Raw genomic sequence first — 57,468 nt, forward strand, 5'->3', positions numbered from 1 at the left:
GATCTGGTTCTTGTGATGACAGGCTACACGAGCCACAAACTCACCGATAAGGCCATGCAGGCCGCTCAGCGGGCAGGCAAGTCTCCTGAAATGATCAACACCACAGGCGTGATTCGCATTTTGGAGGCAATCGAATACGGGCTGAAATCTCAGCTTTTTGCTCGCCACGTCAATCACTTCTCAAAACCCGCTTAGCGTTTGATTTTCCTTCGCCCATCGGAGCAGCTATAGCTCCCGCACTATAGCTCCCGGACAGTGGGCTGTCCCTCTTTGACTTCGCCCACCAGCACCACATCCGCTAGCCCTACAAACAGGCCGTTGTCCAAAACACCGGGGATATTGTTTAGCGTCTTCTCAAACTCGGCCGGATTAGGAATGCTGCCAAAGGTCACGTCTAGAATCATGTTGCCCTGATCCGTGATCACCGGGCCGTCCTTCTTGACACCCATCCGCAGTTCGGGTTTGCCGCCCAGCGCCTCCAGCGCCCGCGTCACCGGGGCCACCGCCACAGGCAGCACCTCGACGGGCAGCGGAAACGTAGACCCCAGCGTCTCTACCAGTTTGGTACTGTCTACGACAACGATGAACAAGTCCGCCAGAGAGTCCACAATTTTCTCGCGGGTGTGGGCTGCGCCGCCGCCTTTGATCAGCACCTTATTGGGATCGACCTCATCGGCTCCGTCAATGGCGATGTCGATCTTTTCCACATCGTCCAGCGTTACCAGGGGGATGCCGTATTTCTTAGCCAACACCGATGCCTGAAACGAGGTCGGAATGCCTTTAATGTCTTTCAGGTCGCCCGATTTGAGGCGATCGCCCAGATGCTCAATTGCAAAAGCTGTCGTAGACCCCGTACCCAGCCCGACGATGGAGCCAGACTGCACGCGCTGCGCTGCCGCAATACCCACCTGCTGCTTCATCACCTTAACGGCATCTTCGCTCATAACGCCTCCCTCTACAACACACATCAACTCTACAGGCTACCACTTCGAGGCGCGATCCTTGAGCAATTCAGCCGACACGATGGATACAAAGGTTAGACTCCGCAGATTCAGGAATCAGTTAGCATGACCTAAACGGGGTGCTTGAAGCCGTAGGTTACCAGTTGCAGGCAGTTGCGCCCGTCGATGTAGCGGTCATAGGACACGCGATCGGTCAACCGTCGTAGCAAAAACCAGCCATAGCCCCCCGATTGCAGCGTGCCGGGTTGGGGTTCCTTGAGCCGATCGGGATTAAACGGGCGACCGTAGTCCCAAATGCGGATTTCGATCCAGTCTTCGTGCAGCGCCAGCGCAATCTCGATTGGTGTTTCTGGCGGCAACCCCCGGTGGGCATGGCGAACAGCGTTGGTGAAGCCTTCAGCCAGCGCTAAATTGAGGCGATCGCACTGATGGGCCAGCCAGGGATAGCGCCCTTCGTTTTGCAGGCAAAACTGTCGGAACCAGGTTTGGATTGGATTCAGAGCGGTTAGCTGGCTGGGCACCACCAATCGCTCTCGCTGCTGAATGACATCCACCACGATTAAAGATTCGGCGAAACGGCAAAGGATTGAGGCAGTCTGCGTCGAGCGCTCCGGTTCAAAGCCAGGACTATTTCACTTCACAACTTCACTTCACAACAAAGCGCCCGTACAGCAACCAGAAGAGAAAGACACACTCCCAGTAGATGCACGAGCGCCGAGTCAGCCGGAGCAAGTCGCTCCAATAAAGCTAGAAAAACATCCCTAGAACAAGCCCAGGGTCAGAGACTTGTCGATCGGGAAGGTTGCGCCGATGCCCAGCCACAGCGTCACCAGCGTTCCAAACAGGAAGACCGTCGTCGCGACCGGACGGCGGAAGGGGTTCTGGAACTTGTTCACGCTTTCGATAAAGGGAACCAGCATCAAGCCCAGGGGAATAGCACTTTGCAGCGCCACACCCAGCAGCTTGTTCGGCACAATCCGGAGAATCTGGAATGCGGGGTACAGATACCACTCCGGCAGGATTTCCAGGGGAGTCGCAAAGGGATCGGCGGGTTCACCCACCAGAGCGGGGTCTAGCACAGCCAGCGCCACTACGCAGCCAATGGTTCCCAGGATTACCACCGGGAAGATGTATAGCAGATCATTGGGCCAGGCGGGTTCACCATAGTAGTTGTGACCCATGCCTTTCTTAAGTTTCTCGCGCAATGCGGGATCGCTAAGATCCGGCTTCTTAATGGTTGCCATATGGTTCAGGTTTCTCCTAAGCAGCAAGGATCGAACAAAGGGGAAGACGGTTGGGTTTCCCAGCAGCTAACTGATTCCAGCAGTGTAAAGGATCGGCTGAAGCATTGAAAGGGCGATCGCCCTCTTCCAACTCAGCGACCCAATCACTGCAATTTACAAGGGGCCAGAGATGCCCTGCTTGCGGATCATCAGGAAGTGCAGCAGCATGAACACCGCAATCGACCAGGGCAGCACGAACGTGTGGAGGCTGTAGAAGCGAGTCAGGGTCGCCTGCCCCACGCTATCGCCACCGCGCATGAGTTCTACAATCTGGTCGCCGACGACGGGAATAGCACTGGGCACGCCAGACACGATCTTGACTGCCCAATAGCCGACCTGATCCCAAGGCAGCGAATAGCCTGTCACACCGAAGGAGACGGTGATGACTGCTAGAATCACGCCCGTCACCCAAGTCAGTTCGCGGGGCTTCTTGAAGCCGCCCGTCAGATAAACCCGGAAGACGTGCAAGATCATCATCAGCACCATCATGCTGGCAGACCAGCGATGGATCGAGCGGATGAGCCAGCCAAAGTTCACCTCGGTCATTAGATACTGAATCGAGGAGAACGCCTCAGTCACTGTGGGTTTGTAATAAAAGGTCATTGCAAACCCGGTGGCGAACTGAATGATGAAACAGACTAGGGTGATGCCACCGAGACAGTAGAAGATATTGACGTGGGGAGGGACGTACTTGCTGCTGATGTCATCAGCAAGTGCCTGGATTTCCAGCCGCTCCTGAAACCACTGGTACGCTTTCGAGTCAGTTACCTGCTTTGTAAACATGAAGCAAGAATTCCAAAAAAGAGATGTATTGCCATTTCTAAAGAATGTAACATAGCTACTCATCAGATTTCACGCTGTAACCAAGATCCGGCACAGGTTTCATTCAACTTTTTGGGCGGCGCTGCAATTTTACAGAGAAGTCATAAAGACTGCGGGTTCTGCTACGATGGCTGGTTAACTCGAAGGGAGCAGGCTTGGGGCGATCGCCGCCAATCCTTTCAGAATGGGTACGCCTGGGATAGCCGCCAGTCTGAGTAGAACGTTAAGATATGTTTTATGAAGCAACATCGATTAAAACGCCTGGGGTTAGAGCGCCAGGGATTAAAGCGACTACTTGGGTTTGCGTTGGTTTGGCTCTTGACGGGGCTAATGGCGTTGCAGGTGAATACGCCGCTTGCTTATGCTTTCACTGAGGAGCAGAAGCTGCTGAATGAAGTTTGGCGGATTGTCGATCGCGCCTATGTAGACAGCACCTTTAACAATCAGAACTGGTGGCTGGTGCGCCAGAAGGTGCTGAAGCAGGCTCCGACCAACCGTGAAGATACCTACGCTGCGATTCAGCAAATGCTGGCAGGGCTGGACGACCCCTATACGCGCCTGCTGAAGCCGGATCAGTATCGCAGTCTGCAAACCAATACGTCTGGCGAACTGAGCGGCGTAGGGCTGCAAATTGCCCAAGATCCCGACACGGGCGATCTGCGTGTGATTACGCCGATTGAGGGTTCTCCCGCAGACCGGGCTGGCCTGCAACCGCGCGATCGCATCTTGAAAATCGATGGCGAGGTCACTGCGAACCTAACCCTGGACGAAGCCGCCGAGCGGATGCGTGGACCAGCGGGAAGCCGTGTGGTGCTGACGATTGGGCGCGATGAAAGCCCGAAAAGCTGGGAGGTGGAACTGGTGCGCGATCGCATCACCATTAACCCGGTCTACGCCGAACTGCGTCCCCAGCCCGACGGAACCAAGGTGGGCTACATTCGCCTCACCCAGTTCAGCGCCAACGCCGCAGAAGAGGTAGCCCATGCGATCGCCCGTCTAGAAAAGCAGGATGCCAACGCCTACATTTTGGACTTGCGGAACAATCCTGGCGGCTTGCTGCAAGCGGGCATCGACATTGCGCGGCTGTGGCTGCGCGACGGCACGATTGTTTACACGGTCAACCGCGACGGCATTCAGGACAGCTTTGAGGCCCTGTCAGAGCCGCTGACGGATGACCCGCTGATCGTGCTAGTGAACCAGGGCACGGCCAGCGCCAGCGAAATCTTGGCGGGCGCACTGCAAGACAACGGACGCGCCCAGTTGATTGGTGAAAAGACCTTTGGCAAAGGGCTGATTCAATCGCTGTTTGGGCTGTCGGACGGGTCGGGTCTGGCGGTGACCATCGCCCGCTACGAAACGCCTAGCCACAGAGATATCAATCGCCTTGGCATCGAACCCGATCGCTCGGTTTCCCTCAACATTACTAGCCGCGAACAGGTCGCCACAGAAGCCGATGAGCAATATCAGGCGGCGATCGAAGCGCTGACGCAGCAGATGGTCGTGGCTGGAGCGGCGGGGTGACGGGGAAAATGGCGTGTTGGGAAGAATGATGATGGTGAGATCAGGGATTCGACCATGCAGGATCTCTTCATCTTTCTCCAACCCTAGCTCCATACCCCCATTCCTAAATGCCCGGACGCACTTATCACGACCCGCTGCATGGGGCGATCGCCCTCGATCGCGCTGATCCGACTGAGGCATTGTTGATTGACCTGATCGATACGCCTGCGTTTCAACGATTGCGGCGGATTCGCCAGCTTGGCCCCGCCAGCCTGACGTTCCACGGGGCCGAGTCGTCGCGGTTTACCCACTCGCTGGGCGTGATGGCGATCGCCCGTCGTGCCTTTGACCGTCTGGCAACCCGTCATGCAGAACTCCAGCCCCACCGCGCAGCGGTTCTCTGTGCGGCGCTGCTGCATGACATTGGGCATGGCCCCTTCAGCCACACCTGCGAAGAGATTTTTGGTAGCCACCACGAACACTGGACGCGGCGCATCTTGGATGAGTCCGAACCCGTGCGATCGCGGCTGGATGAACACGACCCCGCATTATTGCCCCAACTCTCGCAGATTTATCTGAAAACACACCCGCTCCCTGTGGTGTGGCAACTCGTGACCAGCCAGCTAGACTGCGATCGCCTGGATTACCTGATGCGCGACAGCTACTTCACGGGCGCATCCTACGGACGGCTCGATCTGGATCGGATTGTCATGGCGATGGGCTACGATCCCACGACTCAACAGTTGGTAGTGGCGAAAAAAGGGATGGCGGCGATCGAGCATTATCTGATTGTCCGCTACTTTATGTATGCCCAGATTTATAACCATCCCAAAAACATCGCGGCGACCTGGGTCTTGCAGCAGGCGTTTCGGCGGGCGCGGGAACTGCTGGCACTGGGCAAGCTATCCGCCGACGACACAGTGACGGCGTGGCTACAAGGCGACTGCAACGATCTGCCCCTGGCGCAATATCTCCAGGCAGACGACGGCGTGTTTGTGTATCACCTGCAACGCTGGCAGCAGCACGACGACCCAGTGCTGGCGGATCTCTGCCGCCGATTTGTGGATCGAGATTTATTCAAAGCAACTGATATTAGCCCGCTTTCCCCAGAGTCCCACCCAGAGGTTCTAGAGCAAGTGAGGCGATCGCTCTCCCATCGGGGCCTCGCCGCCGACTATTACTGTGGCATTCGGGTGGCACTGAGCCGGGGTTATACACTCTATCAGCGCGGCATCAAGCTGCAAACCGAAAACGGACTGCAAGAGCTAAGCGAACTCTCCCCGCTGGTGAAAACGCTGACCCAGCCGCTCCAGCGAAGCTGGCTGATTCATCCACGAGAGATTGATCCGGCGACTGGGTGGCGATGAGGCTGCCAGCCTGAACCGCTCGTTGATTCTGAACAGGCAATCGCGTGTGGACATTCCCTCGTGCCAGTTTTTTCCCTGCCACCTGGTTTATAAACTCTTGTGAATTTTAAGGGTATGATCGGCGGGATCACTGGCACAAAGGTTGCACCGGGAGGCGAGGGCCCTGTTAGGAGTCAAGTTTGGCGTGAAGGTGCGCGGCTATGGGCGAGAAACGCTGGCAGTGGCGCAGCGAATTTTGCGGGAACTGGTGCGTCGGGGGCGATCGCTCCTGTTTTGGACGCTGTTTCCAGTTACAATTTTGCTGCTCAACGCCTACCTGCTGACCGAATCTGGCAATCTCTCTGAAGCAGAAGCCTTTGAGCGCTGTGTGCCTGCGTCGCTGGTGGGCGCGGCCCTGTTCTTTAGCTGTTTGGGTGGCAGTGTGTCCACGGTGGTCGCAGAGCGCGAGCAGCAGACCCTCAAGCGGCTGTTTATCTCGCCCCTCAGCGGCACATCTTATTTTCTCGGCATTTTTCTGGCGCACACCTACATTGGGCTGGGACAAGCGCTGCTGATTTATGCCACTGCCAGCATCATGGGCGCAACGTTTGAGGGGTCGCCGCCGCTGAAGCTGCTGGTGATTTTGCTCAGCATTGCCAGCTACGTTGGCGTGGGCTTTATTCTGGGGACGCAGTTTGCCCGCCGCACGGAAGACGTAAATGCGCTGGTGGCGACCTTTGGCGTGCCGCTGCTAATTTTAGGCGGCGCGTTTGTGCCGACGCAGTTTTTCCCGGACACGCTGCTGAATCTGGCAGCGTTCAACCCAGTGTTTCACATGATTGAGGCGCTGGCCGGCGTGTCCGTAGCGGATGGGGAACGAGCTGAGGTGGGGCTACATCTGCGATTTCTGGCTGGCTTTGCGGCTGCTGTGGTTGCCGGGGGCTGGTTGGCCTATCGCCGCATGGTGCGGGTCGAGAGGAGGCTGTAGCCCAGTGCTGCATCTAGAAACGCTGACCAAAACCTACGGCAATCGCCCCGTTTTGCAAAATCTAACGCTGGACGTTCGTCCCGGCGAGGTGTATGGCCTGCTGGGGCCCAACGGTGCGGGCAAAACCACCACTATCAACCTGATTTGCAACCTGCTGCAACCCGACAGCGGCCGCATTACTATTGACGGCATTCCTGTCTCGGATGCCACCAAGCGGCTGATCGGCATCGTGCCTCAGGAAAACCTGCTGTATCGATCGCTCACCTGTGCTGAAAATCTAGACTTTTTTGCGCGAATTTATGCCGTTCCTAGGGAAAAGCGGGATTTCCGGATTGCCACCTGTCTGGCGGCAGTGAACCTACTCGATCGCGCTAACTCCCCTGTAGAAACCCTCAGCGGCGGGATGCAGCGGCGGCTGAGTCTGGCGATCGCCCTGGTGCATCAGCCCAGACTCGTGATTTTGGATGAACCCACCACCGGCCTCGACATCGAAGCCCGCTATGAACTGTGGGAACTGATCCGTCGTCTGCGCGACCAGGGCATTGCCACCCTGCTGACCACCCACCTGCTGGAAGAGGCCGAACGCCTCTGCCACCGCATTGGCATTCTCAAAGGCGGCCGCCTTTTGGCAGAGGGAACCCTGGCAGAACTGCGGCGCTACGTACCCGCCCAGGAGGTGGTGCTAGTGCAAACGACAGAGGAAGAGAGGGCGATCGCCCGCGCCCAGCAACTCGGCTTTCCCTGCCGCCGCTACGGCAACGACCTCACCTTCTGGCTGCCCGCCTACCTAGACATGCAGGACATCATCGCCTGCTTTGAAGGCATTTCCCTCGATTCGGTCTGTCGGCAACCCGTGGGGCTATCGCACATTTACATGGAAGTGACCCAGCTTGGCGCAGCGCCTCTGAACTGAAGAAGGAAGAAGGAAGAACGAAAAAGGAAGAACGAAAAAGGAAGAACGAAAAAGGAAGAACGAAGAACGAAAAAGGAAGAACGAAAACCTGCTCTTCTCTCTTCGTTTTTCTCTCTTCTCTCTTCTCTCTTCGTTTTTCTCTCTTCTCTCTTCTCTCTTCTACCACCTCCTTACCTCACCGCCTGCTTCTGGTTGGCAATCAGCGTGTGGGCGATCGCAAAGTCTTCCTGCGTAATGTGTAGTGCACTCGGATCAGGGTTTCCGGCTGCTCGGTGGCGGCGAATGGCTTGCAGGGCGGCTTGGTTACTCAGCAGCGCTAGGTCTGCGCCGTTCCAGCCGTCCGTTTGGGCGGCCCAGTGGGATAGATCGACGTGAAACAGGGGGCGATCGCCGTTATGTACTGTCAGGATTTCCAAACGGCTGGCGGCATTCGGTAGGTCAATCTTGAGCTGGAGATCCAGCCGTCCAGACCGCATCAGCGCTGGGTCGAGGGCATCGGGTCGATTCGTCGCTGCCACCAGCAGGACGTTGGTGCAGCCCTGCAAGCCGTCGAGTTCGGTCAAGAGCTGACCCACGACGCGATCGCCCACGCCCGAATCGCCCTGGAAACTGCCCCGCACCGGAGCCAGCGTGTCGATCTCGTCGATAAACACCACGCAGGGAGCCGCCTGCCGTGCCTTGGCAAACAGTTCCCGGACGGCTTGCTCGGCCGCGCCGACCCACTTGCTCAGAAGTTCGGGGCCGTTCACCGCAATGAAATTGGCCCGGGCCTGGGTGGCGATCGCCTTTGCCAGCAGGGTTTTCCCTGTCCCCGGCGGGCCCCACAGCAGGATGCCCCTCGGAGCCGTCGCCCCCGTGCGCCGATACAGATCGGGATAGAGCAGTGCGCCTTCGACCGATTCTTGCAGGGTTTGCTTGACGCTCTCCAGCCCGCCGATGTCGTCCCAGCGCACGTCTGGCGACTCTACCTCCACCGACCGCAGCACCGAGGGACGAATCTCCTGGGCCGCCTGCAAAAAGTCTGCCTGGGTAATATGCAAATCGGCGGGAACTGGGGCACTGAGGCTGGGCACTTGCCGCCGCAGGGCCAGATAGGCAGCCTTCTGGCACAGTGCCTTCAGGTCTGCCCCCACCATGCCCACCGAAAGATCGGCGATCGCCCCCAAGTCCACGTTTTGCAAGGGCATGGCGCGGGTCTGGATCTGTAAAATCTCCAGCCGTCCATCGCGGTCGGGCACGCGAAACTGCACTTCTCGGTCAAATCGGCCGGGTCGCCGCAGGGCCGGGTCGAGGTGATCGGGTCGATTCGTCGCCGCCAGCACGATGACTCCCTGCGACTTGGCAAAGCCGTCCATCAGGCTCAACAACTGCGCCACCAGCCGCTTTTCCACCTCGCCTTCCACTTTGGCCCGGTCGGGCGCGAGGCTGTCGATTTCGTCGATAAACACAATGCAAGGCGCGGACTTTGCCGCTTTCTCAAATACGCCCCGCAGCCGCGCCTCTGCCTCGCCGTAGTATTTCCCGATCACCTCCGGTCCGACTAGGGCGATATAGCTCACCCCCAGTTCCTCCGCCAGCGCCCGCGCCGTCAGGGTTTTACCTGTGCCCGGTGGCCCCACCAGCAGCAAGCCCCGCGTCGGCTCCAGTCCTAGCTTTTGCAGCAGGTCAGGGCGCTTCAGCGGCAGTTCCACCTGCTCGCGCAATTCCCGCAGCACCTCGCCTAGCCCGCCCAGGTCTTGCAGCGATGCGGTTGGCGCTTCTCCCGGTGCTTCCACGGGCGGCGTGTCGGGGGCAGCATCGGATGCGGCATTGGGTGCGGCATTGGGGCGGACACGGCTGGTTCCAACTCCCGCTCCCCCGGTCGGACTGCCCGTGCGGGGAATGTTGCCCTGGCGCGGAATATTCCCCAGCGGACGGCTATGGATCTGCACGTCGGTCTTGAGTTCGCCGCTGGCGGCTTTTTCTTCGAGGGCTTTGGCCAGTTCCAGCAGTTGCTCAAATCCCTTAAACAGGTCGCTCATGGTTGCGATCGCCCCAATTTGGCAGATGGGTCACGTTTCTTCATTTAGTCATCCCAGCGGGTGGGGAACCCTAACGAGTAGGCGGCAGGTGTAATACAGCGTTACGTTCAGGGGTTGAGAAGTTCATGAGTTCATTCGATTCGTTTGATTCAGTGCGGTTGCTGATGGTCAGCGGCAAGGGTGGCGTGGGCAAGACAACGCTTTCCTGTGCGATCGCCCGCCGCTGGGGGCAAAAATTTCCCCAGGAACGGGTGCTGCTGATATCGACCGACCCAGCCCATTCCCTGGGGGATGTGCTGCTGACGGAGGTGACAGACGAAGCGCGATCGCTCGCTGATTTGCCAAACGTCCAGACCCGCGCCCTGGATGCGGCAGCCCTGCTGGCAAAGTTTAAAGCCCGCTACGGGTCGGTGCTGGAGCTATTGGTGGAACGCGGCAGCTTTGTCGAAGGCGCAGACCTCAGCCCCGTGTGGGATCTCGGCTTTCCGGGGCTGGACGAACTCATGAGCTTGCTGGAGATTCAGCGCATCCTGGAAGACGGCGAGAGCGACCGAATTGTAGTAGACATGGCCCCCAGCGGGCACACGCTAAACCTGTTTGGGCTGATGGACTTTTTGGATCAGTTCCTGGCCGCCCTCAGCCTGTTTCAGGAAAAGCATCGAGTCATGCAGCAGACCTTCGCCGGGACGCACGCCGCCGACGCAGCCGATGAGTTTTTGGCAGAGATGCAAACGCGCCTATCCCACGGTCGCGCCCTGCTGCAAGATGCCACCCGCACTGCCTGCCTTGCTGTCGCCATCCCGGAACCGATGAGCTACCAGGAAACCCGACGGTTTCTGGAGTCCCTCGACACGCTCCACATTCCCATTGGCGGCATTGTTGTCAATCGCGTCTTGTCCGACAGCCAGCCCAGTGAGGGCGATTCGCGCAGCGATCCCTATGGGAATCGCCTCTGCGAACAGGCCGACCTCCTGGAAAAGTTCGCCGCCCTCTGCCCCGACCCTCCGCTGCTCATCCTGCCCCAGCAGCCCACCGAACCCGTCGGCCTCGAAGCCCTCGACAGGCTCCTGCCCCAACTCCTGCCCCATACCCTCGCGCCACTGCCCCCGGTTTCGCCACCCGTCGCGCCATCGACCCTTCACCCGATTCCGCCATCGCTTCCCGATTTTTTAGACCTCCACCGTCGTCTTCTGATCATCGGCGGCAAGGGTGGAGTCGGGAAGACAACCCTCTCAGGGGCGATCGCCCAGGGCATGGCCCAACGCCATCCCCAGCAGCGGGTGCGGGTCATCTCCATCGACCCGGCCCATTCCTTGGGCGATGCCTTTGGAACCGTTCTGGGGCATGATCCGACTGATCTTTTGCCCAACCTCAGCGCCCAGGAAATCGATGCAGACACCCTGCTGCATCAGTTCCGTGAAGACTACCTGTGGGAATTGGCGGAGATGATGAGCGGCGACACGGGCGACGACGCACTGCAAATCGCCTACGGGCCGCAGGCGTGGCGGCAGATTGTATCCCAGGCGCTCCCAGGGATTGACGAAATGCTGGCGCTGATCGCCGTGATTGACCTGCTAGAGGACGGCAGCCAGGATTTGGTGATTCTGGACACGGCTCCGACCGGGCACCTGCTGCGCTTTTTGGAAATGCCGATGGCGCTGAACGATTGGCTCGGCTGGATTTTTAAGCTCTGGCTGAAATATCAGGACGTGGTGGGGCGGGTGGATTTGATGAGCCGCCTGCGGACGCTGCGGCAGCGCGTGGTGAAGGCGCAAAAGCTGCTGAAAGATCCCAGCTTTACAGAATTTATCGGCGTGGCGCAAAACCAGTCGGCGATCCTGGCAGAAGCGGCCCGCCTGACGGATTCGCTCAGGGCGCTGGGCATTCAGCAGACCTATCTAGTGCATAACCGCTACGTGCCGGATCAGGAGATTCCCACGGCGCAGTTTCCGGGGCAAACCATTGTGCGGCTGGCCAGTCTGCCCAGGGGAATTCCGCCGCAGGAGCTAATTCAGCTTGCCGCTACGCTCCTCTTCGAGCCGTTGCCATCAATTAATTTGGGTTAGCTTGGATAATTTGGGGGCTGCGGCTAGCTACTCGCGACCCCCCGCAGCGCCAAGTCTGCACAAAAATGAGCCAGCATTGCCGCCTCTAGCCCAAGCTTCCAGTAAAGCGCCCCAAAGACGAGTCCCAGCAGCCCGTTTAGCAGCAGCGATCGCCCAATCACCACCCCCGTCAGCGGCCAGACTGCGGCGGCGGCGGGCAAATGCCCTAGCCCAAACAGCAGCGACGAGAGGGCGATCGCCATCCCGAATATCCAACTGGGTAGCGATGCGGGACGTGCTGCCAGCCGCCACAGTGTCCAGGCAATCAGGGTCATCAGCCCCAGCCGCAGCCACAGTTCTTCGGTGATTCCGCCGTAAATGCTGGCCAGTAGCCCTTTCCACAGATCCACCTGGGGCAGGGTGGCGGCAGAACCCGCCAGCGGGTCTGGCATCCACGGCTGAAACAGGATGTCCAGTCCCAGAATTGCCAGCCCGCCCAAACAGCCGAGGAGGGCAACGCCGAGCCAGCGATGACGGGGCACAGGGGGCGCGGGACTGCCCGTTAGCCAGGCGCGAGCCAGTGGTGAATCCAATTCTAGCGATCGCCCCAGCCGCAGCCCCAGCCAGCCCAACGGCCACAACACCAGGCCGGTTTGGATAGCCTGCCCCAGGGCGACGACCGACAGCGGCACCGCCAGATCCTTAGGCAGAGGGGCGATCGCCATCAGGTAGGGAAAAGCAGCCAGCGCCCCCAACGCGCCCAGGATGGCCCAAAATAGAGCAATTTTTGTGTTTGGCTTTGTCTTCCAGGTTCTTTGCATGTAAACTGCGCCCGACCGTGGGCATGAATTTTAGGTTTTGGGTCAGGTTTTTGGGCCAACGGCTGCAATGGCGGCTTCGAGGGCGATCGCCACATGGGTCCAGTGGGTTCCCCCCTGGCAAAAGACCGTGTACGGCTCCCGCAGCGGCCCATCGGCAGAAAATTCCGACGTGCTGCCGTCGATAAACGTGCCGCCTGCCATCACTAGCTCGCTCTCATAACCGGGCATTTCCGCAGGCACGGGACTGAGGTACGACCCAATGGGGGAATATTCCTGGATCGCCTTGCAAAAGGCAATGACCTTTTCGGGTGAGCCGAGGCGAATCGCCTGGATCACATCGCGGCGGGGCGCATTGGGCAGCGGATTCACTGGATAGCCCAACTGGTGAAACACATAGCTCGTCAGGTGGTTGCCCTTCATCGCCTCGCCCACCATCTGTGGCGCTAGGAATAGCCCCTGAAACAGCAGCCGATTTTGGTCAAAGGTGGTGCCGCCCTCACTGCCGATGCCGGGGGACGTGAGCCGACAGCAGGCTTTTTCTACCAAATCCGCCCGGCCGGCCACGTAGCCGCCTGCGGTGACGATCGTGCCGCCGGGATTTTTGATCAGCGACCCGGCGATCAGGTCTGCCCCGACGGTGGGCGGTTCGCAGTCTGCCACAAACTCGCCGTAGCAGTTGTCCACAAAGCAGACGGTATCAGGATTTTGCTGCTTAACCAAGTGGATAATCTTGGCGATGTCGTCAATCGACAAGCTTTGCCGCCAGGAATAGCCGCAGGAGCGCTGGATCAGCACCAGTTTGGTCTCCGGGCGAATTGCAGTGGCCAAATCTGGCCAGGCGATCGCCCCTTCTGGGGTCAACTCCAACTGCCGATAGGACACGCCAAAGTCCTTCAGCGACCCCTGCCCCTCGCCCCGCAATCCGATGACCTCCTCCAGCGTGTCGTAGGGTGCGCCCGCCACCGCCAGCAGTTCGTCCCCCGGCCGCAGCACCCCAAACAGCGCAGAGGCGATCGCGTGCGTCCCCGACACAAACTGCACCCGCACCGCCGCCGCCTCTGCCCCCATCACCTGGGCAAACACCCGATCCATCACCTGCCGTCCCAAATCGCCATGCCCATAGCCGCTGACGCTGGCAAAGTGATGAACCCCTACGCCGTGATGCCGAAAGGCATCTAGCACCCGCCGCAGGTTCGCTTTTACCTGGGCATCGATGCGGGCAAAGGTAGGCTGGAGGGCGTGTTCTGCTTGGACGATTAGACTGGCACTGAGCATGATTGAGAGAGCGTTGTGCGAACAGAGGAAAAATTACACGAATCTCCTATGATGCCATGCAAAATCAGGGTTCTGCATAGAAGCAGTGGTCTTCAAGCAAGGTTCAAGCAAGGTTCAAGTAAGGTTCAAACAGGGTTCAGACAGTTCGGACAGTATTTCGGACAGTATTCCAGCAGAGAGCCGTTCTGGAACAGCAAGGAGTCGGGAAAATGCGGGTCGTGTTGCAGCGGGTGTCGTCATCACAGGTTACGGTAGCGGGCAAAGTTGTAGGGCAGATTGGGCGCGGGCTGAATCTGCTGGTCGGCATCGCCAGTACAGACACCGAGGCGGAACTGGATTGGATGACGCGCAAGTGTTTGGAATTGCGGGTATTTTCCAATGGTGACGGCAAATTTGACCAGTCGGTGCTGGATGTTGGTGGAGACCTGCTGGTGATTAGCCAGTTCACCTTGTATGGCGACTGTCGCAAGGGGCGACGACCGTCGTTTGATCAGGCCGCGGCTCCCCCGCTCGCCGAGGCCCTGTATCACCAGTTTGTCGAAAAGCTTCGCCAGAGCGGGCTGCGCGTAGAGACGGGGCGATTTGGCGCGATGATGCAGGTGTCGATTGAGAACGATGGCCCGGTCACATTAATTCTGGAAAAATGATAATTCTGAAAAATGATATTGGAGCGGGCGTTGGAGAAACTAGCCACCAGTTTTAATCTGGACGCAATCTGGACGCAATCTGGACACACGCGAACCGCAGCCCGTCCCCTTCACAACGCACCCTCTAGATTCCGCATTTTGCTGCAAAAAACACCCTGTTAGGTGAGGGCTTTCCCGAATACCGAACAGTATTATGAAGCCAACCGTAAAGCGCTGGGCGGTGAGCAAGCCCGTCTGAGACGCTTTTGTCGGGGACTGAGCCATTGCTTCTGAAGTGCAATCAGAGTCGCAATGAAAGCAGCGCCATTAAAGCAGTGCCGTTAAAGCAGTGCAATTAGTGCAGTTAGTGCAATTAGTGCAGTTAAAGCGAAATTTCTAACAAGTGGCATGAGTTGGAGCAAGCGTTTGACAATGGAACCTGGCATCGTCTTACTAATTCAGCATGACCCAGAAACGTCGGTCAAAGCGTCGGATGCATTAGATGGAACGGGGTTCAAATTGTCGGTTTGTGAACCGGGCGAAGGGGCAATCGCCGAGGCTGCTCAAATCCAGCCCGCGCTGATTCTCTTGGATGCCGAATCTGAGGCGATCGCCCTGGAAACCTGCCGCCAACTTCAGTCCAATCCAAACACGAGCAGCATTCCTGTTCTGCTGCTGCTGCCGCCGACCAGCAATCCCGACCAGCTTTATCCTGGCGTGTCTGATGTCTTAGTGAAGCCGCTGTTCACCCAGATGTTGCAGTCTAGAATTCGCATTCTGATGTCGCTCCAGGCGTTGCAGCAGCAGGTACGCTCTCAAAACCAGCGCCTCCAGCAAGAAGTCCTTAGCCGTCAGTGTGCAGTTCAGACGCTGCGGGATGTGATGCATGCGATCGCCCATGATCTGCGAAATCCTGTCCTGGGGATGCAGATGGTGTTTGGGAACTTGCTCAAGGGGACGACCTGTCCCCAGAGTCCAGATGCGGACTTGGTTTCAGTCTCTCGTTCTGAGCTAGAACGCATGGCTCAGGGAGTCGATTGCTATCTCGGCCTGATCAACGCCATGCTGAGCGCCCACGCCGAACCAGATGCATACCTGGCGATTCAGCCCCAGTCTTTGCGTCTCGATGAGCTGGTGCAAGAGGTAATCAAGGATTTGGAGCCACTGCTCAAAAAGTCGCGAGCCACAGTCCTTTGCAAGATTGATCCGGAGTTGCCCCCCGTCAAGGGCGATCCCAAGCGACTGTGGGACGTGTTAGAAAACCTTCTGGTCAATGCCCTGAAGCACAATCCGCCAGGGATTCAGTTGACGGTGGAACTGCGTCAGGAAAACGATTCGGTTTGCTTTAGCGTGCAGGACAACGGCATCGGGATTCCTCAGGATCAATGCCAGCGGCTGTTTGGTCTGCATCAGCGGGGTTCAAATGCTCGACAGGGCTTGGGGCTGGGTCTATACCTCTGCCAGCGAATTCTCCAGGCCCACGGCAGCAAAATTCTAGTAGACAGCCGTCCCAAGGCGGGTGCAAAGTTTTGGTTCCTGCTGCCTCTGGAAAAAGAAGACGCGAAACTAGCGGCGATCGCCTGATTAGCCCGCGTGACCTACTGTCTGGATTAGGCAATGCTGCCGCGTTTGCGTGCCTCTTTGTAGGAGGTTCCAATATTTTTCAGCCCGGCGCGGATCATTTCCCGCTCAAGCAGCGCAAAAAACCGAGCGCGATCGCCCCCACGCACCACAGCTTGGTTGTGGGCTTCGGCGAGCGCTACGGGATAGCCATAGCCCTTCTGCACCTGGGCCAGCGTCAGGCTGAGGGCGCTGTTGAGCAAGGCGGCATCTTCTGCGACCCACTGCGGCAGGTCGATGCGGGCAATCTCTGCGCCCACGTTGACATAGCAAAAGTAAACATGGTGCGGGCCGTATAGCTCCAAAATGCGGGAGGAACTGCGCCACAAGGGGCTGCGCTCTCCGGGTTGCAGCAGCAGATTCCACAGCGCTGTATCGCGCAGCGGCGCAAACACCTGACAGGGCGCGTCCTCGGTCTTTCCCGGACAGTGAGTGAGGCAGTCGGGATGGGGATGGGGGCAGGTGTGTAGCCGTAGGAAATTCAGCGCTTCACTGCTGCGGGCAGCGCTGAGGTAGCCCACCAGCGGAATGCGGGCTGCTCGCAGCCGTTCCCACGCTTCCAGGATGGGCGGCAGCAGGCGATCGCGGGCTTCCGTTGGCAGCGGCTCCAAAAACCAGTGAATCAGCGACCCGTCTACCATAGCCAGCGCGGGCATCTCTGGAGCCTCAGCCTTCTCTCCTTCGCCCAGTTCTGCCAGCACCGCCGCCTCCGACACCGTGCGCCGCAGCCCCATCCATTCTTCAGTGCGGATGCCCCACTGGCGAGATACGTACAGGTCTTCAGGTCGGTAAAACACCTCCGGCTGGCTGTCCAGCAAGGGATAGCGGTTTTGCCCGTAGTGCAGCACCACGCGCCCGACGTTAATCAAATAGCAATAGGCGATCTCATGATGGCTGGGGGCAATTTGGGAGCCATCGGTCGCCAAAACGGTATGCAGCCGGGGGGCCGGGGCAATGGGGAGGCGCGTGTTTAGCGGCTCCACGGGACGAGCAGCAGAAAACCCTAGGCGATCGCCCCATTCCTGCTGGCGGGTGACCAATTCTGCCTGCTGCCCTTGCACGTCCTGCAATAGCGCTTCAGCCCGTTCTAGCCGCTGGCGGGCGGCGATTGACTCCGCAGTGAGATGCTGGCTAATGCCTTGCATCTGGCGGGCAAGCTTGGTCAAGTCGAGCATAAAAGGCCGCAGTGAGGTTCCCAATAATCCCCCAGTCTGCTCCAAATCCTACCTTAGGTCAGCAAAGCAATACAAGCGTTCTGATTAGAAATGCTCAGATTAACTGGCGGATTAACTGGCTGTTTTTTGCAGTTCGTCCAGTCTTGCCAGCACCTCGCGGCTGTGAACGGCCGGATTGACACCCAAAAACCGCTCCCGCAAAATGCCGTCCGGGTCTATCAAGTAGGTGTGCCGAAGCGACATAGTGCCCAACCAGGAACCGTAGGCCTTGCTCACCGCACCCGTCGTATCTGCTAACAGGGGAAACTTCAGCCCTTCAGAGTCACAAAATTCTCGGTGAGAATCCACATCGTCTACGCTGATGCCCAAAATCTGCGCGTTGCGAGCCTGATATTGCGGCAGGTCCCGCTGAAATCGCTGTGCCTCTAGCGTGCAGCCCGACGTAAAGTCCTTGGGGTAGAAATACACCACGACCCACTTACCGCGATAGTCTGCCAGAGAAACTGTGCCGTCGCCGACGTTGGTGGGCAAGGAAAACTCCGGAGCGGGTTGGTCAAGCGGGGGCTGCGGACCACCCAGCGCCAGCGCAGTCGGAACAGGCGACGCAAACCAAGTCCCCAAACCTAACAGCAGTCCCAACAGCAGGCACGTGACAGGACGAACGAGCGATCGCCCCTGCGGTAAAAGTTTCCAAAGCGCTCCAAAGAAAGCCATGACGCTCACCTGAGTAACGGCAAGGGGGGAGGGGGGGAGTAAACCTGGCAACTGTGAGTTCCGTAGCTCACTTTTCTTAGCATACCGTTACATTTCCCTGGCAGGCAGAAGATCGGGCAAGAAACCGCAAAACGCCCGACCCGCGCAATTTTTAGATAAGCTTGCTGCTTTGCTTATCGTGTGGCCGAGGTTGCACAGGCTGTAGCGAAAATTTGCAAATCGTCTGTTCTCAATCTAGGTCAATCTACAGCGTTTTTGAAGCTAGTGAGGCACACGGATGGTCAATAAGCCCTTGCCTCGTGAGGGCAGCATGTGCCTCACCCCGCAAGAAAATGCTGTAGCTAAGTCAATCGAGTCTCAAAACCATAAAGCCCCCCTGAGGTTCACTCCAGAGAGGCTTTAACTCGTTTACCAACCGTTAGCGGGATACCCCCAGGGGAATTCGAATCCCCGTCGCCTCCGTGAAAGGGAGGTGTCCTAGGCCTCTAGACGATGGGGGCGTGTCCCAGACCTAAACTAGACTAGCGAATGGAAGTTGCGAATGTCAACACCTTTTTCATAAATCCGGCATTAATCTGGAATCTGGCATTGACGTGCCATCCGGTTAATCTGGAAGCTCACTTGCAGCCAGTGACATAGCTGGGCAGGCACAATTGGACGGGAGGAAGTCGTCAACAGGCGGGAACTTGGGCGATGGGAGACTGGAGGGCGATCGCCACACTCTCGAACACCGCAGTTCCCAGAGGCTCACCTAGAGCCTCCTCTGGAAGCTCACAGTTGCTGAAGCGTCAAAATCTCAGAGTTCTGTCCGCACTAGCCAGTTCTGCTTGGCTAGCTTGCGTCGCTGGAGTTTCTCAGCCGAATCAACTGGCGGCGCATTTGCGGCGAAGCGTTGACTTCGGGAACCTCTTGAGCCGACACTTCTACCTCGATGGGTTCTAGGTATTCATCCGCACCACAGGCAAAGGCATCCAGCAAGGTGTCGAGCAAGTGTTCTCGGTTGCCCAAGGCTCCTTTCTCCTCGATCAGGCGAAACTTGAGGTGAACCTCGCAGTCATAAACACCCACATCGGGATTAACGGGCTGATATCGAACAGAATTGGGTTCCATGTTTGAAAATCGCACTCCTGCGCCGAACAAAGGACCAGTAGAAACTTAGTGAACGCCAACGAAGACCCGGAGCGTAAACAGACCAAATATAAGTACGTCAAACACTTTGGCAAAGCCGTCAGCCATTGATTCGAGGGAGTTGCTGACTCGATGCGGATTTAAGTAGCGACTCAATCACTTCAGTCCAACGGACTATCTCCAGGATTCCCAAATTGTGGATTGAACTTGCGAACAAACAACTCAAGGTGAGTCAACAAAGTTGGATTGCTGGATGAGTTAAAGTTGCCAACTGAGTCGAAATCTGAGAGTCCCCTGGCAGTGCCCTGCGGTCTGCTATTTGCCACTATCAAACGCTATCAAAGCCCCGGATTTCTCGAAATCAAGTGCCTAGATGGCTCGTAATTTGAACATAGCATTCTTCTTTGGGAGACTGGAGTTAGTTTCTATGAAGTGTATGTGAGGACTTATTCTTGTCTTTATATGTCCTTCAAACGAACTTTTTTGACTTTCAACACGCAGTTGTTAAAGACACTTTTAAATCTGAGATGACACGGAATCTCCCGATTCAAGAGCGTGCTGTTTTTCTGTAGAGTTGCCCCAGGAATTTACGGAGTGAACAACTCACAAACTACACGGAGATTAGCAGACAATATCCTTCAACCGTCAGGTAAAAAATACGCTGAGGGCGATCGCCCGTCCGCAATATCAAGGGTTTCGGCGCTTCAAGCAGTTTGAATTGACTGTGAATTATGCATAATGGCTTTTCGTACTCCCGCATCATTAGAGACATATATGCTTATACCCATGCTTGTACGGAGTATCGATCCGAACTTCGGATTTCCCGCTGTCAGCGCTCTGAGCGGTAATTCATGACTGTACAGATAACGCACCAATCTTGTTCTACGTACTTACGTATAGAAGTTGGTGTCTCTGAATGAACTTGAAGCGGGGCCTCTGATTTTGTCCTCATTACAACCGCGCAATTCTCTACGCAAAACGTCCTATTCTAATCAGGCTTCTACCATCGGATTCTTCAGCACGCCGGAATTGCCACATGATCGCCCAGAGAAAGAAGGAATTCGCGAGTTCTCAGCAGAATTGAAAGCGAAATTAGAATGTATGAATTGTGCAACTGATTGCATTAAGAAATCTACTCGGTACAGGTTTTTGCTGGGTTTGTACGGGCATTTTTTAAGTGCTGGTGATATTTATCACAAATCGAATGGGCTATTGTCTGAACGCAGGAGAGTGGACAGGGCGATCGCCCGACTTATGCCCGACTGGGTTAAACCCCTGCACACGCTGGAGAATCGCTGTAGGATCGAGAGTGGAGCAACGCTGGGTTTGGAACTTTACGTTTGAAGCTTTCTACTGCCCGTTCGCCATTCCATCCCCTGCGCTGCAAATTCTTGTCGTGCAATCTCCGCTTGACGTAATCTGTTCAATCTTGCCGTGGATCTTCAGAGCTTGGTCGATTTTCAAGATGCGTTTGATGTCGTGGTTGTGGGTGCAGGCCATGCTGGCTGCGAGGCGGCGCTGGCGGCGGCCCGGCTCGGCTGTCGGACGCTGCTGCTCACGCTGAACCTGGACAAAATTGGCTGGCAACCCTGCAACCCAGCCGTGGGCGGCCCGGCCAAGTCGCAACTGACCCATGAAGTCGATGCCCTTGGCGGCGAAATTGGCAAAATGGCCGATCGAACCTATCTGCAAAAGCGCGTGCTAAATGTATCGCGCGGGCCGGCGGTGTGGGCGCTGCGAGCGCAGACCGATAAGCGGGAATACGCAGCCGTCATGCGCGGCATTGTAGAAAATCAGGAAAACCTGACCCTGCGCGAGGGCATGGTGACGGATTTGATCCTGGGCAAAAACGAGGAAGTTGTCGGCGTGCAAACCTACTTTGGCGTGGCCTTTGCCTGCAAAGCGGTGGTGCTGACGACGGGCACGTTTTTGGGCGGCATCATCTGGGTGGGGAACAAATCCATGCCAGCCGGACGGGCAGGCGAGTTTGCCGCCACAGGGCTGACCGACACGCTGAATCGCCTTGGCTTTGAAACCGGGCGGCTGAAAACCGGAACTCCGGCGCGAGTGGATCGGCGCTCAGTGGATTATTCTCGACTGGAGCCGCAGCCCGGTGATGACGATGTGCGCTGGTTCAGCTTCGACCCGGAGGTGTGGGTTGAGCGGGAGCAACTGTGCTGCTATCTGACGCGCACCACCGCAGAAACCCATCGACTCATTCGCGAAAATCTGCATCTGTCGCCCGTCTATGGCGGCTGGGTGGATGCGAAGGGGCCGCGCTATTGCCCCAGCATTGAAGACAAAATCGTGCGCTTTGCCGACAAGGAATCGCACCAGATTTTCATTGAACCCGAAGGGCGCGATATTCCTGAACTTTATATCCAGGGTTTTTCTACCGGGCTGCCAGAGGCGCTGCAAATCCAAATGTTGCGATCGCTCCCCGGTTTGGAAAACTGCGCCATGCTGCGTCCCGCCTATGCGGTGGAATACGACTATCTGCCTGCCACCCAGTGCTATCCCACGCTGATGACCAAAAAAGTCGAAGGGCTGTTTTGTGCGGGTCAGGTGAACGGCACGACCGGGTATGAGGAAGCCGCGGCCCAAGGACTGGTGGCAGGCATTAACGCAGCTCGATTCTGTCGCAGCGAAGCCATGCTGATCTTCCCGCGTGAGCAGAGCTACCTTGGTACGCTGATCGACGACCTGTGTACCAAAGATCTGCGGGAACCGTATCGGATGCTGACCTCGCGCTCGGAGTATCGGCTGGTGCTGCGATCGGACAATGCCGATCAGCGCCTCACACCCTTGGGCCGAGAAATTGGGCTGATCGACGATCGCCGCTGGGACTTGTTCACCCGCAAGCAGGCGCACATCACTGCCGAAAAAGAGCGGCTGCACGCTACCCGCATCAAGGAACACGACGATTTGGGCCAGCAAATCTATGCTGACACGCAGCAGGCCATCAAAGGCTCCATCACGCTGGCGGATCTATTGCGCCGACCCGGTTTCCACTATGGGAATTTGGAGCGCTACGGCTTGGGCAATCCCGACCTCAGTCGTGCCGAACGGGAGGGCGCAGAGATTGATATTAAGTATTCTGGCTATTTGCAGCGGCAGCAAAACCAGATCGACCAGATTGCTCGGCAGGCAAACCGGCCCCTGCCGCCGGATCTGGATTATCACAGCATCGACACGCTTTCCAAAGAATCTCGCGAAAAACTGTCGCAGGTGCGCCCGCTGACGATTGGGCAGGCGGCGCGGATTGGCGGCGTGAATCCGGCTGATGTGAACGCGCTGCTGCTGTATCTGGAACTGCGATCGCGCCGAGTGGAGGCGGTGGGAGGATGAGGAAAGAACGAAGAACGAAGAGCGAAGAGGGAAGAACGAAGAGGGAAGAACGAAGAGGGCTTGGCCCTGGCTTGCTGCCTTCTCCTCATTGGGTCATTCCAACACCCTGTCACGCAGCGTTCTTGTTAGTGTTTCACGGAATCTATGCAGGCTGTTAAGACCATTAAGTTTCTCAAGGAGCCGACTTCGGTCGCTTGGGTCGAGCAGGCGATCGCCCATCTCGACACCATCCTGCTCGACCATTCCCACTGCGAGCGCAAGGCGGCGGGCGTAGCGCTGAACCTGATGTTTCGCTATCCCTCTAGTGCCAAGCTGGTGCGGAGCCTGACGGCGATCGCCCAGGAAGAATTGGAGCATTTTGAACTGGTGAACCAGTGGCTTGATCGGCGCGGCGTGGCCCTGGCTCCCCTATCGGCTCCCCCCTACGGCGCGGGCCTATCCAGCCAAATTCGCCGCCAAGAGCCACACCGAATGCTAGATTCGCTGCTAGTGTCGGCGCTGATCGAGGCTCGCAGCCACGAGCGGCTGGGGCTATTGGCCCAACACTGCCCCGATGCAGAATTAGCGCAGTTTTATCGCGGGCTAATGGCTTCGGAGGCGCGGCACTATGGCGCGTATTGGACGCTGGCGGCAACCTATTTTGACCCAGACACCGTGAACCAACGGCTGGCAGAACTAGCAGAGGTCGAAAGTGCGCTACTAGCGACGCTGCATCCAGAGCCGCGAATCCACAGCTAGGGGAGTGCTGGGAAAATGGGGTGGTGGAATAGTGGGGAACGGCTGGAGACAGCGCGGCTGTGGCTGGAACCCGTGTCGCGGGATGACCGTTTGGCAGTGTTTCAGGAGTTTACTGCGGCGATCGCCACCTTTATGTATCCCAAGCCCCCCCAAGAGATTAGCGAAACCGACGAGTTTCTCAGCCATGCGGTCAAGCAAAATACCAGTGGTACAGATCTGCACCTCACCATCCGGCGACGAGAAACCGCAGAGTTTCTGGGACTGTGCGGCATGACTCAAATCCAAACCCCCACGCCAGAGTTGGGCATCTGGCTGAAGGAGGCGGCCCAAGGCCAGGGCTTTGGGAAAGAGGCGATCGCCCGCCTCAAAGCCTGGGCAGACGAGCATCTGGACTATGAATGTCTACGCTATCCCGTCGATCGGCGCAACCTCGCCAGTCGCAAGCTAGCCGAACACCTGGGCGGGCGCATCGTGGGCGAGTATACGCAGATGAACCTGAGCGGGCGAATGCTGGACGTGTTGGAATATCGGATCTATCCCTAGTGCAGTGTCATGGTTTAGTTTTAGGGTGATGCCTTGGCTCGTAGTGAGCGCTTCAGCGCTAAAGCGCTTACTACCAACCTAAGTTCTAGCTATGACATAGCACTAAAGCCGAGCTTGGATTTTACGTAGATAGGCGACTTTGGATTGCTCAGCCAACCCTCCTATAATCTGGGGCTAAGAACGAGATTACTGAAAGCTCCGCACATGCTCGACTGGCTATCCAAAGCGCAAATCCAAAATCGAGAGCGAATCCAAAATCAAGAACTGATACAAGACCCAAGAGAACAAAACGCCAGGGTTGGGGGGCAGATATGCCAAAATTGCAGTGACTCATTCAGAACTAGACCTCTGCCTTCAGCCCCAAAAGCACCCAGATGCGCGTCCTCTTTTTGCACAACAACTTTCCGGCGCAATACTTGCACCTGTCGCAACTCCTAGCCGCTGACCCCAATAACACGGTCGTCTTTGGCACCAAGCACACGGAAAACGTGCAGCTTGCCGGAGTCCACAAGGTCAACTTTGCCCCCTCGCGAGAGCCAACGCCCAATATCCACCATTACGTCCGCAATTACGAAAGCGCTGTTTTGCACGGACAAGCGGTGTATCGGTTGGCAGAGCAACTCAAAGCGTCAGGCTTTGTGCCGGATGTGGTCAGCGCCCATTCGGGCTGGGGCGTGGGCATGTTTATTAAAGATGCATTTCCCGATGCGGGCTATCTGGCCTATTGCGAATGGTTTGGGCAGGCGCATGGCAGCGATGCCGACTTTGACCCCGCCTTTCCTATGACCCCAGATGATGTGCTGCGGATTCGTGCGGGCAATGCGCCAATGCTGGTTGACCTCTATAGCTGCGATCGCGGCTTGGCTCCAACGCTCTGGCAGCGCGACCAGTTTCCGCCAGAATTTCACTCCAAAATTTCTGTCCTCCACGATGGCGTAGATACAGACTACTTCTTCCCCGACCCAGCGCAAAAAATGCTGCTCGTCAATGAACGAGGCGAGACGCTTCTAGATCTGTCCGAAGAGGAAGAGATCATCACCTACGTCTCTCGCGGTATGGATGCCTACCGGGGGTTCCCGCAGTTTATGCAGGCGTTGGGGCTGGTGCTAGAGCGCCGCCCAAAGGCTCATGTGGTGATTGTCGCCGCCGACCGCATTGCCTACGGCCCTGCCGCCCCCGAAGGCAATAGTTTTAAGGACTACATGCTAAAGCAAGTGCCACTGGATTTGTCGCGGGTGCATTTCGTCGGCAACTTACCTTACGGGCTGTATAAACTGGTGCTGCGGGCATCGTCGGTGCATGTTTATCTGACTCGCCCCTTTGTGCTGTCGTGGTCTTTTATGGAAGCAATGGCATCGGGCTGTCTGATCGTCGCGTCCGACACGCCGCCTGTCCGCGAAATGATGCAAGACGGGGTGAATGGGCTACTGGTCGATTTCTTTGCGATAGAACAAATTGGCGATCGCATTTGTGATGCACTCGAACACAGAAAAGACATGCAGCACATCCGAGACGCTGCACGTCAAACGATCGTCGAACGCTACTCTCAAAGTATCCTATTGCCCAAGCATGTGGAATTATTGCAAGAACTGGCCGCAACCTAAAACAGGCAAAGGGATGAGGGCAAGCACAGTTCTGAGGTACAACAATAAGTACAACAACAACAAGCACAACAAACAGTGCCATAAAAAGTGCCACAAAAAAAGCACCCCGGAGGGTGCCTTGGTTTCGCCACAGTTGCTAATCCAAACTTGCCAAACGGAAAAAGCCTAGCGCTACTTGACCCAAGCGCCGCGATACTTCAAACGCAGATCGATGGGCTGGTTGGGAACATTCCGAAACTGATGCTGGCGGACGGGGACACCCCGATACTTGCCAATGACCTCGCCTTCCCACCCTTCAACGGCGTTGTTGGCGGGTTCATAGGTCGCACCACGATAATGAAGTTGCATAGTGACCTCTCAAGACACTCAAAAAGAATTGCTGGTAATCGAATGACCCGATTTGACTAATTCGGTCACCGGAGGGTTGCAGATTAAACGTTGTAGCGCACTCTCCAACACACGGCTAGCGCTGTTTCAGAGCGGCAAATTAGTGCTGCAAATCAGGCATTGAATTAATTCTGTATTCATTGTTACCGTTTTTCGAGGTTCTGTCAATGCCGACCCACAGGATAGTCGTAAACCTTAACAATTCAAGCCATTCCTGTCTTGCGAATCCTACGAACAACCTGACATGAACGACCTGACATAACAGAATGGCGCGAATCGTTTTTGCGCCGTAGAGCCACGATCCGCGCCTGTTTAGAGCCTCTTTAAGGCACTAATCTACTTCACGCAGCAATTGCAGCCCTCACCCTAAATCCCTCTCCCAGAGCGGGAGAGGGACTTCAACCCCATATCTAGCTCTCCTTCTCCCCACTTGGGAGAAGGAGTTGGGGGATGAGGGCAGTAAGTTTGCTGTCTCAAGTCTGTCAGTGCCCTCTTTAAAGGGTAGGCTGCTTTAAAGGGAGGCTGCTTGAACCGGGCAGTGGCTCAAGTTGGCCGACGGCGGTTTGCTAGGGCCATCGCTGCGTAGTAGTAGAACGTAAACAGCACGCTAGAAAATAGCTGTCCGCCCCAGTGCCCATGCCAAAACTTGAAGGCGGCATCGCCCCAATAGACCGAGGCGATGGTCAGCAGCATGATGCGCGGTACGTTGAAGATGAGCGCCAGCACAGCGCCGATCGCCATCATGCCCAGCACCTTGGGCCAGGTCTGCTTTAGAAATAAGCCCATGATCAGCCCAGCAGCGGCCATTGTAGATGCCATGCTAAACCCGTTGCAGCCCCAATCGACCTCCACTGCGCCCTGGGGAAGTGCGACGATGCTGCCGTCGGCGATCGCCGGGTGCCCAATGACTCGCAGCGCTGTGGCCCCTGCCTGTGCCATGATGCGTTCCAAAAACTCTGGCGGCGTGAGCGCTGTCCAGACCAGTCGCGCCATTACGCCGGGTTTTGGGTAGGCTGTAAGCGCCAGCATTCCTACGGCAACTGGATAGCGCCAGAAGAAGCTGACTCCCCAGGTGCTACAGGCAATGCCCGCCAGAGCCAGCAGCCAGAGGATAGACTGTGGCCAAATGTCGAATCGACAAAAGGGAAACAGCAGGACGCTGCAACCAATCAGCAGGTGTCCGAGAAACTGATCCTCTTCAGAAGCGTACATTTGGGCAAGCTGATCGCGCCGCTTCCAGAGTTGCCGCAAGCCCAAAAACACCATGACCGAGAGGAGCGGCAAACCTGCTGACCCTTGCGCGGCGCGAGTCATCAAGCCCGGTAGCCACGCCGTCAGGTAGCATAGCCCGACCGTCAGCCCCGCCAGCACCAGCCGCCCGTGCCAGGTTTTCACTGCGTCTTTGAGCAGCGGCAAGATTGTATTGCGAATGCTGGACTGAATACGCTGGAGAATGATGGGGCGCTGCTTTTTACGACTTTTGGTTTGGCTCATGAAGTTTTATTCAGCAGCATTTAGCTTCGGCGCGATCGCATTCCGACTCGTCCCAGACCAATCAGCCCCAGCCCCACAATCACCAAATTGCCGACACTGGCGATGCTGGATTTGGTGATGCCCGTTTTGGCGTTTTGCTTGAGGGAGTCTGCCTGGGCCTGGACTTGGCGGGCGGCCTGCTCAAGCTGCTCTGGGGTGACGTTGGGCGGCAACTCCCGATTGCGGCTTTGCTCAATTTGGGTCTGAATTTCGGCAGCGCGAGTGCTGATGTTTTCCACGGTTGCCTGCTGCAAGACCAGTCCATCGCGGATGACCACCAAGCAGCAAATTTGAAAAAGTACACCAACGGCCAGCGCGATATAGGCCAGCGGCTTGCGCTGCGATCGCTCTTCCCAAAAGCCGTATAGCAGTAGGGCAATGCCAAACAAGAAGACAATGCTGCGATCGCCCAGTTGTTGCAATACGCCAATCCGCCACGCCTCGCCTGCCCCAAACGGCAGGGCGATCGCGCTCATATCTAGCAAAAAACCCGCTATGCAGGTAAACCCGACGATTCGGCAAAGTCCTTTTGCCACCTGCGGATTGGCCATCGACTGACCCGGCACGCTAACCATATGCACACCACCTAGCGTGAAATTGTGAGATTTTGAAACTGTGGAATGAATGATGTGAAGCTGCGGAATTGTGAAACTTTAAGGCTGAAAGCACGACAGTCGTGAATTCACAGCATGGCGATTGAAACGGAAGCGTTTCGACCGGGCGATCGCATTCCACTCCTTCTTTCATTGACAGAAAACGGTCGTCCGGGACAGAAAACAGTCGTCCGGGTAATGCCAGCACAACTTCTTCCGTACTTTGCACGGGCTTTATGAAGGCTTTACATACAGAGGAGAGAGGCTACGTAGCGCCCAGGCTACCAGGCGCAATACCAGACTGTTTAGAACAGATGGGCTGAAGCGTTTCGAGCCTGATCCCCCTCGCCCCTTTAACCAGGGGAGAATTCCGAAAAGCCCACTTTCAAAAGGGTTTGGGGAATCGAATGGGCGTAAACCGTGATAGGTTTCAGGGGCTTTGCTTACTTCACAATCGCCCCAAAGTCGGCCAGCACCCGCGCATGGTTTCGCAATAGCCCCAGCAGGTTAAGCCGATTTCGGCGCACGGCCGGGTCATCCGCCATCACCAGCACGCTGTCTTCGCCATCAAAAAAGCGGCTGACCACGGGCGCAGCTTTCGCCAGCGCATCGATTAGTTTTTGGTAATTGCGCTCGGCTTTGGCGGCTTGCGTTTCGGGCACCAGCTGAATCAGCGCGTCGTAAAATGCCTGCTCCGAAGACTTCTCGAACTGCTTCGGGTCAATCAGCGGCTTGGGATCAAGCGCAGCAGTGTCCAGATCGCCCTGCTTAGCCAGCCGCGCCGAGCGATTTACCGTTTCATAAATCGCGTCCAGGGTTTTGTTGTTGCGAATGGACTGGAGGAACAGGGCGCGATCGCGCACATCTAGCACATCCTGCAACGCGCGATCGCCGTATTCAGCGTCATTTTCGCCCACGACGGCGTTCACCAGATCGTAGTCAATGCCCTGGTCTTCCTGAAGCAGTGTGCGAATCCGCGTCAGGAAAAAGCCGCGGAGTTGATGATGCAGCGCGGCGGCATCCTTGACCGTGCCTGTGGGATAGTCGGCAATCACGTCCTGGAGCAGCCGATCCAGATTTAGCGGCAGGTTTGCGCCCCAGGCGATGTGGACAATGGCGTTGGCGGCGCGACGCAGGGCAAAGGGGTCGGAGGAGCCGCTGGGAATCATGCCCAGGCTGAAAATGCCCACTAGCGTATCGATCCGATCGGCCAAGCCCACCACCTGCCCCGTCTGGGTTTGCGGCAGCGAGTCGGATGCGCCCTTGGGCAGGTAATGTTCGGCGATCGCCACGGCTACGGCCTCCGGCTCCCCACTGGCGCGGGCATACTTTTCGCCCATCACGCCCTGGAGTTCTGGAAACTCGCCCACCATCTGCGTCACCAGATCCGCCTTGCACAGCAGCGCCGCCCGCAGGACATGATTTTTCGCCGTGCCCGCGATCTGGAGCTGGTCGCACAGCCGCTCGGCAATGCTAACGAGGCGATCGCCCTTGGCCCGCATGGAACCTAGCGCTTCTTGAAACGTGACGGTTTCCAGCTTGGGCAGATAGCTCTCTAGCGGCTGCTTGCGATCGCTCTCAAAGAAATAGCGCCCATCTGACAGCCGCGCCCGAATCACGCGCCCGTTGCCTTCGGCGATGATGTCTGACTTGGCGGGGTCGCCGTTGGAAATCGTGATGAAGTAGGGCAGGAGTTCCAGGGAGCTTTCGGACTTTCGCACCGGAAAATAGCGCTGGTGGCTCTCCATCTCCATTACCAGCACCTCGGCGGGCACCTCCAGAAACTCCGGGTCAAACTGACCGACGACGGCGGTGGGATATTCCACCAGATCCACCACTTCATCCAGCAGGCTGGGGTTAACGGCAGCAACCCCGCCGACCCGCTTGGCAGCAGCCACGGTTTGCTCTTGAATCACCTGACGACGCTCGTCCGGGTCTACTTCGATGAATGCCTTCCGCAGCGTGGTGACGTAGAGCGCGGCGCTGGGAATCTTGACGGGATCGGGGTGCAAGATGCGGTGTCCCTGCGAAAGGCGATCGCTCGTCACGGTTTCGCTGCCATTCACCAGCGTCAGCGGCAGCACGGCCTCATCCCACAGCGCCACCAGCCAGCGAATCGGGCGAGAAAACCGCTGCTCGCCGTCGCCCCAGCGCATAAACCGCTTGCCTTCTAGCTTAAAAATCCAGTCGGGCACGAGTTCCTTCAGCACGTCGGTTGTGGGGCGGCCAGGAACCGTCTGCTGCACGAAGACAAACTCGCCCTTGTCGGTTTTGCGAATTTCAAAATCTGCGACCGACACGCCGCGCGATCGCGCAAAGCCCTCTGCTGCTTTGGTCGGCTGCCCGTCCTTAAACGCCGCCTGCACCGACGGGCCCTTGGCCTCTTCGACCCGATCAGGCTGTCGCTCTGGCAAGCCCTCGATCACCACTGCCAAACGGCGCGGCGTGCCGTAGACATTCACCGCTGAGGGATTTAGAAAATGCTCACTGAGGCTGGCGGGAATTTTCGTCTGCCACTGGGCGATCGCGCTCGCCACAAACCCGGCGGGCAGTTCTTCCGTCCCCACTTCCAATAAAAACGTCGCCATAGATGCGATTCTCCAAACCCGGCGGCTCCGTGCGCCTTGCTAGTCCTAACGGTTCTCAACTTCAACAGTGTATCGCAGGGCCGGGGACGGAACGATCGATGCCTCATCGAGAGATGGGGGACGCGGGGGCAAGAAGGTCTGCAAGTTTATGCCCAGTCTGCCTCCGAGAAGCCGTGAATGGGGCGACTGAAGTCACCACTACAAGAAGTCACCACTACGAACGGTGAATAGGGCGACTGAAGTCACCACTACGAGCGGTCGAAGGAAATTGCTGGAGTCCTTACAGACGCATACTGGCAATCTACAGCGTTTTTGAAGCTAGTGAGGTACACGGATGGTCAATAAGCCCTTGCCTCGAGAGGGCAGCATGTGCCTCACGAGGCAAGAAAATGCTGTAAAATCAATCGCCAATCCAAAATCGCCAATCCAAAATAGCAGCAGCGGTTGATAATAGCGGCATGGACGACTCGACTCTCTCGACGCTGTATTGCCCGCTGGCGGCGACCGACCAGCTTTGCTACATTCATATTCCCAAAACGGCGGGGTCTACCCTGACGGCGATCGCCGATGCCCAGTTCGACGTGCGCCAGATTGCGCCGGGGCCGTATCAGTTGCCCGCGCTCGACCCGGCAGCTCAGGGGCGATCGCCCGCCGAGTTGCGGCAGTTGTTGACCCGCTATCGCTTTATCCGGGGGCACTTTAGCCACAATTTGATTCGGCAATTTCTAACGCGCCCGGTCTACATCACCGTGCTGCGCGACCCGGTGGATCGGGTGATCTCGCTGTATGAATTTTTTCGGCGGGCGGCTCAGCGCGGCACTGCGGAAACGCCGGAATACGAAGTGCTGATGCGGGCGGCGGCGGAACACGACCTGTTGGGCTTTGTGCTGCATCCCGACCCCATTGTGCAGCAGCGGACGAGCAATTTTCAGACGCGGCAGTTGGCGATTTTGGAGGGGGATGAGGCGGCGCTGTCGGCGGGCGATTCCCAAGGGGATTACTTGGCGAATTGCCTCCAGTCGGCCTGCGCCAGTGTCGATCGCTTTGCTTGGGTGGGGCTGATGGAACAGTTTCACGCCTCGGTGCAGTTGCTCAACTATCGCTTTGGTTGGTATCCGGCGGCGGAATATCAAAACCTGCGCGTGGTGACGCATCGGTCGCGGCGGGAAGGTCTGTCGCCAGGGGTGATCGAGGCGATCGCCCAGCACAACGCCCTCGACCAGGCGCTATATGACCACGCCAAAACCCGCTTTGCCGCGCAATATCAGCAAATGCTCAAGGCGCTGCACCAGCACGAAAACCTGCAAGATGCTAGCGACCCGACCGCCGTACAAACCGCGCTCCAGCAACACTACGCCCGCCACTATGCGGCGACGCATCCGCCAGAAACGTTCTCCGGACTCTCCCGCCAGCGGTTCGTTTACGACTTTCGACAGCCGCTCTCTGGCGAAGGCTGGCATCGGCGCAACGGTCGCTTTAACGGCATTTCGCCGCAGGAGACCACGCGCTGGTCTGGGCCGGGGCCGGTGTCGGTGCTGGACTTGCCGCTGGCGGGGCCGCTGACGGGCAAGGCCGATGTGCGACTGACGCTGGAAATCGAGCAGGCGATCGCCCCCGATGTTCTCGATAGCCTGGAACTGACGGTGAACCAGCAGTCGGTTTTGCTGCATGTTCAATCGCGCCAGGGCAATGGTGGCGTGCTGACGGGCACGATTCCGGCAATTCGCGAAGCGTTCGCGCAAGCGGTGCAGCGCACTTTCCCTTCGGGAATCGCCCTCCGCAGTTCCCATCCTTTTGTCCGCTTCACCTTCCGCCTCAGCCACACGCTGCCGCTGAATGCAAACAACCCCGCCTCGGCAGACGATCGGCTCGTCGGTTTTGCCCTGCGGCAGTTGACGCTGGAACCCATTCGCCGCTGGCGGATCTGGTAATAAGGTCTGAGGGGCAGGGTTCTGGGTGACGCTAAAAGCCTGCTAATCCCACTCTCCAGCGGGGTCGCCCTCCTCTTCAGCCATGACCTTGAGGCGGATGCGGCGGGAAGTGCCGCTGGCCGGGTCGCCCAGTTGCAGTTCCAAAATTTCGCCGGAGAGCGGAGTTAGATACGCCAGGAGCGATCGCAAGTTTGGGGTGCTGCTGCCGCTGTCGAGGTAGACCCGCTCCGACAGGCTGACGATGCGCCGCCAGGTGGTGTAAAGCTTGGCGATTGCCTGTTCGAGTTGGGCCGCCTGGTTTACGAGGTCGGCGGTGCTGTTCAGGCAGCCGATTCGCATCGCTTCTTCCAGAGCGCTCTCTAAATCTAGCCCGTCACGGTTAAGCGTCTGTACCTGGGTTGCCGCGTTGAGGTATTTCGCCAGAAAGCGGGCCTCGGCGGTGACCTGCTTCACGGTGTCGATGTCGGGATTCTCTGCTACTTCGTCCCGTAGGTGAACCTGGTGCGCTTCGGGGAGTTTCTCCATTTCGCGCACCAGCGGAGCCAGATAGCGCGTCGGCAGGGTGTGGTCGGCGGCTTTTTCCTTCACCTCGATGGGCAGCAGGTCGGAGGTGACAGCAGTCCACTCGTCCGCCAGTTGCCGCACCTCTCGCCGCGTGATGCGATCGCCCCGATGCGCGGCCTCGCTCACCATCTGCTGCACCTCCGGCGCGGCCTGGGCCGTTTCGATAAAGGCGCGTTTGCTGAACTGGCTCACGTCTTGCGGCTCCAGCAGCCCTTCTTGCAGCAGCAGGTCGGCGCTGTCGGCCAGTTCCATCAGGTTATAGGCATGGCTTTTGCTGATTTCTTGATCTGCCAGCCAGCGCAAGAAGCCAGCGCCGCCTGCGTTGCCAACGCGCTTTTCGCGATCGCGCACGGTCTTCAAGATGCGCCCGCGCCAGATGTCGGTCTGCAAATCGAAGCGATCGCACACCTGCCACGCCGCCTCGATCTGCTGCTGAAACTCGTAGTCAGAAATCTGCTCATCCTCTGGGTCGGGAAGCTGAAAGGTCAGATCAACCTCAGGGGTGGTGGACGTGAGGTCAGAAATATAGGGTGCGGCAACCATATCTAGCGTTTGGCGGGAGCAGTTTGGAGGGGCTGGATTATTATGGCAGGTTTCCAGCAACTTTTCAGAAGACCCGCCAAAAGCTTTGTCTAGCCCACGGCCGTCAGTGCGGCCAGCAGCGCCCTCAGCAGCGAGGCCATCAGCAGCGAAATACCGCCCACAATGGCAACAACGGCAATCGCGATGAGCGCCACTGTTTGGCGATCGGCTGCCTCACTCTGGGCGGGGTTGGCCAGGTGCGCCTCCAGCAGGGCCAGGTTGCGGGCGTTGCTTTTCCACACCGCATCAAAAAAATCGCCCATCCCTGGCAGCAGCCCCAAAATACTGTCTAGGGCGAGGTTTCCCACCATGCGGAACAGCGTTTCCGTGGGCAGGCGAAACCGCAGACACTCCAGTACCAGATAGGCTGACAAAAATAGCCCCACCACGTCGCCGCCCCCCGGAATCAGTCCCATGATCGGGTCTAGCCCGATGCGATAGCGCGTTCCGGGGATGGGAATCGCGTTATCCAGCAGATAGGCCAGGGTGCGAATGCGCTGGAGGGCGCTGGCATCGGCAAGGGCGCGAGAGTCTCGCTGGCGTGACATACAGAACTTGGTTTAAAGGCGCGATCGCCCCGGTAGGGTCTCTCTCAAACAAGCTGGGCGGGTATAGGCACCGGGGGCGATCGCTGGGAAGGACTAGCGTGGGGACTATTCTCGTGAGGACTCTTATGGCGAGGACTCTTATGGCGAGAACTCTGGTGACGATGACATAGCCGGGAAATGAGTCGTCTGGGGTGTAGAAGTCACTGTGTAGAAGTCACTGTGTAGAAGTCACCCTATTGTTCCTGAAGTCTATCTCTAAAGCACTGCGGTTGAGGCCCATGATCATGCATCCTATTCAAGCAATTTTCGGCAGTTTGGCGATCGCCACGATGCTCTCGGTGGGCTGCTCCTCTGTGCAGCCACAAGCCTCGGTTAGCCCAACGTCTGGGGTTGCCCCGTCGGCCCCGGTTCCCCAGGCTGAACCTCAGACCGATGCGAGAGATGGATCAAGGGGCACGTCTCCCAGTCCTGCACCCAACGAACCGCCTGCTCCTGTCGCCCAGGCCCTCGGCACCCCCCTGCCCATTGAGCAAATGGCGATCGCAGGCATTCCGCTCCAGGCTCCAGAGTCAGCCGTCCGACAGCGGTTTGGGGAACCCCTGAACCAGGTGGATGAAGACTGGGCCTGCTGCGGCATGGTGCGAATCTTGGGCTATGCTCCGGATACCACGATCAAGCTGCTAGAAAGCCTGGACGGCAGCACGTTTGAGGTTTTTTCTTTTAGAACGCGCAATCCCGACCTGGCAACGCGGGCCGGCATTCGCATCGGCGACTCGCACCAAACCCTGCTCCAGACCTATGGCCCGCCAGACGGCATCCGCGAAGAAGAGGGCTACACCCTGCTGTTCTATGGTGTACCCGATGAGTATGCGGCAGCGCTGTGGTTCAAGCTAGAGGGCGATTTGCAGAGCGATCCTTCCAGGAATCGCATTGTCGAAATCGGCTACGACGCTCAATTGACTTAGACGTAGGCAGTGCGAAAGGAGCATCAGTCGCATCCTAATCCCAAATCCCTGGCGGCGGAGAGGGGGAAAATCGAGAGCATGTTTACGCGAAAACCCCGTCGAAATTTGATACCTTAGTACTATAAAATCTCTCGCAACTGCCATGTAGAAACGGGTTTGGCGCTATCCACTTCTTGATCGACAGACTCCACATCTAGAGTTTCCGTTACAAGAATTGCGCTTCAAAATCCAGGGATGGTGTTAATCTGATGCTCAGCCCTGTTTGCGGTTTGAGTTATGTCCTTTGTCGGTCTGCATATTCACAGCGACTATAGCCTGCTAGACGGCGCGAGTCAGCTTGACCAGCTCATCGACCGGGCGATCGAGCTAGGAATGCCAGCGATCGCCATTACGGATCACGGCGTCATGTACGGCGCGATCGAGATCCTCAAGGTGTGCAAGAAGCGCGACAACGCCGTCAAGCCCATCATCGGCAACGAGATGTACGTGATCAACGGCGACATCACCAAGCAGGAGCGTCGCCCCCGCTATCACCAGGTCGTTCTTGCCAAAAACACGCAGGGCTACAAGAATCTCGTCAAGCTGACCACCATTTCTCACCTCCAGGGCGTGCAAGGCAAGGGCATTTTCTCGCGCCCTTGTGTCAACAAGGAACTGCTAGAGCAGTACAAAGACGGGCTGATCGTCACTAGCGCCTGTCTCGGCGGCGAAGTGCCCCAGGCGATTATGCAGGGCCGGCCGGATGTGGCGCGGCGCGTTGCCCAATGGTATAAGGACGTGTTTGGCGACGATTACTATCTGGAAATTCAAGACCACGGGCTGCAAGAAGAGCGCATCGTCAACCCCGAAATCGTCCGCATTGCCCGCGAGCTAGACATCAAGCTGGTCTGCACCAACGATTCGCACTATATCTCCTGCTACGACGTGGAAGCCCACGACGCGCTGCTCTGCATCCAAACGGGCAAATCCATCGTGGAAGAGAAGCGGCTGCGCTACACGGGCACGGAGTATTTGAAATCCGCCGATGAGATGCGGCTTTTGTTCCGCGATCACCTGCCGCCGGATGTGGTGGAAGAGGCGATCGCCACCACCCTCGAAGTGGCCGAAAAGGTCGAGGGCTACAAAATCCTGGGTGAACCGCGCATTCCCAACTACCCCGTGCCCGACGGCTACACGCCTGCCACTTACCTCGAAGAAACCTCCCGATCTGGGCTAGCCAAGCGCCTCCAGGTCGCCACCTACCGTGAAGTCCCCCCAGACTATCAGGAGCGACTGGAATACGAGCTGCAAATGATGCACCAGATGGGCTTCGACGGCTACTTTCTGGTGGTGTGGGACTACATCAAGTTTGCACGAGATCATGGCATTCCCGTGGGCCCAGGGCGCGGCTCGGCGGCGGGGTCGCTGGTGGCCTACTCCCTGGGCATCACCAATATCGATCCAGTGCATCACGGCTTGCTGTTCGAGCGGTTCCTGAACCCGGAGCGCAAGTCTATGCCCGATATCGACACAGACTTCTGCATCGAACGTCGGGGCGAGGTGATTCAGTACGTCACCGAAAAGTACGGCACCGACCGGGTGGCACAAATCATCACCTACAACCGCATGACCTCCAAAGCCGTGCTAAAAGACGTGGCGCGGGTGCTGGATATTCCCTACGGCGAGTCCGACAAGATGGCGAAGATGATTCCCGTCGTGCGCGGCAAGCCCACCAAGCTGAAGGTGATGATTTCCGACGAAACGCCCACGCCGGAATTCAAGGAGAAATACGATAGCGATGCCGTGGTTCCCGGCAGCGACCCGCCCGTCACCTACCGTCGCTGGATCGACATGGCCATGCGGATTGAGGGCACCAACAAATCAACCGGTGTTCATGCAGCAGGTGTGGTGATTTCGGCAGAACCGCTGGACGAAGTGGTGCCACTGGAACGCAGCAAGGAAGGCGGCGTGACGACGCAATACCCGATGGAAGACATCGAACTGCTGGGCCTGCTAAAGATGGACTTCCTGGGGCTAAAGAACCTGACGATGATCCAAAAGGCCGTTGATTTGATCGGCAAGACCCACGGCATTCAGATTGATCTGGACAATTTGCCGATGGACGATCCGGCGACTTATCAACTGCTGGCGCGGGGCGAACTGGAGGGCATCTTCCAACTGGAATCCTCTGGGATGCGGCAGATCGTGCGCGACCTAAAGCCGTCGGGCCTGGAGGATATTTCCTCGGTGCTGGCGCTGTATCGACCCGGACCGCTGGATGCAGGGCTGATTCCCAAGTTCATCAACCGCAAGCACGGCCGCGAACGGATCGAATACGAGCATGAGCTGCTCACCACTATCCTGAATGAAACCTACGGCATCATGGTCTACCAGGAGCAGATCATGAAAATTGCTCAGGACATGGGGGGCTATTCGCTGGGGCAAGCCGACCTGCTGCGGCGGGCGATGGGCAAAAAGAAGAAGGAGGAGATGGAGAAGCACCAGAGCATCTTCACCGAAGGCGCAGAGAAGAACGGCGTGCCCAAGAAGGTGGCGGCGGAACTGTTTGACCAGATGGTGAAGTTTGCCGAGTATTGCCTGAGCTACGACACTCAGATTCTGACCGTGGAGTATGGGGCGATCGCCATTGGTGAAGTCGTAGAACGCCAGCTTCCCTGCACTGTATTCAGCGTCGATGCGAATGGGTTTGTCTATACGCAGGCGATCGCCCAGTGGCACCAGCGCGGGCTGCAAGAGGTCTTTGAATACACCCTGGAAGACGGCTCCACCCTCCGCGCCACCCCCGATCACAAGTTCATGACAGAAGACGGCGAAATGCGCCCCATTGACGAAATTTTCGAGAAAAATCTGGCGCTAAAACGAGTTACCGTCCCTGTGCCTGCTGGTTCGAGAGTTTGAGCAATGATCTCCCCAAACCTTTACCCTGGTGAGTCCTGAAATGGTTAGCACTGCTCCCCAATTCTCAGTCCCGCGATCGGCGCTCTCTGGAGAGCGGCGCGTCACGATTCACCAGCTCAACTGGCAGGGCTATCAGCAGATTCAACAGGCCCTGGGAGAGCGGCGATCGCCCCGGCTGACCTACGACCACGGCACGTTAGAGCTAACTATGCCCCTGGAAGAACACGAGAGTTTTGCAGAGTGGATTGGGTTGTTCATCCGGATTTTGGTAGAAGAATTCGGCTTAAAAATTAAGTCCATTGGCTCAACAACGCTGGAGTATCCCAACCAAGCGCGCAGCGCCGAACCGGATAATGCTTACTACATTCAAAACCAGGGGCGGGTGACCGGACGACGGATTAATTTTGAGCAAGATCCCCCACCAGATTTAGTGGTAGAAGTCGATATCACGCACACCGATATTGATAAGAATCGCCTCTATGCCAGCATTGGTGTACCAGAGTTTTGGCGCTTTAACGGTCAAGTTTTGAAGATTTATCAACTCCAGGCACAAGTCTATGTAGAAGTAGAAAATAGTCCCACGTTTCCCACAGTGCCAAAAGAAAAACTCTATGACTTTTTGCAGCAGGCAAGTTGTGATGAAGTCGAAGCGAGTCGTGCCTTAAGAAGCTGGATACACCAGATGCGCGAGTCCTCTTAATATTCGAGATATTCGAGGGAATATAGCGTTTGAAACGCAGTTTGACAGAATTTGACTCAAGAATTTGACTCAAGAATTTGACTCACAAGATAGCAAGGGGCGATCGCTAAGATGGTTAGAATTATCAGCCGCAAATCATTAGGCACCCAATGGGTTTACGATATCGGCGTCGAACGCGATCACAATTTTGTGCTGCAAAATAGCCTGATCGCCTCCAATTGCTTCAACAAGTCGCACTCGACGGCCTATGGCTACGTCACGTTCCAGACGGCGTACCTAAAAGCCAATTACCCCGTGGAATACATGGCGGCGCTGCTGACGGCCAACAGCGACGACCAGGACAAAGTGCAGAAGTATATTTCCTCCTGCACGATGATGGGCATCACCGTGGAGCCGCCGGACATTAATCGATCAGGCGTGGACTTTACGCCGCTGGAGCGCAGCATTTTGTTTGGGCTGTCGGCAGTGCGAAACGTGGGCGCAGGGGCGATCGACAACATTTTGCAGGCGCGAGAGGCGGATGGGCCGTTCAAGTCGCTGGGCGATCTGTGTAGCCGCATCGACCCGCGCACGGTAAACCGTCGAGCGCTGGAGGCGCTGATCCAGTGTGGGGCGATGGACTGCATCGAGACGAATCGGCGGCAGTTGATGAATGATCTGGATTTGGTGCTGGAGTGGGCGCAGTCGCGGGCGAAGGATCGGGCAATTGGGCAAGGCAACCTATTCGATATGATGGGCAGCGTCAGCGAAGCGCCGGGGAGCTTTGAGGCGGCTCCCAAATCTCCGACCGTAGAAGACTTTCCGCAGCAGGAACGGCTCAAGCTTGAAAAAGAACTACTGGGCTTCTACGTATCGGATCACCCGCTGAAGAATATTCGAGAAGCGGCGCGAATTCTGGCTCCGATTAACCTGAGCAGCCTGGAAGAGCAGCCAGAAGGGACGAGCATTAGCGCGATCGCCATGCTGACGGGCGTGAAGCCTGTGGTGACGAAAAAGGGCGATCGCATGGCCATCATCCAGCTTGAAGATCTGACGGGGCACTCCGAAGCGGTCGTCTTTCCGCGCACCTATGAGCGCATTGGCAGCCTGATCGTGCAGGATGCGCGGCTGATGATCTGGGGCAAAGTAGACAAGCGCGACGAGCGCAGCCAACTGATTGTCGAGGATGCCGAACCTGTGGAAGACGTTCAGTTGGTGATGGTGGAACTAGACGCACAGATTGCAGGCGACATTGTGCAGCAAAACACCCTGCGCGAGGTCATTCTCAAAAACCGGGGCGACGAAGACCAGTGCAAAACGCCCGTCGTGGCGATCGTGGCCGGGGCCCATCGGCGCGAACTCGTGAGGCTGGGCAACCAGTTTCGCGTGCAGGATTATCAGGCCGCTGTAGCTGCGCTGAACCGAGCCGGATTCCGCGCCCGCTCAACAGTGTTGACCAGTGCTTCTTAAAACACGAACGCACTGGGTCAGAAGAAAACCTTTACCACTTGTCCCTGAATCTCTTGCCCCAGCCAGGGTGTGTTTGCCGAGCGAGATTGCAGCGTTTGGTGGGTGACTTTCCACAGCGGGCGCGGGTCGAAGAGCGTCAGGGGGGTAGGCGTGTCAGGGGCGCTTTGCAAATCGATCCCGACGGGAATCGCCCTCAACTCCTCTCCCAAACACCGCAGCGGATTCGTACTCAGCGCCCGCCACAGCGTCAGTGCGGGCAACTGTCCTGGCTCCACCAACTGCTGCCAGAGCAAGGGCAGCGCCAGTTCCAGCCCGATCGCCCCCGGTGGTGCTTCGGCAAAGGGGACGGTTTTTTCTTCGTAGGTGTAGGGGCTGTGGTCGATGGCGATCGCCTCGATTACCCCATCGCGCACTGCTTCGATCAGCGCCGCCTGATCGTCTGGCGTACCCAGCGGCGGCTCCAGGCGCAGGTTTGGGTCATAGCGACCGACGGCTTGCGTATTCAGCAGCAGGTGATGCCAGGGGGTGCTGGCGGTGATCGGCAGTCCGCTGGCCTTGGCCTGGGCAATTAGCGCCACGCTGCGAGCCGTGGAGACGCGCATCAGGTGGACGGGTGTGCCGATCTGGGCAACGCATTCCAGCAGGGCCGCCAGAGGCGCGGTTTCGGCGATCGCTGGCGCACCGGGCAGCCCAAACCGAATCGCGTCGGGGCCGTCGCGCATTACGCCGTTGCCCCGCAGGGTTTCGTCGCAGCACCAGAGGGCGATCGGTCGGTTCAGCGCCTGGGCATATTCGAGCGATCGCCGCAAGAGTCCCCACTGGCGGATGGGTCGCCCGTCGGCAAAGCCCGCAATGTCTGTGGTCGCCAGTTCGCCCAGTTCCGCCATCTGCTCACCTTTGGCATCGAGCGTCAGGGCGGCCCAGGGTTGCAAACGGGGCGGCCCGGCTGGGGCGTGCTGCCGTATCCACTCCACATCGGCAGGCGTGGCGATTGCCGGATCGGTGTCGGGCAGCAGCAGCACCCGCCCAAAGCCACCCGCCCGTGCCGCCCGGTGCAGTGAGTCCAGCGTTTCCCGCGATTCGTAGCCCGGTTCCCCAGAATGGCTGTAGAGATCCACCAGCGCCGGGCCCAGCACTAGCCCCGAAGCATCCGTCACCGCCACGTCAGCGCTGGGCGGCTCCACATCGTCGGCAATCGCCCGCACGCCGTCCGACTCGAGCCACACATCCACCACCCGATCCGTCTCTGCCATCGGATCGAGCAGCCTGACCTGGCGGAACAGTTCACTCGCCATAGCCCCTCTACAGCGCTCCAGCAGCCGTCTTGTCTAGCACGCCGCTGCCCAGGTGGGTGGTAATGTTGAGCGATTGCAGCATGGGCCGCCCTGTTGGGCCGTGGGGATAGTCGATTACCGTGACTGCGCCGTTGCCCTGCTTGAATACCCAGAACTTTTCTGGACCCCAGCCCATCAGACCGCTAAGGATGGCTTTGTTGACCGCATCGTGGGCAACGACGAGGATGGTAATGGGGCGATTGCTCGGTGCGCTGGCGACGATTTCATTCCAGGCGGCGATCGCCCGCTCCCATACCTGTTGCAAATTCTCCCCAGCGGGCATCTGAACTGTTTCGGGTGTCACCTTCCAGGCGGCCAGTTCATCGGCATAGGCTTCCTGAATTTCCTCCTCCAGCTTGCCTTCCCACAGACCGTGGCTGATTTCCTTGAGGCGATCGTCCGTCTCCAGGGCAACATCGGGGTGAAATTGCAGAATCAGTTCCGCCGTTTCCTTGGGGCGCAGCATGGGGCTGGTGATGGCGCGATCGATGGGGATGTCTTTTAGGAAAAAGGCGGCTTTTTCGCCCTGGACGCGCCCATTTTCATTCAGCGGCACGTCGATTTGCCCCTGAAAGCGCTTTTCGCGGTTCCAATCGGTTTCGCCGTGGCGCACCAGCAGCATTCGCGGGCCGCGATGGTTGCCGCGCACGTCCGGCAGGGGCTTGCCCAGGTGATCGACCAGATTCAACGATTCCAACTGCACGGGTTCGCCAAAGCCGCCCGCAAAATTCAGCACGCTGATGGCGCAGTTGGCTTGATTCAGCGCATGATAGTCCGCTGGCCCCAGACCGACCGCCGTGCCAATTAGCGCCCGGTTGATGCCGCTGTGGGCAACGAGCAAAATCGTTTCGCCTGCGTGCTGCGGCAGTGTGTCGCGCCAAAACTGCGCTGCCTGACGGTACAAGTCCACCACCGGGAAAAATTCCTGCTCCCCTTCTGGTGTTAGAAGCCGCATCTTCAGCTTTTCTGGTTCCTGTTGCCAGTGGCGATAGGACTCTGGAAATCGCTCCTTCACCTCGTCAAAGGGCAGCCCTTCCCACTCCACCATGTTGATTTCCTTGAGGTTGTCCCGCAGTTGCAGGGCGGGCGGATTGTCTAGCTGGGTCGTGAGAATTTCGGCCGTTTCCCGCGCCCGCTGGAGCGGACTGGCGTAGATCGCGGCAAAGGGCAGCCCGCGCAGCGCCAGCCCCGTTAGCCGGGCCGCCTCCCGCCCTTCGTCGGTCAGTGTAGACTCGTCAAAATGTCCCTGGATGCGGCGCAGGGTGTTGTAGGTGCTGATGCCGTGGCGCACCAGGATGACGCGAGTAGCCAGGGCTGTGTCCTCCGTGTATGAAAGGGGTGTACAGGGTGCAGAGGGTTGCTTTCAAATAGAAGCATTCTACCCCGTTCGTTCTCCGAATCTGGGGGGAATCTGGGACGAAATCCAGGGAAAATCTGGGGGCGATCGCCCTGCATGACACCCCATCCTGCCACACCTGTTGCTCTGACCAGGGGATTTCCAGGGGATCTATCGAGCGAGGGAATTCGCCCGGTCATCACTGCTGCGACTGGGGAACAGTGAGATAATGCCGGGGTAACCCTGCACGATGGCTGAACGTTCGTCACTCCACTTGTCACTCGAAGCAGCAGGATTGAGTCCCGTTGTCAGTGTTCTACTCCCAACATCAAATCCCTCAGTAAATCTCTCAACGTTAATCGTCTGTTGACCTGGCGCATAGCCCCAAACCTGTTATCTCTTCTCCAAATCTCTAACCCTTCTTCCCAAAAGGCATGACCCTCAAACGACTGATTCTCAGCGTGTTGACGCTGTTTGTGGCAATTTTGGTCGGCGGTTCGCTCTGGAGTAGTTTTCAAGAACCGCAAATTACGAACCGTTTACAGCTTTATCAGACCAACTTGCTGCTGCACGCCACGGCGGCCACCGAAATCACGGGAGAGGTAGACGGGGCGGCCTTGCAAAAGGCGCTGCTAGGAGAGTCTCCGCTGAAGACGGCGCTGGAGCAGTATCAAGCCGTTCGGAAGGCAGCAGAGGCCGATCTGGCGAAGCTGGAAAAGCGGCTGGCGACGGTTGATCCGGCGGCGCTGGGAGACTCTGGCCCGCCGCCCGCTGCGTCCGCGCGCCCGATTCCGTCGCGCACGGTCGATTCGCAAGCAACCCGCCTGACTACTGCGCTCCAGCAGCAGCGATCGCTCCTCGATCAGTTGGACTTGAGCATTGGCATTTTGCAGGCGGAGCAGGGCGATTTGACCGCTGCCCAGCAAACCTGGGGAAAACTGGCCGAGAGCACCGCAGCAGACAACTCCGCAGCAGGCAGCCCCGCAGCGGACACCGCCAGAACCCTGACGGGCCTCTGGAACGAGCCGCCTCGCATTGTGCCCGATGCCGAAATGCAGCTTCAGAAGGGGCTAGAGGGCTGGTTTCGCTATACGGCGTTGGATCGACTCTATAGCTTGCAGCAGCGCACTGAGGCGCTGAACGCGCTGCGGGCAGAGGAGGCCGCGATCGCCCAGGGAACCCTCGTCAAGCTGGCGCTGGTGGGCACAGTGCCCGTGCTAGGGGCGATCGCCGGGGCAGGGCTACTGGTTTTTCTGGTCGCCCAGCGGCTGACCCAAGGCAAACAGTCGATCCTGGCGCTAAATGGCGAGGTACCGTGGGACGTGCCCTGGGACTGGGAAATCATCTGGCAAGTGCTGATTGTCGGTTTTTTCATGGCGGGGCAGGTGGTGGCACCGCTGATTGTCGGGGTGCTGAGTCCAGTCCTGACGGCGTTTGGGCCACGGGCAAAGGCCGTCTATGCCTTCACCTATTACCTGCTGATGGCAGGGTCGGGGCTGGCGGTGCTGTACTGGTCGATCCGCAAGTGGATTCCCCTACCCAAGGACTGGTTTCAATATCGCGTGGCGGGCCGCTGGCCCCTGTGGGGTCTGGGCGGCTATCTGGTGGCGCTGCCGCTGATGATTGGCGTGTCGCTGGTGAATCAGCAAATCTGGCAGGGGCAGGGCGGCAGCAATCCGCTCTTGCAGATCGTGCTAGAAGAAGGCGATGCGGTGTCGCTGGGGCTGTTCCTGTTCACCGCTGCGGTGGCCGCGCCGATTTTTGAAGAGACGCTGTTTCGCGGGTTTCTGCTGCCGTCGCTGACGCGGTATATGCCGGTGTGGGGGGCGATCGCCCTTAGCAGCCTGCTATTTGCCGTGGCCCACCTCAGCCTATCGGAGGTGATCCCGCTGACCACGCTGGGGGCAGTGTTGGGAATGGTCTATACGCGATCGCGCAACCTGCTGGCTCCCATCCTGCTGCACAGCCTGTGGAACGCCATCACCATGATTGGGCTATTTGTGCTGGGGAGCGGGGCACGGCTATAGAGCCAGCAACTTGTTCAAAACTCGCAGCCCTACGGTCGGATAAACGCTGACGGCGGCTGGAAGTTCTCCACAGGCACATCCTTCAGCGCCCGCAGCATAAAGTTTCGCCAAATCGGAGCGACATAGCGCCCCCCCGTTGCGCCCTGTCCGACGGGGCTATAGTTGTCGTTGCCCACCCACACGGCCACCGAAAGCTGAGGCACATAGCCCACAAACCAGATATCTCGTTCCGCAGAAGTCGTGCCCGTCTTGCCTGCCGCCGGGCGACCGATATCTGCCCCCTGCGCCGTTCCGCGAGTAATTACGCCCTGCATGATGTCGTTAAGGGAAGCAACCGCCCAGGGATCTAGCACCAGTTGCGGGCGGGGAGTGTTGTCCAGCAGCACGCGCCCGGTGCTGTCCGTCACGCGGACGATAAAGGTCGTGTCCGACTGCCAGCCGCCGCTAGCAAAGGTGGCATAGGAACCCGCCATTTCCAGTGGGGTCAAATCCACCGACCCCAAGGGCAGCGATACCACCGGCTCGATAGGACTCTTGATGCCCAGCGTGCGGCAGACCTCGATCACGCGGTTAATCCCCACTTCTTGACCCAGCTTCACAGCGGGGATATTGCGCGACTGCTCCAGCGCCGCCCGGAAGCTCATGGCTCCATAGAAGCCGCCGCCATAGTTCTGCGGGCGGTAGGTCTCATAACCGTCGGGATAGCTAACGGGCGTATCCATGACAGTAGACTCTGGCGTGTATTTACCCGAAGCCAGCGCCGCGTAATACACAAACGGCTTGAAGGCAGACCCTGGCTGGCGCAGCGCCTGGATTGCTCGGTTGAATTGGCTGGTCTGGTAGTCTACGCCGCCGACCATTGCCTTCACGAAATGGGTGCGCGGATCTACCGCCACCAGCGCCATCTGGTCTGCCCGAACGCCCTGGCGACGCAGGCTGCGGTGTCCTTCCCGAACCACCTGCTCGGCCATATTTTGCATATTCAGGTCGATGGTGGTTTGCACCCGCATTCCGCCTTTCAGCACCGCATCGCGCCCAAACCGCGTCTGGAGTTCCTGCTCCACGGCTTCGGTGATGTAGGGCGAGCGGCTGGTAGTGAACGAGGTAATATCGCCCAGGATAATCGGCTGCTGCTTGGCGGCGGCGGCTTCCTGGGGTGTGATCCACTTTAGCTCCAGCATCCGGTTCAGCACGACCGCCTGACGACGCTTAGCCAGTTGGTAATCCACAAAGGGACTGTATTCTTCTGGAGCTTGGATCAGCCCGGCCATCATGGCGGCCTCTGCCAAATTTAGCTGCGAGGCGGGCTTGCGGAAATAACTTTGGGCGGCGGTCTGTGCGCCGTAGTTGTTGTGTCCCCAATAGACCTGGTTCAGGTACATTTCCAGGATTTGGGGCTTGGTGAAAATCTGCTCTAGCCGAAGGGCCAGGACGGCTTCAGCGATTTTGCGGCTGAGCGATCGCTCTGGCGTGAGAAACAGGTTCTTAATCAACTGCATCGTCACCGTCGAGCCGCCTTCCACCGTGCGCCCTTCTTCCAGGTTGCTGAGCAGCGCCCGCCCGACGCTGGTGGGGTTAATGCCGTGGTGCTGATAGAAGTAGCTGTCTTCGATCGCCAGCACTGCCCGCTTCAGGTGCGGCGACACCTCATCCAAATCCACCACTTCTCGATTGAACTCGTCGTGGATGCTGTCGAGCAGCACCCCCTTCACGTCGTATACGTAGCTCGTCTCAGCAGGGATATAGTTCCGCAGCACTCGAACATCGGGCAGGTTGCGGAAGCTAATGGCCAGCCCCACCAGCCCCCCCGCGATGACGGAACTGGTCAGCATCGTGGTGCCCAGCAGCGTTCCAGCCGTGACCTTACCAACGGCCTGCACAAACTTGTAGATGGGGGCAAGACTGCTGGTCTGAACATAGCTCTCGACCCGAGGCGCATTGGCGGCGTCGGCAGCACGCGACTTAGCAGATGCTTTCTTGTGGGGCTTCTTTTGACGGGCAGTATTAGACGACACGGCAGGAAAGGATTGGGGATTCAGTCAGAAAAGGCTACAGGACAGAAGGGTTGAGAGTGCAGTGGGGGTGCATCACCGCAGGGATAGCCCCGATATCACTGGCAAAACCAAGGAAACTTATGAAACTTATGAACCTTCATCTGAGTAGTAAAAGTGGCGATGTGCGGGTGGTAAAGCGAGACGAGTCGTGAAAAAATGAGACTTTGGCTTTTGGAATCGCTTTTGGAACCGATGCTGAGGGATGCTCCACAAAGCACCTCAAGACAAAAACACATCAGGACAAAACTAGAGCGTGAGCTTAGCTAGGTAACTAACTAAGATAGCGGAGGATTTGCTGATTCGTCATGGCTTTTGTCATAGGTATTGTGACTCACCAATGCTGAACCATCAAAACTGCCACTCTTTTTATAGCTTGAAGTACAGCCTTCAGTAAGTATGGCTGATGATTACATAATTTTCGAGTCTTGCGCGGTTTTCTCAAAGATATGGAGCAGATTTGCTCTATCCGGGGCACGAAAGCTAACCGATTTCGCCTATTGCCTGCTCTATATCTGTCAACATATCTGTCAACTTGTTACCGTCAACTTGTCATTCCTCCAGTACCGTTTACCCTATGACTGATTTATCGACTGATTCCTCTTTTCAATGGCTGTATCGGGGCATCAGCGAAATTTTTCCCGATCAGCGGGAGTCTCAAAACGCTGATGAGAACCTGGCGCGGCGGCTAGCGGAGAGCGATCGCCCCCTACGCATTAAATTTGGCATCGACCCCACAGGCACGGACATTCACCTGGGGCATAGCACGGTCTATCGCAAGCTGCGGGCCTTTCAAGACGCAGGTCACACGGCGATTCTGCTCATTGGCGACTTCACCGCCCGCATCGGCGACCCCACGGGCAAATCGGACGTGCGGAAGCAGTTGACAGCGGCAGAAGTCGCCCAAAACGCCCAGACCTATCTGGATCAGCTCCGCCCGATTTTGGATTTTGAGACGCCAGGGCGACTGGAGATCCGCTACAACTCCGAGTGGCTATCAAAGCTTGATCTGGCAAAGATTTTAGAACTGTTGGGCACGATGACTGTGGGACAAATGCTGGCAAAGGAGGGCTTTGCCGAGCGCTATGAAAAAGAGACGCCGATTTATCTGCATGAGTTTCTCTATCCGCTGATGCAGGGCTACGACTCGGTGGCGCTGGAGGCGGATGTAGAACTGGGCGGCACGGATCAAAAATTTAACCTGGCAGTGGGGCGCGATTTGCAGCGGCACTTTGGGCAGCGGCCGCAGTTTGGACTGCTGATGCCGATTTTGCCGGGAACGGACGGTGTGCAAAAAATGTCCAAATCGCTGAACAACTACGTGGCGCTGCGGGAAGACCCGCTGTCGATGTATTCCAAGCTGGAGAAAATTCCCGACAGCGCCATCCTGCAATATTTTGAGCTGCTGACCAACCTGCCGCTGGATGCGCTGCCCGAAAACCCGCGCGATCGCCAAAAACTCCTCGCCCTCGAAGTTGTTAGCCAATATCATGGCAAAGAAGCCGCCCTCGAAGCCCAAAAGTCTGCGCTGAATCTGGTGCAGGGCGACGCGACAAAAGCCGAAGCAGTGCCAGAGTTTTCCCTTGCAGAGATTCAGTTTCCCGCCAAGCTGGCCTACATTCTCAGCGCCAGCGGACTGTGCAAGAGCAGCAGCGACGGACGGCGACAGATCCAGGGCGGTGCAGTGCGGCTGGATGGCGATCGCCTCGACAATCCTGACACAAGCTTTGACGCACCCGACGCGCTCACAGGGAAGGTGCTGCAAGTGGGCAAAAATCGCTTTGCCCGACTCGTGCCCTAGTGCTGTGTCACAGCTAGAACTTAGGTTGGTAGTAAGCGCTTTAGCGCTGAAGTGCGTACTACGAGCCAAAGCATCACCCTAAAACTAGACCATGACGCTGCACTAGTCAGTGTCACAGCTAGAACTTAAGTTGGTAGCAAGCGCTTTAGCGCTGAAGCGCGTACTACGAGCCAAGGCATTACCCTAAAACTAAACCATGACACTGCCCTAGTCAGTAGCCTGATTGAGGCGAGTTAGGGACGCAAAACGGCTGATTCCTCTCTAGCGGCTACTGTTGGGCAGCAGCGGCCGCACCACCATAAACCCAGCCCCAAAGGCGGTGATAATAATCGCCAGCACCGTGAACCAGAGCCAGAGTCCGCTGAGGTCGCGGGGGCGGTTCTCGGACGGGTCGCCGATGGGCAAACTGCTGGGCTGCTCCGTAAACCGGAGGCTGTCGGCTAGCGCGTGCGCCTCGGAAATGGCGGGCTGCGACGGCGGGGCTTTGGCTTTTGGGGAAGTAGGCGATTTCTTGGAGGTCGGTTGAGAGGCTGGCGGGGCGACGGGGCGGATTTGCTGGGCGATCGCCGCTGCATCTTCCTGGTCGGCGCGAGTGGGTGCGACCCACCCCGGTTGGGACATCCCCGCAATCTGCTGAAGATTTAGCACCGACGCACTCAGCCGCTCAATTTCCTGACGAAACTGCTGATTTTGGCGGGCAAGCTGCTGGTTCTGCTGATGCAGCGAGTCCAGCAGGGCTTTGCTGGCCTGAAGCTCTGCCGACAGCTCGCGATAGACCGACATCGGCACTGTCGGCGCGTAGCCCGCAGCAGGGGAGGCAGGGGGATTGGGCAGGGCGGCCCCAGGGTTCCGCAGTGAAGGATCTGAGTTGGATTGGGGTTTCATGCGTCGGATCTTGCGTAAGGGGATTAGGGGTTGTCTAAGGGAGTGTCTAAACGATCAGGACTGGACAGCAGTCGATTACGAGTCTTACTAAGGGTATGGGCAATTTTCAAAAAAGGCGCATTCAGTCCGCTAAATTTTCTGTCGCAGGTTTGTTTCGGGTACAAATGCGAGAAAGTCCTACCGTTCTGAGGAAATCTTTGGGCGATCGCCCTTACTATACACCTAAAACATCTGCACTATCCACAGTCAATTGAATGATCGAATGAATGATCGACAGATCGAAGCAATGCAGTTTCTTAGCCAGGGGCTTCAGTCCTGTTCCTCAGTGCATCACTTCAGACCAGCCCCTCCAGTTCGCTATGGTATGACTATTGCAGGTCGCTCCCATAATTTTCCATGCGAATCATGATTTCCAGGCTTTTCTCACGGCTAATGGGTCAGCAGCGCCGTCAACGCTCTGGGCAAACGGTCTTTCGCCAGAGCGCTGTCCGAACCGTAGTCTCTATGCCGCGCTGGGTGCTGCCGTCTTTGGGCTTGCTACTCGTCGGGGCGATCGCGCTCACAGGCTGCAACCCAACGCAGTTCACCACCCAGGCAGCGCAAGTGCCGCGCATCGTGCTGGCAGAGCTAAGCGATCCCAAAACGTTTAACCCCCCTATGAGCAACGAGGTCAACCCCTCGCTGGGGCTGATGTTCAACGGAATGCTGTCGCAAAACGGGCAAACGGGCGAACTGGAGCCAGAACTGGCAGAGTCCTGGGAAATTTCTAACGATCAGCAACGTATTACCTTCACCCTGCGCGACGGGCTGAAATGGTCTGATGGAGAACCGCTGACCGTGGATGATGTAGTGTTCAGCTTCAACGACATCTACTTCAACCCCAACATTCCCAGCAGTGAGAGCGACATTTTGCGAGTGGGGGTAGAGGGCAAGTTTCCGACCGTGACGAAAGTGGGCGATCGCCAGGTCGAGTTTGCCTCACCAGAACCCTTCGCCCCCCTGCTTCGGTTTGCTGGCGGGGTGCCGATTCTGCCAAAACACACGCTAGCCGATTACGTCTTCTCTACCGGAGCCGACGGCAAGCCCCGCTTTCTCTCCGTTTGGGGCACAGACACGCCGCCCTCAGAAATTGTCTGCAACGGCCCCTACCGCCTCAAAAGCTATCAGCCCGCCGAGCGCATTACCTTGGAACGTAATCCCAACTACTGGCGCAAAGATGCCCAGGGCAACCCCCAGCCCTACATCGAGCAATACATCATGCAGATCGCAGGCTCCACCGACACCGCGCTAATCCAGTTTCGCTCTGGTGGGCTGGACGTGCTGGGGGTCACGCCGGACTACTTCGCCCTGCTGAAGCGCGAAGAAGAACGCGGCAACTTCACCATCTACAACGGCGGCCCAGCCCTGACGACGACGTTCCTCGCCTTCAACCTCAACCAGGGCAGCCGCAATGGCAGACCCCTGGTTGACCCGATCAAGTCGCGCTGGTTCAATACGCTGGAGTTTCGCCAGGCCGTCGCCTATGCCCTCGATCGCCAGCGCATGATCAACAACATTTATCAGGGCGTTGGCGTGCCTCAAAACTCGCCTATCAACAAGCAAAGCCCCTACCACCTGTCTCCAGAAGAGGGGTTGCCTGTTTATGACTACAACCTCGACAAAGCCAAGCAACTGCTTCAGCAGGCTGGCTTTCGCACCAACGCGCAGGGACGGCTAACCGATGCCGACGGCAACCTCGTCCGCTTCACGCTAATCACCAACGCGGGCAACAAAATCCGCGAGAGCCTGGGCGCACAGATCAAGCAAGACCTGGACAAGCTAGGCATGACGGTGGATTTTCAGCCGATCGCCTTCAACACGCTGGTCGGCAAACTCTCCGACACGCTGGATTGGGAGGCGCATATCCTGGGCTTTGCGGGTGCGGGCGTAGAGCCAGACGGCAGCCGCAACGTCTGGTCCGTAAACGGCACGCTGCACGCCTTTAACCAGGGGGCGCTGAGTGGGCAAGACCCCATCGAAGGGCGCGTGATCGCCGATTGGGAGCAGCGGATTAGTGACCTCTATATTCAAGGTAGCCAAGAGTTGGATGATGAGAAGCGCAAAGCCATCTATGCAGAAACACAGCGGCTCGCCCAGGAATATCTGCCGTTCATCCATTTAGTCAACGCGCTGTCGCTGTCTGCTGTGCGAAATACAGTCGAGGGTGTAAAATTCTCTGCGCTGGGCGGTGCGCTCTGGAATATCTATGAGTTGAAAAAAATCAGCCCAGAGTAAGCCAGAGGGGGAAGATTGAAAATTGAAGATCGAAGATTGAAGATCGAAAACTGACATAGCTTATAGCTCTCAACTGCAAAAATGCCGAAATACGTCATGTGGGGCAGCTACTGCGAAAACGTCGTTGAAAAACGCGCCCCCTATCGCCAGGCCCATCTCGATCGCCTCGCGCAACTCAAAGCCGCAGGCTCCGTCGTCACCCTCGGCCCCACTCAGGATCTGACGATGGTGTTTGGCGTATACGACGCGCCCGACGAAGCCGCCGCCCGCACGCTGATCGAAGAAGACCCCTACTGGAGCGCGGGTATCTGGACGGAATATCACCTGAAGGAATGGATTCAGGCGTTTTAATCCGCCGAGTCGCTTGCTGGAGCGATGTACTGCTGTACTTCTGTCAACGGCAGGCTGAGGGCTTCGGCGATCTGCTCGGCGCTGAGTCCGAGGGCTTGCAGCTTGGGAATGGCTCCGTAGCGCGATCGCTCTGCCGCATCTGCCCGCTGCCGTTCTGCCTCAACGCGCTGCCGTTCCTGCTCCACCAGTTCCCACAGCTCATCGGGAATCAGCAGCTTTTCGCCCGTGTCTTCTCGATAAAAGGCGATGATTTCCCCATCGGGTTGTAGCCGCAGGTTTAGCACGGCGCTGCGGCCGTCGGTAATCGGCTCGTACACCTCGCGATGCAGCCGAAAGCCCCGCAGTTGTTCGGGAATCCATTCGCCCTTGGGGTCAAACAGCCAATATTCCTGCACGCCCAACTGCTCATACAGCGTGTATTTGAAGGTTTCGTCGTGCCGCGCTGTGCCCGCTGAGGTCATCTCAAAAATCACCGCAGGCACTTCGCCCTCTTCCCAGATTTTGTAGCTGTCGCGCCCGCCTGGCTCTACGTTCTGGATCACCATCACGTCTGGCGCCACCCGCAGTCGCGGAAACCCCTGGGCGTAATACAAAAACTGATCCGCCAGCACCGTCGCCCGCTGCCCTTTGAGGTACTGTTTCAGCACTTCCAGGGTCACGATAATGGCATAGAGGTGAATGTAAGTTTCGGCCAAGGGTTTACCGTCAGAACAGGGATAAACGACAGGGGGTGGCGGCGGGGCAGTCTCCGGCGGCAGAATGGGCTGTGTTTGGAGCGGCTGAGTCACCATTGGCGCTGACACCATTAGTAGAGGGTGATGAAACTAGACTAGCAGGCAGGGGCGATCGCCCTGAAACCAGCCTAAAACCAGCCAGCCCCCCATCAGCAGGTTTCCCCAATTCACCCCACGCTCTAAAATGCTGGGAGGACTTCACTACATTTGGGCATCGTTTGGGCATGGATATTAAGAGCGGATTTGTCGGCACGATTGGGAACACGCCCCTGATTCGCCTAGGCAGCTTTTGTGAAGAAACAGGCTGCGAGATTTTGGGCAAGGCAGAATTTCTCAACCCCGGCGGTTCTGTGAAAGATCGGGCAGCGCTGTACATCATCCAGGATGCCGAAGAGAAGGGACTCCTGAAACCGGGTGGGACGGTGGTGGAAGGGACAGCGGGCAACACAGGCATTGGGCTGGCCCACATTTGCAATGCCAAGGGCTACAAGTGCCTGATCATCATTCCCGAAACCCAGTCCCAAGAAAAAATGGATCTGCTGCGGACATTGGGAGCAGAAGTGCGTCCGGTTCCTGCGGTGCCCTATCGGGACCCCAATAATTACGTGAAGCTGTCGGGGCGGATTGCCGAAGAAACGGAGAACGCCATCTGGGCGAACCAGTTTGATAATCTGGCGAATCGTCGGGCCCATTATGAAACCACCGGGCCTGAAATCTGGATGCAGACGGGCGGCAAGATCGATGCCTGGGTCGCGGCGACAGGTACAGGTGGCACCTACGCCGGAGCCGCAATGTTTTTCAAAGAAAAGAACCCCGATATCCGCTGCGTGCTGGCTGATCCGATGGGCAGCGCGTTGTATCACTATTTCAAAACGGGAGAGCTAAAAATCGAAGGCAGCTCGATTACCGAAGGCATTGGCACGAGCCGCGTGACGGCCAACCTGGCGGGTGCGCCAGTGGATGACGCGATCCGCATTGACGACCAGGAAGTGCTGCGCGTGGTCTACCAGCTTTTGCACAAAGATGGGCTGTTTATGGGCGGTTCAGTCGGCATTAACGTGGGGGCGGCGGTAGCGCTGGCCAAGCAGATGGGGCCGGGGCATACGATTGTGACGGTGCTGTGTGACGGCGGGGCCCGCTATCAGTCGCGCCTGTATAACCGCGAGTGGCTGGCAAGTAAGGGCTTGCTGATTGCCAGCTAGGGCAGCAGGCGGGTGCGCTGGAGCCAAAGGCGCATGTCGTCGTATTCCAGTTCACAGTCGCAGCTTTCGGCTAGCACGATCACGGTTTGCGAGTCTGGAGACCTGAACCAGGCGCGAACTGTGTAGCCCGGTTCGGGGCGAGTAATCAGAACCGGAATTGCGTCCAAATTGCCCGATTGGGCGCTGGGATCTGCTTCGCCCTGCTGCCGGAGAAAGTCCGGAAGTGCGAGGTTCGCTGGATTGGGCAGGCTGCGAATGCGGAAGGAATACATGCCGCGAGGGGCGATCGCCCGTCCCCCCTGTTCCACACAACGCAGCACCTCAAAGGTTCCAGGGTCGAGAACTTCCACCGTGCCATCGGGCAGAGTGCGGATTTTGAAGTTCTCTGGAATGGCGATCGCCACGCCAAGCTGTGGCAATTCTAGCGTCCGCAGGCGATCTGAGGCGGGCACTTCAGCGACATCGGGACAGACCGCAGATCCCGGTTCTGATGCGACATCTGTCGGTGCAGAGCGTTGAGGCAGCAGGGGTATCCCTATGCTTAGCAATGCGCCAGTGAATAAAACCAAAAGTTGAGTTTTCATGGTCTAGATAAATCTGTATTTGCTCAGCGGTTAGCGCCAGCATCTCGATCTAGAGCTACAGTGGGGCGCGTGTAGCTTCCAGGTAATTTGCCCTTACCAGCGGCGAGTTTTTTGCACAATATCCACTACGCCTGCGCCAACCGTGCCCAGCAGCAAGATCCACAGCAGCCCGCCAGGAATAAACGTGAGAACGCCCAGCCCGCGCATCACCCAGACCGTAACTGTGATGCCCAATAGAATTAGAAACGCCGCAGTTGTTGGCTTCATCGAAGTCTGTCTTGATAATCAGCCCTATTAGCCACAAAGGGGCGACGGCTTAGCCTCGCCTGCGAACGCCCGCCAAGATGCCCGACCCGATCGCCAGCAGCACCAGCGCGTAGACCGCTTCTCTAGGAATTTCCGTCAGCAGACCAAAAGATTGCAGCAGCAGCAGGACTGCCATCATGACCAGCAAAATGCCAGCGACGTAGAGAAAAATAGTGATGGCTAGGTTGGGAGAACGACCCACGGGTGAAACTCCATTCAGGGCAGGGCGGTGTGTCGAGCAGTAGGGCACGAAGGGCCGGGTACGATGGTCTATTTTGACACGGGATCGACCCTGCTGGGGAGAAGTTGGCATCTCTTGGTTTTACGGAAGCCGCAGAGCAAGGCAGTATGGGAAAGGAGTGGGGCGATCGCCCGCACTGGTTAGACCGGAATCTGCCGATCTAGCACCTGCTCTGCCAGCCCAAAGGAAAGCGTCATGCCCGCGCCGCTCAGCGCATTCACCACCGTCACACCCGGTTCGGGATGCTGAATCCAATGCACCTGCCCTGGCAGTTTGGCGTAGATCCCGTGCCAAGTTTCGGCAATCTCAAAGCTGGGAGCGCGGGCAAAGCCTCGCAGATATTCCAGCACGGCCTGATTTACCTCAGCGCGGTCAAACGGATCGGGCGATAGGCCGTATTCGTGAGAATCGCCCAGCACCAGTTCGCCTGCACGATTTTGCGACATCATGACGTGAATGCCCCATTTTGGGAAAAAGGGCGTTTCTGTGGCGATGCGCTGTTTCAGGGCGGGCAGCGATGGACACTCGGCAAAGGCGGCATAGTGGGTCAGCGTGAGTCCGGCGCAGAGGGACGGTCCAATTCGCCAGCCGTTGGGCTGCGGCCCGGTTCGCATCATTTGCAGCTTGACCTTGGTCAGTCCGCTGGCGGCATACAAGTCAGGATAGAGCGTTTCAAAATCAGCGCCGCTACAGACGAAGATTTCATCCGCGCTCCAAGGCTTGCCGCCTGCTAGCACCTGGGGATGGGCGATCGCCGTCACCGCTTCCCCAAACCGAAACTCCACGCCATATTTGTCGGTTAGATAGTTGGGTAATTGGGCGATCGCCTCTCGCGGGTCAACCGTCATCTCTGTCGCACTCCACAGCGCCCCCAACAGCCCCTCCGTCACCGCCGCCGCACTTTTTTGAGCCACCTCATTTGCCGTCAGCAGTTGGATGGAATCGGAATCCCGGTTTGCTGCGACAAATTCTTCCAGCACTGCCAGCTCATCGGCCCGATAGGCCAGGTGCAGCGAACCACATTCTTCAATGCCAAACCCAGCCCCCGCCGCTGCTTCCAGCCAAATCTGACGCGACTTTAGCGCCCGCGCATACAGCGCCCCCTGGGGTTGCCCAATCGGCCACACCATGCCAAAGTTGCGAATCGACGCGCCAATCGCCCGCGTATTTCGTTCAAACACCACCACCTGCCGACCACGCTTTGCGGCTGCCAGCGCGTGGGCCAGCCCGACAATTCCCGCCCCGACAACAATGACCTCTACTTTACTCATTTTTACTCATCAATTTTGTCTTTGGGTGACGTTCACGACGACGCTTCCAAACTCACTAAGACTCCCTTTAGCTCCATCAGCGAATCCAGCAGTCCGTCATTGGGATAAGCCGCCAGTTGCGATCGCCCGTGGGTTCCGTTGGTGACCCCCAGCGACAGGCGCGCATGAGCATTGATTCCAGCGGCCAAATCAGACGGTGTATCCCCAATCACCACCACCGTTTGGGGATTTTTAACGCCTAATTTATACATCGCTTTCTGAATCATGTAGGGCGCGGGTCTGCCCTCCTGGTTGTAAATTTCTGAAGGCGTAACGGAGGCTTGAATGATGGAGTTGGGTCCACCCACATAGTCCGAATTTAGCCCCACATCCCAACCCAAACGATTTAGGATAATGTCCGTTACTTTTCGATAAAAACCCGTGTTGAGGGCGATGGCAACTCCCTGGTTCTGCAAATAGGAGAACATCGCCAAGCAGCCCTCTGTAGGCAAAACAGGATGGGTTTGATAATGCTCTTCCAGTACCGAGCAAAATGCAGCGTAGGACACATCAACCTGTTCGGATAAATCTGGATGTCCTGCACCAAGTTGCGCTTCCCAAAGGGTTTGAAAGACTCGCTTTTTTGCCCACCCCATCATAGACACAATCTGGTCAGTCGTCGCTTCCAGACCCGTTTGTTCGGCTGCCAGAAAAAAGCACTTCTCCACCTCTTGCTCATCTTTAACCGTTGTGCCCGCCATATCGAACACAACAAGCTGAATATTAGACACAGCAATTTTCCTGCGTAGGTTGAATGATAGCTTGGAACCAGAAGTGTTGAATTGAGACATAAAACTTTACATTTGACCCTATGAAGCTCCT

48 protein-coding genes and 1 tRNA gene (1 of these 49 only partly in view) are annotated in these 57,468 nt (G+C 57.6%); 22 read left to right on the forward strand and 27 right to left on the reverse strand.

Annotated elements, in window-relative coordinates:
• Nucleotides 1-195: the end of a DUF2325 domain-containing protein gene (locus IGS16_RS07485; RefSeq protein ID WP_297084683.1), read on the forward strand. The gene continues 846 nt to the left of window position 1, outside the view; the window shows 195 of its 1,041 coding nt (coding positions 847-1,041); its start codon lies beyond the left edge, outside the window; it ends in the stop codon at nucleotides 193-195.
• 44 nt (nucleotides 196-239) lie between these two features.
• On the opposite strand, the gene rpiA is transcribed toward IGS16_RS07485, so the two are convergent.
• The 4 genes from rpiA to petB all read right to left on the reverse strand — a co-directional run bounded on the left by rpiA (nucleotide 240) and on the right by petB (nucleotide 3,028).
• A complete protein-coding gene (gene rpiA / locus IGS16_RS07490; protein ID WP_297084684.1) occupies nucleotides 240-944 on the reverse strand; it encodes a ribose-5-phosphate isomerase RpiA in 705 nt (234 codons plus the stop codon).
• A gap of 128 nt (nucleotides 945-1,072) precedes the next feature.
• A complete protein-coding gene (locus tag IGS16_RS07495; RefSeq protein WP_297084686.1) occupies nucleotides 1,073-1,519 on the reverse strand; it encodes an anti-sigma regulatory factor in 447 nt (148 codons plus the stop codon).
• 204 nt (nucleotides 1,520-1,723) lie between these two features.
• Entirely contained in the window at nucleotides 1,724-2,206 is a 483-nt protein-coding gene (petD, locus tag IGS16_RS07500) for a cytochrome b6-f complex subunit IV (protein ID WP_068511887.1), read from the reverse strand.
• A 153-nt stretch (nucleotides 2,207-2,359) separates the two neighbouring features.
• Nucleotides 2,360-3,028, reverse strand: coding sequence for a cytochrome b6 (petB, locus tag IGS16_RS07505; RefSeq protein WP_068511890.1), 669 nt, complete (start codon nucleotides 3,026-3,028; stop codon nucleotides 2,360-2,362).
• Nucleotides 3,029-3,304: 276 nt separating this feature from the next.
• On the opposite strand from petB, the gene ctpA reads away from it, so the two are divergent.
• From ctpA to IGS16_RS07525, 4 genes are all read left to right on the forward strand, one after another.
• Complete coding sequence (ctpA, locus tag IGS16_RS07510) at nucleotides 3,305-4,588, forward strand: carboxyl-terminal processing protease CtpA (protein WP_367185752.1); 1,284 nt, start codon at nucleotides 3,305-3,307, stop codon at nucleotides 4,586-4,588.
• A gap of 107 nt (nucleotides 4,589-4,695) precedes the next feature.
• The gene (locus IGS16_RS07515; RefSeq protein ID WP_297084690.1) at nucleotides 4,696-5,934 is read left to right on the forward strand and encodes an HD domain-containing protein; all 1,239 of its coding nucleotides are present in this window, start codon (nucleotides 4,696-4,698) and stop codon (nucleotides 5,932-5,934) included.
• 190 nt (nucleotides 5,935-6,124) lie between these two features.
• On the forward strand, nucleotides 6,125-6,901 hold the full coding sequence (locus IGS16_RS07520; protein ID WP_297084757.1) for an ABC transporter permease: 777 nt from the start codon (nucleotides 6,125-6,127) through the stop codon (nucleotides 6,899-6,901).
• A 4-nt stretch (nucleotides 6,902-6,905) separates the two neighbouring features.
• Complete coding sequence (locus IGS16_RS07525) at nucleotides 6,906-7,814, forward strand: ABC transporter ATP-binding protein (RefSeq protein ID WP_297084691.1); 909 nt, start codon at nucleotides 6,906-6,908, stop codon at nucleotides 7,812-7,814.
• Nucleotides 7,815-7,984: 170 nt separating this feature from the next.
• On the opposite strand, the gene IGS16_RS07530 is transcribed toward IGS16_RS07525, so the two are convergent.
• A complete protein-coding gene (locus tag IGS16_RS07530) occupies nucleotides 7,985-9,835 on the reverse strand; it encodes an AAA family ATPase (protein WP_297084692.1) in 1,851 nt (616 codons plus the stop codon).
• A 125-nt stretch (nucleotides 9,836-9,960) separates the two neighbouring features.
• Here IGS16_RS07530 and IGS16_RS07535 point away from each other — a divergent pair, with 125 nt between their 5' ends.
• Nucleotides 9,961-11,901, forward strand: a complete 1,941-nt coding sequence (locus tag IGS16_RS07535) for an ArsA family ATPase (protein WP_297084694.1) — start codon at nucleotides 9,961-9,963, stop codon at nucleotides 11,899-11,901.
• A 23-nt stretch (nucleotides 11,902-11,924) separates the two neighbouring features.
• On the opposite strand, the gene IGS16_RS07540 is transcribed toward IGS16_RS07535, so the two are convergent.
• Entirely contained in the window at nucleotides 11,925-12,701 is a 777-nt protein-coding gene (locus IGS16_RS07540) for a CPBP family intramembrane glutamic endopeptidase (RefSeq protein WP_297084696.1), read from the reverse strand.
• A 42-nt stretch (nucleotides 12,702-12,743) separates the two neighbouring features.
• Nucleotides 12,744-13,976 carry a methionine gamma-lyase family protein gene (locus tag IGS16_RS07545; protein ID WP_297084698.1) on the reverse strand — a complete coding sequence of 411 codons (1,233 nt, stop codon included), beginning with the start codon at nucleotides 13,974-13,976 and terminating at the stop codon, nucleotides 12,744-12,746.
• Between the two features lie 209 nt (nucleotides 13,977-14,185).
• On the opposite strand from IGS16_RS07545, the gene dtd reads away from it, so the two are divergent.
• Nucleotides 14,186-14,623: a D-aminoacyl-tRNA deacylase gene (dtd, locus tag IGS16_RS07550; RefSeq protein ID WP_297084699.1), complete on the forward strand. Its 438-nt coding sequence runs from the start codon at nucleotides 14,186-14,188 to the stop codon at nucleotides 14,621-14,623.
• A 411-nt stretch (nucleotides 14,624-15,034) separates the two neighbouring features.
• A complete protein-coding gene (locus IGS16_RS07555) occupies nucleotides 15,035-16,186 on the forward strand; it encodes a hybrid sensor histidine kinase/response regulator (protein ID WP_297084759.1) in 1,152 nt (383 codons plus the stop codon).
• Nucleotides 16,187-16,212: 26 nt separating this feature from the next.
• Here the strand turns inward: IGS16_RS07555 and IGS16_RS07560 are convergent, their stop codons facing one another.
• The 4 genes from IGS16_RS07560 to IGS16_RS07575 all read right to left on the reverse strand — a co-directional run bounded on the left by IGS16_RS07560 (nucleotide 16,213) and on the right by IGS16_RS07575 (nucleotide 19,221).
• A complete protein-coding gene (locus IGS16_RS07560) occupies nucleotides 16,213-17,397 on the reverse strand; it encodes a DNA double-strand break repair nuclease NurA (protein ID WP_297084701.1) in 1,185 nt (394 codons plus the stop codon).
• A gap of 111 nt (nucleotides 17,398-17,508) precedes the next feature.
• Nucleotides 17,509-18,111 carry a peroxiredoxin gene (locus IGS16_RS07565; protein WP_297084703.1) on the reverse strand — a complete coding sequence of 201 codons (603 nt, stop codon included), beginning with the start codon at nucleotides 18,109-18,111 and terminating at the stop codon, nucleotides 17,509-17,511.
• 427 nt (nucleotides 18,112-18,538) lie between these two features.
• Nucleotides 18,539-18,611, reverse strand: a tRNA-Glu gene (locus tag IGS16_RS07570).
• 331 nt (nucleotides 18,612-18,942) lie between these two features.
• The gene (locus IGS16_RS07575; protein ID WP_068511929.1) at nucleotides 18,943-19,221 is read right to left on the reverse strand and encodes an Npun_R1517 family heterocyst differentiation transcriptional regulator; all 279 of its coding nucleotides are present in this window, start codon (nucleotides 19,219-19,221) and stop codon (nucleotides 18,943-18,945) included.
• A gap of 1,452 nt (nucleotides 19,222-20,673) precedes the next feature.
• Here IGS16_RS07575 and mnmG point away from each other — a divergent pair.
• The 4 genes from mnmG (at nucleotide 20,674) to IGS16_RS07595 (ending at nucleotide 25,472) form a co-directional block, all read left to right on the forward strand.
• On the forward strand, nucleotides 20,674-22,587 hold the full coding sequence (mnmG, locus tag IGS16_RS07580) for a tRNA uridine-5-carboxymethylaminomethyl(34) synthesis enzyme MnmG (protein ID WP_297084704.1): 1,914 nt from the start codon (nucleotides 20,674-20,676) through the stop codon (nucleotides 22,585-22,587).
• Between the two features lie 144 nt (nucleotides 22,588-22,731).
• Nucleotides 22,732-23,325: a tRNA isopentenyl-2-thiomethyl-A-37 hydroxylase MiaE gene (locus IGS16_RS07585; RefSeq protein ID WP_297084705.1), complete on the forward strand. Its 594-nt coding sequence runs from the start codon at nucleotides 22,732-22,734 to the stop codon at nucleotides 23,323-23,325.
• Between the two features lie 15 nt (nucleotides 23,326-23,340).
• On the forward strand, nucleotides 23,341-23,868 hold the full coding sequence (locus tag IGS16_RS07590; RefSeq protein WP_297084707.1) for a GNAT family N-acetyltransferase: 528 nt from the start codon (nucleotides 23,341-23,343) through the stop codon (nucleotides 23,866-23,868).
• A 374-nt stretch (nucleotides 23,869-24,242) separates the two neighbouring features.
• Nucleotides 24,243-25,472 carry a glycosyltransferase gene (locus IGS16_RS07595; RefSeq protein WP_297084709.1) on the forward strand — a complete coding sequence of 410 codons (1,230 nt, stop codon included), beginning with the start codon at nucleotides 24,243-24,245 and terminating at the stop codon, nucleotides 25,470-25,472.
• Nucleotides 25,473-25,643: 171 nt separating this feature from the next.
• Here IGS16_RS07595 and IGS16_RS07600 read toward each other — a convergent pair whose 3' ends face one another.
• The 4 genes from IGS16_RS07600 to glyS all read right to left on the reverse strand — a co-directional run bounded on the left by IGS16_RS07600 (nucleotide 25,644) and on the right by glyS (nucleotide 30,573).
• A complete protein-coding gene (locus IGS16_RS07600; RefSeq protein ID WP_084782687.1) occupies nucleotides 25,644-25,820 on the reverse strand; it encodes a DUF4278 domain-containing protein in 177 nt (58 codons plus the stop codon).
• A 582-nt stretch (nucleotides 25,821-26,402) separates the two neighbouring features.
• A complete protein-coding gene (gene crtC, locus IGS16_RS07605; RefSeq protein WP_297084711.1) occupies nucleotides 26,403-27,353 on the reverse strand; it encodes a cyanoexosortase C in 951 nt (316 codons plus the stop codon).
• A 20-nt stretch (nucleotides 27,354-27,373) separates the two neighbouring features.
• Nucleotides 27,374-27,967, reverse strand: coding sequence for an HpsJ family protein (locus IGS16_RS07610; RefSeq protein ID WP_297084713.1), 594 nt, complete (start codon nucleotides 27,965-27,967; stop codon nucleotides 27,374-27,376).
• Nucleotides 27,968-28,428: 461 nt separating this feature from the next.
• On the reverse strand, nucleotides 28,429-30,573 hold the full coding sequence (gene glyS / locus IGS16_RS07615) for a glycine--tRNA ligase subunit beta (protein ID WP_297084715.1): 2,145 nt from the start codon (nucleotides 30,571-30,573) through the stop codon (nucleotides 28,429-28,431).
• A gap of 458 nt (nucleotides 30,574-31,031) precedes the next feature.
• Between glyS and IGS16_RS07620 the strand changes: the two genes are divergently transcribed.
• Entirely contained in the window at nucleotides 31,032-32,504 is a 1,473-nt protein-coding gene (locus tag IGS16_RS07620; protein WP_297084717.1) for a sulfotransferase family 2 domain-containing protein, read from the forward strand.
• Nucleotides 32,505-32,546: 42 nt separating this feature from the next.
• Here the strand turns inward: IGS16_RS07620 and IGS16_RS07625 are convergent, their stop codons facing one another.
• Nucleotides 32,547-33,611 (reverse strand): hypothetical protein, encoded by a 1,065-nt coding sequence (locus IGS16_RS07625; RefSeq protein ID WP_297084719.1) that lies wholly within the window; start codon nucleotides 33,609-33,611, stop codon nucleotides 32,547-32,549.
• 89 nt (nucleotides 33,612-33,700) lie between these two features.
• Nucleotides 33,701-34,198 carry a DUF4112 domain-containing protein gene (locus IGS16_RS07630; RefSeq protein ID WP_297084721.1) on the reverse strand — a complete coding sequence of 166 codons (498 nt, stop codon included), beginning with the start codon at nucleotides 34,196-34,198 and terminating at the stop codon, nucleotides 33,701-33,703.
• 284 nt (nucleotides 34,199-34,482) lie between these two features.
• Between IGS16_RS07630 and IGS16_RS07635 the strand changes: the two genes are divergently transcribed.
• The 4 genes from IGS16_RS07635 (at nucleotide 34,483) to IGS16_RS07650 (ending at nucleotide 40,210) form a co-directional block, all read left to right on the forward strand.
• Nucleotides 34,483-35,163: a hypothetical protein gene (locus tag IGS16_RS07635; RefSeq protein ID WP_297084723.1), complete on the forward strand. Its 681-nt coding sequence runs from the start codon at nucleotides 34,483-34,485 to the stop codon at nucleotides 35,161-35,163.
• A 276-nt stretch (nucleotides 35,164-35,439) separates the two neighbouring features.
• Nucleotides 35,440-38,061, forward strand: a complete 2,622-nt coding sequence (locus IGS16_RS07640) for a DNA polymerase III subunit alpha (RefSeq protein WP_297084725.1) — start codon at nucleotides 35,440-35,442, stop codon at nucleotides 38,059-38,061.
• A 40-nt stretch (nucleotides 38,062-38,101) separates the two neighbouring features.
• Complete coding sequence (locus IGS16_RS07645) at nucleotides 38,102-38,761, forward strand: Uma2 family endonuclease (protein ID WP_068511968.1); 660 nt, start codon at nucleotides 38,102-38,104, stop codon at nucleotides 38,759-38,761.
• 111 nt (nucleotides 38,762-38,872) lie between these two features.
• On the forward strand, nucleotides 38,873-40,210 hold the full coding sequence (locus IGS16_RS07650; protein ID WP_297084728.1) for an OB-fold nucleic acid binding domain-containing protein: 1,338 nt from the start codon (nucleotides 38,873-38,875) through the stop codon (nucleotides 40,208-40,210).
• 17 nt (nucleotides 40,211-40,227) lie between these two features.
• Here the strand turns inward: IGS16_RS07650 and IGS16_RS07655 are convergent, their stop codons facing one another.
• Both IGS16_RS07655 and IGS16_RS07660 read right to left on the reverse strand, forming a co-directional pair.
• A complete protein-coding gene (locus tag IGS16_RS07655) occupies nucleotides 40,228-41,505 on the reverse strand; it encodes a dihydroorotase (protein WP_297084729.1) in 1,278 nt (425 codons plus the stop codon).
• Nucleotides 41,506-41,512: 7 nt separating this feature from the next.
• A complete protein-coding gene (locus IGS16_RS07660; protein WP_297084731.1) occupies nucleotides 41,513-42,835 on the reverse strand; it encodes a histidine phosphatase family protein in 1,323 nt (440 codons plus the stop codon).
• Between the two features lie 479 nt (nucleotides 42,836-43,314).
• Between IGS16_RS07660 and IGS16_RS07665 the strand changes: the two genes are divergently transcribed.
• Nucleotides 43,315-44,907 (forward strand): type II CAAX endopeptidase family protein, encoded by a 1,593-nt coding sequence (locus IGS16_RS07665; protein WP_297084733.1) that lies wholly within the window; start codon nucleotides 43,315-43,317, stop codon nucleotides 44,905-44,907.
• A gap of 29 nt (nucleotides 44,908-44,936) precedes the next feature.
• Here the strand turns inward: IGS16_RS07665 and IGS16_RS07670 are convergent, their stop codons facing one another.
• Nucleotides 44,937-46,799, reverse strand: a complete 1,863-nt coding sequence (locus IGS16_RS07670; RefSeq protein WP_367185754.1) for a transglycosylase domain-containing protein — start codon at nucleotides 46,797-46,799, stop codon at nucleotides 44,937-44,939.
• 736 nt (nucleotides 46,800-47,535) lie between these two features.
• Between IGS16_RS07670 and tyrS the strand changes: the two genes are divergently transcribed.
• A complete protein-coding gene (gene tyrS / locus IGS16_RS07675; RefSeq protein WP_297084735.1) occupies nucleotides 47,536-48,759 on the forward strand; it encodes a tyrosine--tRNA ligase in 1,224 nt (407 codons plus the stop codon).
• A gap of 261 nt (nucleotides 48,760-49,020) precedes the next feature.
• Here the strand turns inward: tyrS and IGS16_RS07680 are convergent, their stop codons facing one another.
• Nucleotides 49,021-49,644, reverse strand: coding sequence for a hypothetical protein (locus IGS16_RS07680; protein ID WP_297084737.1), 624 nt, complete (start codon nucleotides 49,642-49,644; stop codon nucleotides 49,021-49,023).
• Between the two features lie 504 nt (nucleotides 49,645-50,148).
• Here IGS16_RS07680 and IGS16_RS07685 point away from each other — a divergent pair.
• Nucleotides 50,149-51,918 (forward strand): ABC transporter substrate-binding protein, encoded by a 1,770-nt coding sequence (locus IGS16_RS07685; protein WP_367185755.1) that lies wholly within the window; start codon nucleotides 50,149-50,151, stop codon nucleotides 51,916-51,918.
• Nucleotides 51,919-51,999: 81 nt separating this feature from the next.
• The gene (locus tag IGS16_RS07690; protein WP_084782694.1) at nucleotides 52,000-52,269 is read left to right on the forward strand and encodes a YciI family protein; all 270 of its coding nucleotides are present in this window, start codon (nucleotides 52,000-52,002) and stop codon (nucleotides 52,267-52,269) included.
• On the opposite strand, the gene IGS16_RS07695 is transcribed toward IGS16_RS07690, so the two are convergent.
• On the reverse strand, nucleotides 52,266-53,075 hold the full coding sequence (locus tag IGS16_RS07695) for a Uma2 family endonuclease (protein WP_297084741.1): 810 nt from the start codon (nucleotides 53,073-53,075) through the stop codon (nucleotides 52,266-52,268). The genes IGS16_RS07690 and IGS16_RS07695 overlap by 4 nt on opposite strands.
• 152 nt (nucleotides 53,076-53,227) lie before the next feature.
• On the opposite strand from IGS16_RS07695, the gene IGS16_RS07700 reads away from it, so the two are divergent.
• Complete coding sequence (locus IGS16_RS07700; protein WP_297084743.1) at nucleotides 53,228-54,205, forward strand: cysteine synthase A; 978 nt, start codon at nucleotides 53,228-53,230, stop codon at nucleotides 54,203-54,205.
• On the opposite strand, the gene IGS16_RS07705 is transcribed toward IGS16_RS07700, so the two are convergent.
• The 5 genes from IGS16_RS07705 to IGS16_RS07725 form a co-directional block, all read right to left on the reverse strand.
• Entirely contained in the window at nucleotides 54,202-54,789 is a 588-nt protein-coding gene (locus IGS16_RS07705) for a hypothetical protein (RefSeq protein ID WP_297084745.1), read from the reverse strand. The two genes, IGS16_RS07700 and IGS16_RS07705, sit on opposite strands and share 4 nt — an antisense overlap.
• A 93-nt stretch (nucleotides 54,790-54,882) precedes the next feature.
• A complete protein-coding gene (locus IGS16_RS07710) occupies nucleotides 54,883-55,056 on the reverse strand; it encodes a hypothetical protein (RefSeq protein ID WP_172354027.1) in 174 nt (57 codons plus the stop codon).
• Nucleotides 55,057-55,105: 49 nt separating this feature from the next.
• Nucleotides 55,106-55,297: a hypothetical protein gene (locus IGS16_RS07715; RefSeq protein ID WP_068511996.1), complete on the reverse strand. Its 192-nt coding sequence runs from the start codon at nucleotides 55,295-55,297 to the stop codon at nucleotides 55,106-55,108.
• A 179-nt stretch (nucleotides 55,298-55,476) separates the two neighbouring features.
• Entirely contained in the window at nucleotides 55,477-56,607 is a 1,131-nt protein-coding gene (locus IGS16_RS07720; protein ID WP_297084748.1) for a TIGR03364 family FAD-dependent oxidoreductase, read from the reverse strand.
• 32 nt (nucleotides 56,608-56,639) lie between these two features.
• Nucleotides 56,640-57,377 carry an HAD family hydrolase gene (locus IGS16_RS07725; protein WP_297084750.1) on the reverse strand — a complete coding sequence of 246 codons (738 nt, stop codon included), beginning with the start codon at nucleotides 57,375-57,377 and terminating at the stop codon, nucleotides 56,640-56,642.
• Nucleotides 57,378-57,468 lie beyond the last annotated feature (91 nt).

This window comes from Thermoleptolyngbya sp. C42_A2020_037, from assembly GCF_015272455.1.
Lineage (GTDB): Bacteria > Cyanobacteriota > Cyanobacteriia > Elainellales > Elainellaceae > Thermoleptolyngbya.

What these genes read in the sequence shown, in the direction of transcription:
- rpiA (WP_297084684.1), bottom strand. Translation starts at nt 944, where the DNA reads ATGAGCGAAGATGCCGTTAAGGTGATGAAGCAGCAGGTGGGTATTGCG.
- petD (WP_068511887.1), bottom strand. Translation starts at nt 2,206, where the DNA reads ATGGCAACCATTAAGAAGCCGGATCTTAGCGATCCCGCATTGCGCGAG.
- petB (WP_068511890.1), bottom strand. Translation starts at nt 3,028, where the DNA reads ATGTTTACAAAGCAGGTAACTGACTCGAAAGCGTACCAGTGGTTTCAG.
- ctpA (WP_367185752.1), top strand. Translation starts at nt 3,305, where the DNA reads ATGAAGCAACATCGATTAAAACGCCTGGGGTTAGAGCGCCAGGGATTA.
- IGS16_RS07515 (WP_297084690.1), top strand. Translation starts at nt 4,696, where the DNA reads ATGCCCGGACGCACTTATCACGACCCGCTGCATGGGGCGATCGCCCTC.
- IGS16_RS07530 (WP_297084692.1), bottom strand. Translation starts at nt 9,835, where the DNA reads ATGAGCGACCTGTTTAAGGGATTTGAGCAACTGCTGGAACTGGCCAAA.
- IGS16_RS07535 (WP_297084694.1), top strand. Translation starts at nt 9,961, where the DNA reads ATGAGTTCATTCGATTCGTTTGATTCAGTGCGGTTGCTGATGGTCAGC.
- IGS16_RS07540 (WP_297084696.1), bottom strand. Translation starts at nt 12,701, where the DNA reads ATGCAAAGAACCTGGAAGACAAAGCCAAACACAAAAATTGCTCTATTT.
- IGS16_RS07545 (WP_297084698.1), bottom strand. Translation starts at nt 13,976, where the DNA reads ATGCTCAGTGCCAGTCTAATCGTCCAAGCAGAACACGCCCTCCAGCCT.
- dtd (WP_297084699.1), top strand. Translation starts at nt 14,186, where the DNA reads ATGCGGGTCGTGTTGCAGCGGGTGTCGTCATCACAGGTTACGGTAGCG.
- IGS16_RS07555 (WP_297084759.1), top strand. Translation starts at nt 15,035, where the DNA reads ATGGAACCTGGCATCGTCTTACTAATTCAGCATGACCCAGAAACGTCG.
- IGS16_RS07560 (WP_297084701.1), bottom strand. Translation starts at nt 17,397, where the DNA reads ATGCTCGACTTGACCAAGCTTGCCCGCCAGATGCAAGGCATTAGCCAG.
- IGS16_RS07565 (WP_297084703.1), bottom strand. Translation starts at nt 18,111, where the DNA reads ATGGCTTTCTTTGGAGCGCTTTGGAAACTTTTACCGCAGGGGCGATCG.
- IGS16_RS07575 (WP_068511929.1), bottom strand. Translation starts at nt 19,221, where the DNA reads ATGGAACCCAATTCTGTTCGATATCAGCCCGTTAATCCCGATGTGGGT.
- IGS16_RS07585 (WP_297084705.1), top strand. Translation starts at nt 22,732, where the DNA reads ATGCAGGCTGTTAAGACCATTAAGTTTCTCAAGGAGCCGACTTCGGTC.
- IGS16_RS07590 (WP_297084707.1), top strand. Translation starts at nt 23,341, where the DNA reads ATGGGGTGGTGGAATAGTGGGGAACGGCTGGAGACAGCGCGGCTGTGG.
- IGS16_RS07595 (WP_297084709.1), top strand. Translation starts at nt 24,243, where the DNA reads ATGCGCGTCCTCTTTTTGCACAACAACTTTCCGGCGCAATACTTGCAC.
- IGS16_RS07600 (WP_084782687.1), bottom strand. Translation starts at nt 25,820, where the DNA reads ATGCAACTTCATTATCGTGGTGCGACCTATGAACCCGCCAACAACGCC.
- crtC (WP_297084711.1), bottom strand. Translation starts at nt 27,353, where the DNA reads ATGAGCCAAACCAAAAGTCGTAAAAAGCAGCGCCCCATCATTCTCCAG.
- IGS16_RS07610 (WP_297084713.1), bottom strand. Translation starts at nt 27,967, where the DNA reads ATGGTTAGCGTGCCGGGTCAGTCGATGGCCAATCCGCAGGTGGCAAAA.
- glyS (WP_297084715.1), bottom strand. Translation starts at nt 30,573, where the DNA reads ATGGCGACGTTTTTATTGGAAGTGGGGACGGAAGAACTGCCCGCCGGG.
- IGS16_RS07620 (WP_297084717.1), top strand. Translation starts at nt 31,032, where the DNA reads ATGGACGACTCGACTCTCTCGACGCTGTATTGCCCGCTGGCGGCGACC.
- IGS16_RS07625 (WP_297084719.1), bottom strand. Translation starts at nt 33,611, where the DNA reads ATGGTTGCCGCACCCTATATTTCTGACCTCACGTCCACCACCCCTGAG.
- IGS16_RS07630 (WP_297084721.1), bottom strand. Translation starts at nt 34,198, where the DNA reads ATGTCACGCCAGCGAGACTCTCGCGCCCTTGCCGATGCCAGCGCCCTC.
- IGS16_RS07635 (WP_297084723.1), top strand. Translation starts at nt 34,483, where the DNA reads ATGCATCCTATTCAAGCAATTTTCGGCAGTTTGGCGATCGCCACGATG.
- IGS16_RS07640 (WP_297084725.1), top strand. Translation starts at nt 35,440, where the DNA reads ATGTCCTTTGTCGGTCTGCATATTCACAGCGACTATAGCCTGCTAGAC.
- IGS16_RS07645 (WP_068511968.1), top strand. Translation starts at nt 38,102, where the DNA reads ATGGTTAGCACTGCTCCCCAATTCTCAGTCCCGCGATCGGCGCTCTCT.
- IGS16_RS07650 (WP_297084728.1), top strand. Translation starts at nt 38,873, where the DNA reads ATGGTTAGAATTATCAGCCGCAAATCATTAGGCACCCAATGGGTTTAC.
- IGS16_RS07655 (WP_297084729.1), bottom strand. Translation starts at nt 41,505, where the DNA reads ATGGCGAGTGAACTGTTCCGCCAGGTCAGGCTGCTCGATCCGATGGCA.
- IGS16_RS07665 (WP_297084733.1), top strand. Translation starts at nt 43,315, where the DNA reads ATGACCCTCAAACGACTGATTCTCAGCGTGTTGACGCTGTTTGTGGCA.
- tyrS (WP_297084735.1), top strand. Translation starts at nt 47,536, where the DNA reads ATGACTGATTTATCGACTGATTCCTCTTTTCAATGGCTGTATCGGGGC.
- IGS16_RS07680 (WP_297084737.1), bottom strand. Translation starts at nt 49,644, where the DNA reads ATGAAACCCCAATCCAACTCAGATCCTTCACTGCGGAACCCTGGGGCC.
- IGS16_RS07685 (WP_367185755.1), top strand. Translation starts at nt 50,149, where the DNA reads ATGCCGCGCTGGGTGCTGCCGTCTTTGGGCTTGCTACTCGTCGGGGCG.
- IGS16_RS07690 (WP_084782694.1), top strand. Translation starts at nt 52,000, where the DNA reads ATGCCGAAATACGTCATGTGGGGCAGCTACTGCGAAAACGTCGTTGAA.
- IGS16_RS07695 (WP_297084741.1), bottom strand. Translation starts at nt 53,075, where the DNA reads ATGGTGTCAGCGCCAATGGTGACTCAGCCGCTCCAAACACAGCCCATT.
- IGS16_RS07700 (WP_297084743.1), top strand. Translation starts at nt 53,228, where the DNA reads ATGGATATTAAGAGCGGATTTGTCGGCACGATTGGGAACACGCCCCTG.
- IGS16_RS07705 (WP_297084745.1), bottom strand. Translation starts at nt 54,789, where the DNA reads ATGAAAACTCAACTTTTGGTTTTATTCACTGGCGCATTGCTAAGCATA.
- IGS16_RS07710 (WP_172354027.1), bottom strand. Translation starts at nt 55,056, where the DNA reads ATGAAGCCAACAACTGCGGCGTTTCTAATTCTATTGGGCATCACAGTT.
- IGS16_RS07720 (WP_297084748.1), bottom strand. Translation starts at nt 56,607, where the DNA reads ATGAGTAAAGTAGAGGTCATTGTTGTCGGGGCGGGAATTGTCGGGCTG.